At 60.6% G+C, this 57,671-nt stretch carries 42 protein-coding genes and 1 tRNA gene (1 of these 43 only partly in view); 24 read left to right on the top strand and 19 right to left on the bottom strand.

Annotated elements, in window-relative coordinates:
* Nucleotides 1–107: 107 nt before the first annotated feature.
* From IGB42_RS11170 to IGB42_RS11120, 11 genes are all read left to right on the top strand, one after another.
* A complete protein-coding gene (locus IGB42_RS11170) occupies nt 108–4,835 on the top strand; it encodes an NAD-glutamate dehydrogenase (protein ID WP_159671514.1) in 4,728 nt (1,575 codons plus the stop codon).
* Complete coding sequence (locus tag IGB42_RS11165) at nt 4,832–7,972, top strand: ATP-binding protein (protein ID WP_159671511.1); 3,141 nt, start codon at nt 4,832–4,834, stop codon at nt 7,970–7,972. Before IGB42_RS11170 ends, IGB42_RS11165 begins: the two co-directional genes overlap by 4 nt.
* 4 nt (nt 7,973–7,976) lie before the next feature.
* Nucleotides 7,977–9,080 carry a two-component system response regulator gene (locus IGB42_RS11160; RefSeq protein ID WP_159671508.1) on the top strand — a complete coding sequence of 368 codons (1,104 nt, stop codon included), beginning with the start codon at nt 7,977–7,979 and terminating at the stop codon, nt 9,078–9,080.
* 244 nt (nt 9,081–9,324) lie between these two features.
* Nucleotides 9,325–10,428 (top strand): peptide chain release factor 2, encoded by a 1,104-nt coding sequence (prfB, locus tag IGB42_RS11155; protein ID WP_159671506.1) that lies wholly within the window; start codon nt 9,325–9,327, stop codon nt 10,426–10,428.
* A 59-nt stretch (nt 10,429–10,487) separates the two neighbouring features.
* The gene (lysS, locus tag IGB42_RS11150; RefSeq protein ID WP_159671504.1) at nt 10,488–11,996 is read left to right on the top strand and encodes a lysine--tRNA ligase; all 1,509 of its coding nucleotides are present in this window, start codon (nt 10,488–10,490) and stop codon (nt 11,994–11,996) included.
* Between the two features lie 356 nt (nt 11,997–12,352).
* Complete coding sequence (gene gndA / locus IGB42_RS11145) at nt 12,353–13,762, top strand: NADP-dependent phosphogluconate dehydrogenase (RefSeq protein WP_159671502.1); 1,410 nt, start codon at nt 12,353–12,355, stop codon at nt 13,760–13,762.
* Between the two features lie 176 nt (nt 13,763–13,938).
* Complete coding sequence (locus IGB42_RS11140) at nt 13,939–14,616, top strand: ceramidase domain-containing protein (RefSeq protein WP_159671500.1); 678 nt, start codon at nt 13,939–13,941, stop codon at nt 14,614–14,616.
* A 61-nt stretch (nt 14,617–14,677) separates the two neighbouring features.
* Entirely contained in the window at nt 14,678–15,901 is a 1,224-nt protein-coding gene (locus IGB42_RS11135) for an MFS transporter (protein WP_159671498.1), read from the top strand.
* A 33-nt stretch (nt 15,902–15,934) separates the two neighbouring features.
* Nucleotides 15,935–17,866, top strand: a complete 1,932-nt coding sequence (gene mnmC / locus IGB42_RS11130) for a bifunctional tRNA (5-methylaminomethyl-2-thiouridine)(34)-methyltransferase MnmD/FAD-dependent 5-carboxymethylaminomethyl-2-thiouridine(34) oxidoreductase MnmC (protein WP_159671496.1) — start codon at nt 15,935–15,937, stop codon at nt 17,864–17,866.
* Nucleotides 17,867–18,027: 161 nt separating this feature from the next.
* A complete protein-coding gene (locus IGB42_RS11125; RefSeq protein WP_159671494.1) occupies nt 18,028–18,324 on the top strand; it encodes a DUF2917 domain-containing protein in 297 nt (98 codons plus the stop codon).
* A 148-nt stretch (nt 18,325–18,472) separates the two neighbouring features.
* Nucleotides 18,473–18,763, top strand: a complete 291-nt coding sequence (locus IGB42_RS11120; RefSeq protein WP_159671492.1) for a hypothetical protein — start codon at nt 18,473–18,475, stop codon at nt 18,761–18,763.
* 4 nt (nt 18,764–18,767) lie between these two features.
* Here the strand turns inward: IGB42_RS11120 and IGB42_RS11115 are convergent, their stop codons facing one another.
* The 6 genes from IGB42_RS11115 to IGB42_RS11090 form a co-directional block, all read right to left on the bottom strand.
* Nucleotides 18,768–20,273 (bottom strand): PLP-dependent aminotransferase family protein, encoded by a 1,506-nt coding sequence (locus IGB42_RS11115; RefSeq protein WP_159671490.1) that lies wholly within the window; start codon nt 20,271–20,273, stop codon nt 18,768–18,770.
* Between the two features lie 117 nt (nt 20,274–20,390).
* On the bottom strand, nt 20,391–20,732 hold the full coding sequence (gene ftsB, locus IGB42_RS11110) for a cell division protein FtsB (protein WP_159671488.1): 342 nt from the start codon (nt 20,730–20,732) through the stop codon (nt 20,391–20,393).
* A 78-nt stretch (nt 20,733–20,810) separates the two neighbouring features.
* Entirely contained in the window at nt 20,811–22,106 is a 1,296-nt protein-coding gene (gene eno / locus IGB42_RS11105) for a phosphopyruvate hydratase (RefSeq protein ID WP_159671486.1), read from the bottom strand.
* 69 nt (nt 22,107–22,175) lie between these two features.
* The gene (kdsA, locus tag IGB42_RS11100) at nt 22,176–23,027 is read right to left on the bottom strand and encodes a 3-deoxy-8-phosphooctulonate synthase (RefSeq protein WP_159671484.1); all 852 of its coding nucleotides are present in this window, start codon (nt 23,025–23,027) and stop codon (nt 22,176–22,178) included.
* 64 nt (nt 23,028–23,091) lie between these two features.
* Nucleotides 23,092–24,744 (bottom strand): CTP synthase, encoded by a 1,653-nt coding sequence (locus IGB42_RS11095; protein WP_159671482.1) that lies wholly within the window; start codon nt 24,742–24,744, stop codon nt 23,092–23,094.
* 92 nt (nt 24,745–24,836) lie between these two features.
* The gene (locus IGB42_RS11090; RefSeq protein WP_159671480.1) at nt 24,837–25,724 is read right to left on the bottom strand and encodes an SDR family NAD(P)-dependent oxidoreductase; all 888 of its coding nucleotides are present in this window, start codon (nt 25,722–25,724) and stop codon (nt 24,837–24,839) included.
* A 139-nt stretch (nt 25,725–25,863) separates the two neighbouring features.
* On the opposite strand from IGB42_RS11090, the gene phbB reads away from it, so the two are divergent.
* The 4 genes from phbB to IGB42_RS11070 all read left to right on the top strand — a co-directional run bounded on the left by phbB (nt 25,864) and on the right by IGB42_RS11070 (nt 32,510).
* Nucleotides 25,864–26,598, top strand: a complete 735-nt coding sequence (gene phbB, locus IGB42_RS11085) for an acetoacetyl-CoA reductase (protein WP_159671478.1) — start codon at nt 25,864–25,866, stop codon at nt 26,596–26,598.
* Between the two features lie 148 nt (nt 26,599–26,746).
* Nucleotides 26,747–27,895: an efflux RND transporter periplasmic adaptor subunit gene (locus IGB42_RS11080; protein ID WP_159671476.1), complete on the top strand. Its 1,149-nt coding sequence runs from the start codon at nt 26,747–26,749 to the stop codon at nt 27,893–27,895.
* A gap of 9 nt (nt 27,896–27,904) precedes the next feature.
* The gene (locus IGB42_RS11075) at nt 27,905–31,081 is read left to right on the top strand and encodes an efflux RND transporter permease subunit (protein WP_159671474.1); all 3,177 of its coding nucleotides are present in this window, start codon (nt 27,905–27,907) and stop codon (nt 31,079–31,081) included.
* Nucleotides 31,074–32,510 carry an efflux transporter outer membrane subunit gene (locus tag IGB42_RS11070; RefSeq protein WP_159671472.1) on the top strand — a complete coding sequence of 479 codons (1,437 nt, stop codon included), beginning with the start codon at nt 31,074–31,076 and terminating at the stop codon, nt 32,508–32,510. Before IGB42_RS11075 ends, IGB42_RS11070 begins: the two co-directional genes overlap by 8 nt.
* Nucleotides 32,511–32,649: 139 nt before the next feature.
* Here the strand turns inward: IGB42_RS11070 and IGB42_RS11065 are convergent, their stop codons facing one another.
* The 4 genes from IGB42_RS11065 to IGB42_RS11050 form a co-directional block, all read right to left on the bottom strand.
* A complete protein-coding gene (locus IGB42_RS11065; RefSeq protein WP_236822550.1) occupies nt 32,650–34,068 on the bottom strand; it encodes an efflux transporter outer membrane subunit in 1,419 nt (472 codons plus the stop codon).
* Nucleotides 34,068–37,217, bottom strand: a complete 3,150-nt coding sequence (locus IGB42_RS11060) for an efflux RND transporter permease subunit (protein ID WP_159671470.1) — start codon at nt 37,215–37,217, stop codon at nt 34,068–34,070. Before IGB42_RS11060 ends, IGB42_RS11065 begins: the two co-directional genes overlap by 1 nt.
* Nucleotides 37,218–37,229: 12 nt before the next feature.
* The gene (locus IGB42_RS11055) at nt 37,230–38,420 is read right to left on the bottom strand and encodes an efflux RND transporter periplasmic adaptor subunit (RefSeq protein ID WP_159671468.1); all 1,191 of its coding nucleotides are present in this window, start codon (nt 38,418–38,420) and stop codon (nt 37,230–37,232) included.
* A gap of 66 nt (nt 38,421–38,486) precedes the next feature.
* Nucleotides 38,487–39,095 (bottom strand): TetR/AcrR family transcriptional regulator, encoded by a 609-nt coding sequence (locus IGB42_RS11050; RefSeq protein WP_159671466.1) that lies wholly within the window; start codon nt 39,093–39,095, stop codon nt 38,487–38,489.
* Nucleotides 39,096–39,281: 186 nt separating this feature from the next.
* Here IGB42_RS11050 and IGB42_RS11045 point away from each other — a divergent pair.
* Nucleotides 39,282–39,355 (top strand) — tRNA-Gly (locus IGB42_RS11045).
* A gap of 310 nt (nt 39,356–39,665) precedes the next feature.
* Here IGB42_RS11045 and IGB42_RS11040 read toward each other — a convergent pair.
* Nucleotides 39,666–40,163 carry a hypothetical protein gene (locus IGB42_RS11040; protein ID WP_159671464.1) on the bottom strand — a complete coding sequence of 166 codons (498 nt, stop codon included), beginning with the start codon at nt 40,161–40,163 and terminating at the stop codon, nt 39,666–39,668.
* Nucleotides 40,164–40,417: 254 nt separating this feature from the next.
* On the opposite strand from IGB42_RS11040, the gene IGB42_RS11035 reads away from it, so the two are divergent.
* Complete coding sequence (locus IGB42_RS11035; protein ID WP_159671462.1) at nt 40,418–41,629, top strand: GAF domain-containing sensor histidine kinase; 1,212 nt, start codon at nt 40,418–40,420, stop codon at nt 41,627–41,629.
* Between the two features lie 95 nt (nt 41,630–41,724).
* Here IGB42_RS11035 and IGB42_RS11030 read toward each other — a convergent pair whose 3' ends face one another.
* Both IGB42_RS11030 and apaG read right to left on the bottom strand, forming a co-directional pair.
* Nucleotides 41,725–43,518 (bottom strand): ABC transporter ATP-binding protein/permease, encoded by a 1,794-nt coding sequence (locus IGB42_RS11030; protein WP_159671460.1) that lies wholly within the window; start codon nt 43,516–43,518, stop codon nt 41,725–41,727.
* A 76-nt stretch (nt 43,519–43,594) separates the two neighbouring features.
* Nucleotides 43,595–43,978, bottom strand: coding sequence for a Co2+/Mg2+ efflux protein ApaG (gene apaG, locus IGB42_RS11025; RefSeq protein ID WP_159671458.1), 384 nt, complete (start codon nt 43,976–43,978; stop codon nt 43,595–43,597).
* A gap of 94 nt (nt 43,979–44,072) precedes the next feature.
* On the opposite strand from apaG, the gene flgA reads away from it, so the two are divergent.
* From flgA to IGB42_RS11010, 3 genes are all read left to right on the top strand, one after another.
* Nucleotides 44,073–44,774 carry a flagellar basal body P-ring formation chaperone FlgA gene (gene flgA / locus IGB42_RS11020; RefSeq protein ID WP_159671456.1) on the top strand — a complete coding sequence of 234 codons (702 nt, stop codon included), beginning with the start codon at nt 44,073–44,075 and terminating at the stop codon, nt 44,772–44,774.
* Nucleotides 44,775–44,828: 54 nt separating this feature from the next.
* On the top strand, nt 44,829–46,022 hold the full coding sequence (locus IGB42_RS11015) for an AGE family epimerase/isomerase (RefSeq protein ID WP_159671454.1): 1,194 nt from the start codon (nt 44,829–44,831) through the stop codon (nt 46,020–46,022).
* 187 nt (nt 46,023–46,209) lie between these two features.
* Nucleotides 46,210–46,494, top strand: a complete 285-nt coding sequence (locus IGB42_RS11010) for a hypothetical protein (protein WP_159671452.1) — start codon at nt 46,210–46,212, stop codon at nt 46,492–46,494.
* A 160-nt stretch (nt 46,495–46,654) separates the two neighbouring features.
* Here the strand turns inward: IGB42_RS11010 and IGB42_RS11005 are convergent, their stop codons facing one another.
* The 3 genes from IGB42_RS11005 to mgrA form a co-directional block, all read right to left on the bottom strand.
* A complete protein-coding gene (locus tag IGB42_RS11005; protein WP_159671450.1) occupies nt 46,655–48,982 on the bottom strand; it encodes a serine/threonine protein kinase in 2,328 nt (775 codons plus the stop codon).
* Nucleotides 48,983–49,172: 190 nt separating this feature from the next.
* Entirely contained in the window at nt 49,173–50,546 is a 1,374-nt protein-coding gene (gene cysS, locus IGB42_RS11000; RefSeq protein WP_159671448.1) for a cysteine--tRNA ligase, read from the bottom strand.
* A 132-nt stretch (nt 50,547–50,678) separates the two neighbouring features.
* Entirely contained in the window at nt 50,679–51,722 is a 1,044-nt protein-coding gene (gene mgrA, locus IGB42_RS10995) for an L-glyceraldehyde 3-phosphate reductase (protein WP_159671446.1), read from the bottom strand.
* A gap of 140 nt (nt 51,723–51,862) precedes the next feature.
* Between mgrA and IGB42_RS10990 the strand changes: the two genes are divergently transcribed.
* Nucleotides 51,863–52,390 (top strand): RDD family protein, encoded by a 528-nt coding sequence (locus tag IGB42_RS10990; RefSeq protein WP_159671444.1) that lies wholly within the window; start codon nt 51,863–51,865, stop codon nt 52,388–52,390.
* A 71-nt stretch (nt 52,391–52,461) separates the two neighbouring features.
* On the opposite strand, the gene dcd is transcribed toward IGB42_RS10990, so the two are convergent.
* On the bottom strand, nt 52,462–53,037 hold the full coding sequence (gene dcd / locus IGB42_RS10985; RefSeq protein ID WP_159671442.1) for a dCTP deaminase: 576 nt from the start codon (nt 53,035–53,037) through the stop codon (nt 52,462–52,464).
* Between the two features lie 111 nt (nt 53,038–53,148).
* Between dcd and IGB42_RS10980 the strand changes: the two genes are divergently transcribed.
* The 3 genes from IGB42_RS10980 (at nt 53,149) to IGB42_RS10970 (ending at nt 56,157) form a co-directional block, all read left to right on the top strand.
* On the top strand, nt 53,149–53,607 hold the full coding sequence (locus IGB42_RS10980) for a peroxiredoxin (protein WP_159671440.1): 459 nt from the start codon (nt 53,149–53,151) through the stop codon (nt 53,605–53,607).
* An 82-nt stretch (nt 53,608–53,689) separates the two neighbouring features.
* Complete coding sequence (locus IGB42_RS10975; RefSeq protein WP_159671438.1) at nt 53,690–55,093, top strand: PhoH family protein; 1,404 nt, start codon at nt 53,690–53,692, stop codon at nt 55,091–55,093.
* A gap of 290 nt (nt 55,094–55,383) precedes the next feature.
* Nucleotides 55,384–56,157 carry a ParA family protein gene (locus tag IGB42_RS10970; protein ID WP_159671436.1) on the top strand — a complete coding sequence of 258 codons (774 nt, stop codon included), beginning with the start codon at nt 55,384–55,386 and terminating at the stop codon, nt 56,155–56,157.
* Nucleotides 56,158–56,226: 69 nt separating this feature from the next.
* Here IGB42_RS10970 and IGB42_RS10965 read toward each other — a convergent pair whose 3' ends face one another.
* Together IGB42_RS10965 and dnaB are read right to left on the bottom strand one after the other, a co-directional pair.
* Nucleotides 56,227–56,598 (bottom strand): cupin domain-containing protein, encoded by a 372-nt coding sequence (locus IGB42_RS10965; protein WP_159671434.1) that lies wholly within the window; start codon nt 56,596–56,598, stop codon nt 56,227–56,229.
* Nucleotide 56,599: 1 nt separating this feature from the next.
* Nucleotides 56,600–57,671, bottom strand: the 3' portion of a protein-coding gene (gene dnaB / locus IGB42_RS10960; protein WP_159671432.1) for a replicative DNA helicase. It continues 347 nt past the right edge of the window; 1,072 of the gene's 1,419 nt are visible here — the last part of the coding sequence; its start codon lies beyond the right edge, outside the window; the stop codon is at nt 56,600–56,602.

Genomic DNA, 57,671 nt, shown 5'->3' with positions numbered 1-57,671 from the left:
CCGGCCTCACACCACACTGCCGGGGCTGATGCAGGTTTACAGCAAGTGGCGGGCTGTGCCTGCCGAGTATAGATTCAATGCAACGCATTGTCGTAAGGACGCTGTGCATGACCCCGAACAGTACTGTGCTTGCCGCGCTTCAGGCCTTTGAAGCCACGTTGCCCGACAATGCCCGCCAGCTCTATCTTCAATACTACGCCAACTTGCCCGCAGAAGATTATGCCGAGCGGGAAGCGCAGGACTGGGCAGGTGCCGCACTGGCACATTGGCGCTACGCGGCGCTGCGCCAGACGGATGCGTACCTGTTGCGTGTGTACAACCCCACGCTACCGGAGCATGGCTGGCAGACCGGGCACACCGTGGTCGAGCTGGTTCTCGCCGACATGCCCTTCCTGGTAGATACCGTGGCCATGGTGCTGGCGCGACTGGGCTACAACGTGCACCTCGTCGTGCACCCGGTGTTGCAAGTGCTGCGCGATACCGGCGGCCAGCTGGAGGCGCTGGACGGTCATGGCGTGGCCGAATCGTGGATGCATTTCGAAATCGACCGCGCCACAAGCCCGGCAGCGCTGCGGGCAATCCACGAGGAAATCGCCCAGGCGCTGGATGCACTGCATTGCGTGGTGGCCGACTGGCCGGCGATGACCGAGCGCATCCGGCAGGCATTGCTGGGCCTGCGCACTTCGTTGCCGCCACTGGATGCGGATGAAATCGACGAATCGGTGGCCTTTCTGGAATGGCTGCAGACCGGGCACTTCGTTTTCATGGGTTGCCGCGATTACCGTTTCAGTGACGACCACAGCACGCTTGATCTGCAATCCGGCTCGGGCTTGGGGCTGCTGCGCGACCGGGGCGAAGGCGGCCCTTCCCGGCTGTATGCCAATCTGCCGGCAGACTTGCGTGCACTGGCGTATTCGCCCGATCACCTGCTGGTGCTGACCAAGGCCGATACCCGTTCCATCATCCACCGGCCGGTCTACCTGGACATGATCAGCCTCAAGGATATTGATGCCGGCGGCCGGGTATGCGGCGAGCTGCGTATCCTGGGCCTGTATACCGCCAGCGCCTATACCACGCCACCAAGGCAGGTGCCGGTGTTGCGGCGCAAGATCGAACACGTGCTGCAGATCGCAGGTGCCAACCTGGGCGGGCACCGTGGCAAGGCATTGGCCCATGTACTCGATACCTATCCGCGGGAAGAGCTGATCGAAATCGACGTGGCAGAGCTGTCGCGCATTGCCAGCGCCATCGTCGGCCTGCACGAGCGCGGCAGGGTACGGGTCTTCTTCCGCGAGGACCTGTACCGGCGCTATGTATCGGTGATGCTGTTCGTACCGCGCGACAACTACAGCACCGAGGTCCGCGTACGCGTGCAAAGCCTGCTGATCGAGACACTGGGTGGCGATGGCGCGGAATTCAATGTGCTGCTTTCCGATACGCCGCTGGCCCGTATCCATTTCATCGTGCGCATTCCGCACGGTCATCGTCCGGTCTATGACGCGCAGCAGATCGAACGGCAGATCGCCGAGATCGCGCAGCGCTGGCAGGATGAACTCAAGCGGCAATTGCTGCAGCACAACGGTGAAGAGCGTGGTGCAGACCGCTACCAGTTGTACCAGCGCGCCTTTCCACCCGCCTATAGCGCCGACTTCCCAGCCCGTGTGGCCGTGCACGATATCGATGCACTGGAAATCGCACTGGCGCGCGATGAACTGACTGCCAGCCTTACCCCCGGCAGTACCATCGATACCCAACGCTGGCGGCTCAAGCTGTACCGCGGCAGCGAAATCGCCTTATCCGACTGCCTGCCTCAGCTGGAGAACCTGGGCGTGCGCGTGCTGGACGAGCGCCCGTACGCATTGCGCTTCGATAGTGGCAAGCAGGCGTGGATCATCGACATCGGCCTGCAATTGCCCGCAGGCACCCAGCTGGAAGACCCGGCCGCGCGGACACGGCTGGTGGATGCATTCAGCGCCGTCTTTGCCGGCCGCGCGGATAACGATGCGTTCAACCGGCTGGTACTGAGCGCGCAGCTGGCATGGCGCGATGTACTGCTGTTGCGCGCCTATGCGCGCTTCCTCAAACAGATCGGCCTGAAGTATGCAACGGAGACGCTGGCCGATACCTTGCTGCGTTTTCCCGGGTTTGCCAGCGATCTTGCCGCGCTGTTCCACCTGCGCCACCACCCGGCCGGTACCGACGACGCAGCGGCCGCTACGCTGGATGCCAGGCTGGCGGCACTTGCTGCCGACCAGCCCAGCGTGGACGATGAAAAAATACTGAATGGCTTCCGTGCTGCCGTGATGGCCACGGTGCGGACCAACCATTACCAGACCGATGCGTCAGGTAAGCCCAAGCCGTATCTGTCGTTCAAGCTGGCGTCGGGCCAGATCCCCGGCATGCCGCAGCCGGTGCCGCTGTTCGAAATTTTTGTCTACAGCACCGAGATGGAAGGCACGCATCTGCGTGGTGGCAAGGTGGCACGCGGGGGGCTGCGCTGGTCCGATCGGCGCGAGGATTTCCGCACGGAAGTGCTGGGCCTCGTCAAGGCACAGATGGTGAAGAACAGCGTGATCGTGCCGGTGGGTTCCAAAGGGGGCTTCATCGTGAAGAATGCCCCTGCTGAACGCGATGCCTTCATGGCCAAGGGCGTGGAATGCTACAAGACGCTGATCCGCGGCATGCTGGATATCACCGATAACCTGGTCGAAGGCAAAGTGGTGCCACCCGCCGATGTGCGGCGGCTGGATGAAGACGACCCTTATCTGGTGGTGGCTGCCGACAAGGGCACGGCCACGTTTTCCGATATCGCCAACGGCATTGCGCATGACTATGGCTTCTGGCTGGACGATGCGTTTGCCTCCGGCGGATCGGTTGGCTATGACCACAAGAAAATGGGCATCACTGCGCGCGGCGCGTGGGTTTCGGTCGAACGCCACTTCAGCGAGCTGGGTATCGATGTGGCTACCGATCCGGTCACCATTGCCGGTATCGGCGATATGTCGGGTGACGTGTTCGGCAATGGCTTGCTGCGCTCTGCTGCGGTGAAGCTGGTGGCAGCGTTCGATCACCGGCATATTTTCATCGACCCGACGCCTGATGCAGCGCTCAGCTTCAAGGAACGGGAACGGTTGTTTGCGTTGCCCCGCTCCTCCTGGGCCGACTACGAAGCCGGGCTGATTTCGGAAGGCGGCGGTATCTGGCCGCGTACCGCCAAAATCATCCCGTTATCACCACAGGTAAAGGCGCTGCTGGACGTGGCGGACGACAGCCTGGAACCCGTCGCGTTGATCCAGGCCATCCTGAAAGCACCGGTGGACCTGCTCTACAACGGCGGCATCGGCACCTACGTGAAAGCCAGTACGCAAAGCCATGCGGAGGCCAATGACCGGGGCAATGACAGCCTGCGCGTGGACGGCCGCGAGTTGCGCTGCAAGGTGATCGCCGAAGGCGGCAACCTGGGCTTCACGCAACCGGGGCGGATCGAATACGCACTGGCGGGCGGGCGCATCCTGACCGATGCCATCGACAACTCGGCCGGGGTGGATTGCTCCGACCATGAAGTGAACATCAAGATCCTGCTCGGGCGCATCGTGGCGGGTGGCGATCTCACGCTCAAGCAGCGCAACCAGGTGCTGGCGGAAATGACCGATGATGTCGGGCACATGGTGCTGCGCGACAATGAACTGCAGACGCTCGCGCTGGCGCTGGAATCATCGCAAGCGTTGTCCCTGCTGCCGGTGCACCAGCGCTTCATGCAAAGGCTGGAGGGCGAAGGCAAGCTGTCGCGCCGGCTGGAATACCTGCCCAATGACAGCCAGTTGCTCGAGCGCATGCAGAACCGGCAGGGGCTTACCCGCCCGGAGCTCGCTGTCTTGCTGGCCTATGCCAAGATCGTGCTGTACCAGGATTTGCTGGCATCGCCCCTGCCGGACGACGCAGTGTGGGACAAGCTGCTGGCCGATTACTTCCCGCCGCTACTGGGCGAGCGCTTTGGCGCCCGTCTGGCCGAGCATCCGCTGCGCCGCGAAATCATCGCCACCGTGCTGACCAACCACGTGGTGAATCGCCAGGGCGTGAGCTTCGTGTTCCGGCTGGCCGAGGAAACCGAGCATGGCCCGTCTGCAGTGGTACAGGCATGGATGGCTGCCGCCGATCTGCTCGATAGCGAGCGGATTGCAAGTGATATCGAGGTGCTGCAGGTCCCTGCGGACACCCGCTACGCATTGCTGCTGGCACTGCGCCGCCATACCGAGCGCGCTACCCGCTGGGTGTTGCGCCAGCCGGCCATCCTCAACGATGCCCCTTTTGCCGGTGTGGTCAGTGCGGAATTTGCTGCGCTGGGTGGGCGCATGCTGTGCGTGCAGACGGCAGACACCCCGCTGGCACAATGGCTGGCCGCCGGGGTACCGGAAGCGCTGGCCAGTGCCGTAGCAGCACGCGAGCAAACCGGTGCGCTGTTCGATCTGGCGCGCGATCCGGGCAACCGCCCGACCGTGGGCGAGCGGATGGCACTCTACCTGGGGCTGGGCGAGACCATCGGCTTCGATTGGCTGATGGGCGCGGTGGAAAGGCTGCCGCGCGACAACCGCTGGCAATCGCTGGCCAGGCTGGCTGCGCGTGATGATCTGCTCACCATGCAGGCCACGCTGACCGAACAGGTATGGCGCATCACCAGGGGGGATACCACGGCGCGGCTGGATGACTGGCGCACCACGGTCAGCGCGTCACTGGTGCAATGGCTGACCATGCTGGGCGAACTGAAGGAGGCCGCACCGGACCTTGCGATGATTTCGGCCGCATTGCGGGAGCTCAAAGCCAGGCTGCTGGCATGAGGCTATTGCAGGCGGCATGGCGCTGTTGCCTGCTCCTGCTGGCGTGCTGCCTGTGGCCGGCATGGACACAGGCGGCTGCGGCTTCCTGGCAACTTTCTGCCGAGGAAACCGCGTGGCTGAAACAGCACCCGGTGGTGCGCGTAGGCGTCTATCACCCGGGCTGGCCACCATTCGATGTGATCGGTGAACAGGGCGAATACCGCGGGCTGAGCGCGGATTATCTCAAGCTCATCAACAGCCGGCTGGGGCTGCAGATCACGCCGGTGGTGTTCAATAGCTGGCAGGAAGCGCTGGCAGCCGCACGGGCGCATCAGGTGGACCTGCTGACCTCGATGGCATCGACACCGGAACGCGCCGGTTACCTGCATTTCACCGCACCCTACATCCGCAGCAGCAGCCTGATCTTCACCCTCAACAGCAATGAGGCGATACAGCGCCCCGATGATCTTGCCAACAAGCGCGTTGCCATCGAGCAGGGCTATGCGCTGCAGGAATTGCTGGCAGAGCGCGTGCAGCATGTGCATTTCCAGCACTACCCGGATGCCGAATCGGCGTTGCGCGCGGTGTCCTCCGGCGAAGCGGATGCCTATGTGGGCGACATGATCGTTGCCAGCTACCTGGCCCGGCAACACAACCTGACCAATCTGGAGCTGCGTGGAGAAACCGGCCTTGCCGCCAGCGAGCTGCGTTTTGCGGTTCGCGGCGATTGGCCGGAGCTGGCCATGATGATGAGCCGCGCCATCGAAAACATCGGCGACGAACAGCGCCAGAGCATCCAGTCGCAATGGCTGCCACCGCTGACCGAATTCAACTGGCGCAAAGCTGCGCAGGTGGCGTGGCCGTTCGTGCTGGGGCTGCTGACGCTGATCGTGGTGATCGTGACCTGGAACCGGCGCCTGTCGTTCGAGATTGCACACCGCCGCCGCGCGCAGGCTGCGCTGCTGGAAGCCAGGGATGCGGCAGAAACAGCGCGCCAGCAGCTGGAAAACCTCACCAACCGGCTGCCACTGGCGGTATTCCAGTACCGGATTCATGACGATGGCCGTGAGGGGTTCAGCTTCATCGGCGAAAACGTCGCCGAGGTACTGGGACACTCGCGCAGTGCGCTGCTGGCCGATCCGGCACAACGCTGGCTTGGTGTTGTAGATGATGGGCCGGTAACGATACGCGATCAGGTGCTGGCCGCCATAGGCGAGCGGCGCGACCTGCAGCTGGAATACAGAATGGTGCAGGATGAAGGAACGCGCTGGATTGCCAGTCATGCACGTTGTCAACAGGTCAGCGACGGCTGGATGTGGAACGGCTACTGGATGGATATCAGCGCGCAGCATGCACAATCGGATGCGCTGGCTGTGGCCAAGATCAAGGCAGAGGAAGCCACCGCGGCCAAATCGATGTTCCTTGCCAACATGAGTCACGAAATCCGCACACCGATGAATGCAGTGATCGGCATGGCATACCTGGCGCTGCAAACGGCGCTCACGCCCAGGCAACATGATTACGTGAGCAAGATCCACAACGCCGGCACCGCGCTGCTGAGCCTGATCAACGACATCCTGGATTTTTCCAAGATCGAGGCGGGCAAGCTGGATATCGAAAGCGTGGATTTCTCGCTGGATGCGGTGATGGGCAATGTGCAGACCGTCGCCGCACACAAGGCCGGCGAAAAAGCGTTGCAGCTGCGTATGCAGCTGGACGACGCGGTACCGCGCCTGCTGCGTGGCGACCCGCTGCGGCTGGGGCAAGTGCTGATCAACCTCATCAACAACGCCATCAAGTTCACCGAGCATGGTTCGGTTACGGTGTCCGTGCAGTTGCTGCAGGCGGATGCCGGCAGCGTGGCGCTGCGGTTCGAGATCAGCGATACCGGCATCGGCATGACGCAGGAACAGACAGCCAGGCTGTTCGGCGCGTTTACCCAGGCAGATGGCTCCACCACGCGCAAATATGGCGGTACCGGGCTGGGCTTGTCGATCAGCAAGCGGCTGGTCGAGCTGATGCACGGCGAGATCGGTGTACGCAGCGTGCCGGGTGCGGGCTCGACCTTCTGGTTCACTACAGTACTGCAACCTGCAAGCGGTCCGATCGAGACCGACAACAACGCTGCGCCGCTGCCCGATCTGCAGGACTTGCGCGTGCTGCTGGCCGAAGACAACCCCATCAACCAGCAAATCGCCCGCGAGCTGCTCGAAAGCATGGGGGTGAGAGTGAGCATTGCTCAACATGGCCAGCAGGCAGTGGACCTGCTGCTGGCGGAACCGGGCCGCGCCGATGCGGTATTGATGGACATGCAGATGCCGGTGCTCGATGGTCTGGCCGCCACACGGCTGCTGCGCGCTGATCCGCGGTTTGCCAGCCTGCCCATCATCGCCATGACCGCGCACGCCATGGTGGAGGAACGTGAGCGCTGCCTGGCTGCGGGCATGCAGGACCACATCGCCAAACCCATTGCACCGGACGTCTTGTTCCGCACGCTGGCCCGCTGGACTGGCCGGGAGCATTCGCAGACCCGTTTGCCTGCTGCCGCAACGGCCACGATGGCGTTGCCGCAGATCGAAGGGATCGATACGGCTGCCGGACTGCAACGGGTTGCCGGCAACATTGAGCTATACAGAAAGCTGCTGGGTGATTTCGTTGCCGGCCAGGCCGATGCAGCCGCACGGATTGCGGGCAGTCTGGCCGCTGGTGATCACGCTACGGCGGAGCGCGCTGCGCATAGCCTGAAAGGCGTGGCCGGTAATATCGGTGCTGGCCACATACAGGATACCGCCGCGGCACTGGAGCGCGCGATCAGGACAAATACGCTGGAGCAAGCCATGCTGGATGCAATGGCGGACGAACTGCATGCAGGCACGCAAGCCATACTGGCAGCGTTGGGGCCAGAGCAGGAAGCGCCAATCACTGCCATCTTGCCAGCGTTTGATCCGGCCCGCTTTGCACTGGCGGTGTCCGAACTGGCCCCGCTGCTGGACGGATTCGATGCTGCAGCCGCAGACAGTTTTGAGCGCTGGGCCAGCGTACTGCAGGGCGGCATGACGCAGGCAGACCATGCCGCGCTCAAACGCGCGATTGCACAATTTGATTACGAAGCCGCATCAAGGCTGCTGCACGATGCCAGCCACCCGGAACAAGGATGAAACAATGAGCAATCCACTGGATTTTACGCAGAAGCGCACCGTACTGGTTGTGGACGACACGCCTGACAACCTGGTGCTGCTCAACGGACTGCTCAAAGATGAATACCGGGTGAAAGTTGCCACCAACGGCGTCAAGGCATTGCAGGCCGCGCGCATGGCGGCGGATGAAATCGACCTGATCCTGCTCGATATCATGATGCCGGAAATGGATGGCTATGAATGCTGCCGCCAGCTCAAGATCGACGAATCCACGCGTAATATCCCGGTGATCTTCCTGACCGCCAAGGCCGAGACGGAAGACGAGGAAAAAGGCTTCAAACTGGGGGCGGTCGACTACATCACCAAACCCATCAACCCTGCCATCCTGCTGGCCCGCGTGGATACCCACATCCAGCTGCACAATGCCCGCGCTTTTTTGCTGGACCAGAACAGCTATCTGGATCACCTGGTGAAAGAGCGCACCCGCCAGCTGGAATCCATGCAGGATGCCACCTTGCTGGCCATGGCCTCGCTGGCGCAGATCGGCATGGGCAAGCGCAATGCGCCTATCCAGCGCCGCCAGCATTATCTGTCTGCGCTGGCCTGGCAGTTGCAAGATCACCCCCGCTTTGCCGATGAGCTGACCGAGGAATATATCGAGCTGCTGTTCAAGTCTGCCGCGCTGTACGACATCGGCATGGTGGCCGTACCCACGCATGTACTGAAGAAAGAAGACGCGCTCAACGCGGCAGAGCGCGAACTGGTGCAACGGCACCCGCATGACGGACGTGAAGTCATCCTCACCGTGGAGCGCCAGATCGGCACGCGTACCGGCTTCTTGCGCTGTGCCGAGGAAATGGCCTACCACCATCACGAACGCTGGGATGGCAGCGGTTATCCGGATGGATTGGCAGGCACCGATATCCCGCTGCCGGCCCGCATGGTCAGCGTGATCGACGTCTACGATGCGCTGACCTCCGAGCGACCGTGGCGCCCTGCCCATCCGCATGATGCCGCCAAGGGTATCATCGCCAGCATGAGCGGCACCGGGTTCGAGGCTGACATTGTCGATGCGTTGTTGGCGGTGGCGGACAAGCTGGAGCAGATTGCCCATCATTACCCGGACTAACGCGCCTGGATCGGCTTGTTGCCGAGCGCTGCGGATCAATCAGGCCGCTACACGCTGATTTTCATGACCGCAGCTTGGCCGTTACCTGATGAGTGGAAACAGCGATTCCGGCCAGTGCATGCGCTCATCCGGGCTGCGCCAGCTGCAGCACTTTGCCATGCCTGTAGTGCGGCAACGCGGGTTACAGGCCCGAATGGGCGCCGATCCGGTATAATGCCCGGTTTTCCAATCGATGCAGACCGTGATGGAAGCCGAACAGCTCAACCAGATCGACAATCACCTGTCCGACCTCGCCAGCCGCGCGGACGAGCTCAAACGCTACCTGGATTATCCGGGCAAATGCGATCGGCTCGAGGAAGTGGTTCGTCTCTCCGAAGATCCGGACATCTGGAACGACCAGAAAAAAGCGCAGGAAATCGGCCGCGAGCGCAAGGCGCTCGAAGATGTCGTGCTGGTGCTGGACGAAGTTGCCAATGGCGCAGCCGATGCCAAGGAACTGTTCGACATGGCCAAGTCGGAAGAGGATTTCGATACGCTCGCCGCCATCGCCGAAGACGCGCAGGTGCTGGAAGAGAAAATCGCCAGGCTTGAATTCCGCCGCATGTTCAACAACCCGATGGACCCGAGCCCCTGCTTCATCGACATCCAGTCGGGCGCCGGCGGCACCGAGGCACAGGACTGGGCCGGCATGCTGCTGCGCATGTATATCCGCTACGGCGAGCGCAAGGGCTTCAATGTCGAGGTGATGGAAGAGTCGGAAGGCGAAGTGGCCGGCATCACCAGCGCCACCATCAAGCTGACCGGTGAATACGCGTTCGGCTTCTTGCGCACCGAGACTGGCGTGCACCGCTTGGTGCGCGTGTCGCCATTCGACTCGAATGCGCGCCGCCATACTTCGTTCTGCTCGGTATTCGTTTATCCGGAAGTCGATGACAGCATCGAAATCGAAATCAATCCGGCCGACGTGCGTACCGACACCTTCCGTGCTTCGGGCGCCGGTGGCCAGCACATCAACAAGACCGATTCGGCCGTGCGCCTGACGCACATCCCGACCAATATCGTCGTGCAGTGCCAGAACGACCGCTCCCAGCACAAGAACCGCGACGAAGCCTGGAAGATGCTGCGCGCCAAGCTGTACGAACTGGAATTGCGCAAACGCATGGAAGCCCAGCAATCGCTGGAAGCCGGCAAATCGGATATCGGCTGGGGGCACCAGATCCGCTCCTACGTATTCGACCAGAGCCGCATCAAGGATTTGCGCACCAACTATGAAGTGGGCAACCTCAAGGGCGTGATGGACGGCGATCTGGATGGCTTTATCGAAGCCAGCCTGAAACAGGGCGTTTGAGCAATACAGCCAGCCGGATTAATTGGCGCCATGCGCCGCAGCGATGAATGGAATTGAAGATGAGCGACCAACCAGAACAGATCGTCCAGCAGGATGAAAACCAGATCATGGCCGAGCGCCGTGCCAAGCTGAAGGCCATCCGCGAAGCCGGTATCGCCTTCCCCAACGATTTCAAGCGCGAGCATCTGGCTGGCGACCTGCACGCCAAATACGGCGAAACAGAGAAAGAAGCACTGGAAGCACAAGCGGTGACGGTGAGCGTGGCCGGCCGCATGATGCTCAAGCGCGTGATGGGCAAGGCCAGCTTTGCCAGCGTGCAGGATAGCTCCGGGCGCATCCAGTTTTACGTCAGCCGCGATAGCGTGGGCGAAGACGTTTACGCGGCATTCAAGAAATGGGACTTGGGCGACATCATTGCCGCGCGCGGCACGCTGATGAAAACCAAGACCGGCGAGCTGTCGGTACAGGTCACCGAGCTGCGCCTGCTGACCAAGAGCTTGCGCCCGCTGCCCAGCGATTACTACGGCCTGGCCGACCAGGAACAGAAGTACCGCCAGCGCTATGTGGACCTGATCATCAACGAGCAGAGCCGCGAAACCTTCATCAAGCGCAGCAAGATCGTGCAGAAGATCCGCGAATACATGGTGAACGAGCGCTATCTGGAGGTGGAAACACCGATGATGCACCCGATCCCGGGTGGCGCGACCGCCAAGCCGTTCGTGACGCACCACAATGCACTCGACATGCCACTGTTCCTGCGCGTGGCGCCGGAGCTGTACCTGAAACGGCTGGTGGTGGGTGGCATGGAGCGCGTGTTCGAGATCAACCGCAACTTCCGCAACGAGGGGATGAGTACCCGCCACAACCCCGAGTTCACCATGATGGAGTTCTACGAGGCGTACGCGGATTACCAGCGCATGATGGACATGACCGAAGGCGTCATCCGCTATGCCGCGCGCGAAGTGATCGGTCATACCGTCATCGAATACCAGGGCAAGCAGGTTGATCTGTCCAAGCCGTTCGCACGCTTCACCATTGCCGGCGCCATTGCGCACTACAACCCGCAATACACCAGCGAGCAATTGCACGACCGCGCATGGCTGAAGGCCGAGCTGGCCCGCTTGGGCGCCAAGCCGGTGCTGACCGATGGCGTGGGTGGCCTGCAACTGAGCCTGTTCGATGAAACCACCGAGGAAAAGCTCTGGGAGCCGACCTTCATCATCGATTACCCGGCCGAGGTATCGCCGCTGGCGCGCGCCAACGATAACGACGCGGGCATTACCGAGCGTTTCGAGCTGTTCATGGTGGGCCGCGAGCATGCAAACGGCTATTCGGAGCTGAACGATGCCGAAGACCAGGCCGCACGCTTCCAGGCGCAAGTTGCGCTGAAGGACAAGGGCGATGACGAAGCCATGCATTTCGATGCGGATTTCATCCGCGCGCTGGAATACGGCCTGCCGCCGACAGGGGGCTGCGGTATCGGTATCGACCGCCTGGTGATGCTGCTGACCGATGCGCCGAGCATCCGCGACGTGATCCTGTTCCCGCAAATGCGCCGCGAAGATTGAGCATGACAAGAGGCTGGCGCCGCGCGCCGGCCTTTTTGCCGATCATGGCCGATGGCGGGAAATTTGCGTGGAAATAGGTCCAAAACGCATATGAACAGGGCTTTAATGATAGGATTTGACGATAATCCGGCGCCGTTTGAAACGGAGTGGGATTGCAATCAATACCGTCCATTGCCCACAACGGGCACAGGCAAGCATACGAACAGGCAGGCAATGTCCTGTAATTGACAACCTTTTTGGCTTCCACCCCGTTATCGGGTGTGCAGAAGCTGCATATCAAGTTCAGCCCATCAGGCTGAGTCATCTTGGGAACCGGCGCGGCTCTACGAATTCGCGCAACGACAGGAGCAGAAGAAATGTCCAAGCAACAAATCGGCGTTATCGGTATGGCGGTCATGGGCCGCAACCTGGCGCTGAATATTGAAAGCCGTGGTCACTCGGTATCGATCTACAATCGTTCGCCGGATAAAACCGACGAAGTCATTGCCGAGAACCCTGGCAAAAAGCTGGTGCCATTTCATACGCTGGAATCGTTCGTTGAATCGCTCGAAACACCGCGTCGCATCTTGCTGATGGTGAAGGCCGGCGTGCCGACCGATTCCACCATCGACCAGCTCAAGCCTTTGCTCGCCAAGGGCGACATCATCATCGACGGCGGCAATACGCTGTACACCGATACCCTGCGTCGCAACAAGGAATTGTCCGACCTGGGTTTCAACTTCATCGGCACCGGCGTATCCGGTGGCGAAGAAGGCGCACTGAAGGGCCCGTCCATCATGCCGGGCGGCCAGCGCGAAGCGTATGAGCTGGTGGCACCGATCCTGCGTGAAATCGCTGCCAAGGCACCGGATGGCGAACCTTGCGTCACCTACATCGGCGCAGATGGTGCCGGTCACTACGTGAAGATGGTGCACAACGGCATCGAATACGGCGACATGCAGCTGATCGCCGAAGCGTACGACATCCTGAAGAACGTGCTGGGCCTGTCCAACGCCGAGCTGGCTGACGTGTTCGCCGACTGGAACAAAGGCGAACTCGACAGCTTCCTGATCGAAATCACCGCCAACATCTTCAAGAAGAAAGACGAAGATACCGGCGGCGAGCTGGTTGACGTGATCCTGGATCAGGCCGGCCAGAAGGGTACCGGCAAGTGGACCAGCAAGAGCGCGCTCGACCTGGGCGTGCCGCTGCCGCTGATCACCGAATCGGTGTTCGCACGTTTCATCTCCGCTCTGAAGACCGAACGCGTTGCCGCCAGCAAGGTCCTGAACGGCCCGGCCAGCAAGCCTGCCGTTGCCGACAAGGCCGCATTCGTGGAAAGCGTGCGCCGCGCGCTGTACCTGTCCAAAATCACTTCGTACGCGCAGGGCTTTGCCCAGATGCGCGCGCAGTCGGACGAAAGCAACTGGGATCTGCAATACGGCGAAATCGCCAAGATCTTCCGCGCCGGTTGCATCATCCGTTCGGGCTTCCTGCAGAACATCACCGATGCCTATGCCAAGGATCCGAAGCTGACCAACCTGCTGCTGGACCCGTACTTCGCCGGCATCGCCAACGAATACCAGGCTGCGCTGCGTGAAGTGGTTGCCGTTGCCGTGCAGTCGGGCATCCCGTTGCCGACATTCGGCTCGGCCATCGCCTACTTCGACAGCTACCGTGCAGCCCGCCTGCCTGCCAACCTGATCCAGGCACAGCGCGATTACTTCGGTGCTCACACCTTCGAGCGCACCGACAAGCCGGGTGTTTACCACGCCCAGTGGTTCTGATACCGCCGGCTACCCTGCCTGCTGTGGATGAATGAAAAATCCGGCCCATGTGGCCGGATTTTTCATGGCTGTCGCCTATGGTATGGCCGACGCGCGGCCACAACGCAGGCCAGCTCCGGGCGCTGCATGCATACGTTGTCATAAAGATGTTGCCGCTGCGAACTACACTGCAGCGCATGAGCACTTACCTTGATCACTATTGCGAGCGCGTTGCCGCTGGCGCGTGGGGCGAGCCAGTCAACACGCTGAGCAATCTGGCTTTCATCGTGGCTGCATGCTGGGCGCTAGGCGCCTGGCAGCGATCCGAACTGGGCTTGCGGCGTGGTGCAGTGATCCTGCTGCTGATCGCGCTCATTTTCAGCATCGGCATCGGCAGTGGCGTGTGGCACCTGCAGGCCACGCCGTGGGCCATCTGGCTCGATGTCATTCCCATCCTGCTGTTCATCAATGTATACCTGCTCGCTACCCTAGCCTATGGGCTGCACTGGCGCTGGTTCGAAGTACTGGCAGGCTGGCTGGCCTACCAGTTATGCAACCAGTGTCTGGCCAGCAGCATGCCGGCCGATACGCTCAATGGCTCGGTGTTCTATCTGCCCACTTGGCTGGCACTGGCCCTGCTGGCATTGGCACACCGCCGCATCGCGCCCGCGATGGCGCGCGCGTTCTGGCGTGGCTGGCTGCTGTTCAGCGTATCGCTGCTGTTCCGTACCTTCGATGCGCGCTGGTGCGGCACATTCCCGCTCGGCACGCATTTCCTGTGGCACCTGCTCAATGCGCTGCTGCTGGGCAGCCTGACCCTGGCATTGCTCAAGCTGCGTACCGCGGCAATACGACCGTGGCGCTCGCCCGCGTAAACGCGGAAACTGGCGGTTTACTGTGTACGGCTGGCCGCATGGTCAGCCGTTTGTGCCTGGCATGCCCTTTTCCAATGCTGTTTTCCGCCCCATCGAGCGACTGAGCCGGGCCACATTGCTGTTCCCGCTGGCGTTGGTGCTGTTCGAGTTTGCCACCTATATCGCCAACGACATGATCCTGCCCGCCATGCCCGGCGTGGTGCATGAATTCGGCGTGGGTGACGTCTGGGTGCCCACCGGCATGTCTACCTACCTGGCTGGTGGCGCGGCGCTGCAATGGCTGCTGGGCCCACTGTCTGACCGCATCGGCCGCAGGCCGGTGATGCTGGCCGGCATCGTGCTGTTCATCATCAGTTGCCTGGCCACGCTGCTGGTTACGCAGATCGGCCCCTTCCTGGTGCTGCGCTTCGTGCAGGGCTTTGGCCTGTGCTTCGTGGTGGCCGTTGCCTATGCGGCGGTACAGGAGGCATTCGCGGAAAGCGCAGCGATCCGCGTTACCGCACTGATGGCTAATGTGGCGCTGATTGCACCACTGATCGGCCCGCTGTTGGGCGCTGCCATCATCACCATCCTGCCGTGGCGCAGCATGTTCGTGATGATCGCCATCGTTGCGGCCATTGCACTGGGGGGTATCGTGCGCCATATGCCTGAAACCGCGCCACGTAATGGTGGCCCGCTCAGCATCAAGGGCATGTGGCGCGATTACAGCACGGTATTCGGCAACCGCCGCTTCCTGCTCGGCGTGCTGGCGGTGGCTTTGTCCGGCCTGCCGCTACTGGCGTGGATAGGCCAGTCGCCAGTCATCCTGATGACGCGCGCAGGCCTGGATTCACTGGATTTCGGCGTATGGCAAATCCCCATTTTCATTGCGCTGATCGCCGGCAACCTCACACTGGCCCGTTTTGCCATGCGCGTGCCGGTGCGCCGGCTGGTGGGCCTGGGCAGCATACCGTTGCTGGCCGGGCTGGCGCTCAATTTGCTGGTGCTCTGGCAACCGCATGCCTGGGGCTGGCTGATACTGGGGCTGAGCGTGTATGCGTACGGGCTGGGGCTGATCGGCGCCGGGTTATACCGGCTGGCGCTGTTTTCCAGCAGCATGAGCAAGGGCACGGTATCCGCCGCGCTGGGCATGTCCACATTGCTGATTTACTCGCTGGGCATAGAACTGGTTAAATTCGGCTATCTGGGCTTTGGCAACGCATGGTTTGCGGTGTTCTGCCTGCTGGCCGGTCTGGGCTTCGTGTGGGTCAAGAGCGCGTTCCTGCAAAGCGATGCCGGCCTGTGATCATCTCTTTCCTGAATACGGCCTGAACCTGCATTGAACCCGATCCATCCCGCCATCCTGCAGCACAACGAAGCAGGCATCCCCTACTCGGCCAGTTTCGACGACATCTATCACTCGCCCGATGGCGGCCTGGGGCAGGCTGAATCGGTCTTCATGGCCGGCAACGGCCTGCCGCAGCGCTGGCAACAGTGCAATAGCTTCACCATCGTGGAAACCGGGTTTGGCCAGGGCCTCAACTTTCTGGCCACCTGGCAGGCATGGCGCGACGATCCGGCCCGCTGCGGCAAGCTGCATTTCGTATCGGTCGAGCAGTTTCCGTTCACGCTGGCCGACCTGCAGCTGATGCACGCGCGCTACCCGCAACTGGCTGCGCTGACCGTACAACTGCACGCCGCATGGCCGCTGCTCACTGCCGGCTTCCACCGGCTGGTATTCGAAGCGGGCAATGTGGTGCTTACGCTGATGCTCGGCAGCGCAGACCAGATGCTGCCCGAGCTGGATGCGCGTGCAGATGCCATCTACCTGGATGGCTTTTCCCCGGCCAAAAACCCCGGGCTGTGGTCGCCGCTGGTATTCCGGCAACTCTGGCGGCTAAGCCATGCCGATACCACTCTGGCCACCTACAGCGTGGCCGGCAGCGTGCGCCGCGGGCTGACCGAGGCCGGGTTCGCGGTTGAGAAGGCCAAGGGTTTTGCCAGCAAGTGGGCGATGCTGCGTGGCCGCATCGCCAGGGTGCCGCGGCAGCAGCCGGGCTATTCCGGCGCGCGGCAGGCCATCGTCATCGGTGCCGGCATTGCCGGCTGCGCAGCGGCAGAGCGCCTGGCAGCGCGTGGCTGGCAGATCACCGTGCTGGAAGCGGCGGCTGCCCCGGCCACAGGAGCCTCGGGCAACCATGTCGGCCTGATGCATGCGTATTGCTCGCTGGACGACAACCAGCTGGCGCGGCTTTCCCGCGCTGGCAGCGCAGCCACGCTGCAGAGCCTGGCTGCGCTGCGCGCCAGCGGCCGCGACGTGGGCTACGCGGTGGACGGTATCCTGCAAGTGGCAAAAAACGCCGAACAGGCCAGCCTGATGGCCAGGCTGGTCCATGATGGCAACTGGCCGGCAGCGTTGGTGCGCTACCTGGATAGCGCTGCGACAAGTACGCTACTCGGGCAAACCCCGGCGCATGGTGGCTGGTGGTTCGAACAAGGTGCGTGGATCAACCCGGCCAGTGCCTGCAACGCATGGTTGCAGGCAGGTGGCCCTCGCATCCGGGTGCACTATGGCGCGGCGGTGCAGCAACTGGCACGCGATGCCAGCGGCGCGTGGCAAGCGCTGGATGCACAGGGCCACATCCTGGCTACTGCGCCGGTGGTGATTCTTGCCAACGCCACTGCGGCGCGGCAGATTGCGCAGGCCACGGAGCTGCCGGTGTGGGACAGCTTGCGCGTGGCCAGCAAGGTTGCCGATACCGCTGCGCTGCCGCGGCAAAGCCTGGCCGGGCTGGGCTACCTGACTGCGGCATACAAGGGCGAGCGCATCATCGGTGCCAGCCCATATGATGATGACCTGGACAAAGCCACTGCGCACAATCTGGCGGCGTTGCAAAAGGTGCTGCCGGCAGCAGCACAGATCCCGCAACCGGTCAGCCGCGTGTGCAAGCGCCCGAGCACGCCGGACCGCCTGCCCTTGGTCGGTGCCATTCCGGAGCATTGGCATGTCGACCTGCCAGCCTGCCATCAGCCATGGCAATTGCCGCGCCAGGCCGGGTTGTATGCAGCATTGGGCTATGGTGCGCGCGGGCTCACCTGGGCGGTGCTGGCAGGGGAACTGCTGGCGTGCGAGCTCAATGGCGAACCGCTGCCCGTCGAGCGCAAGCTGGCTAACGCGCTCGACCCCGGCCGTTTCCTGCTGCGCGCGCTCCGCCGGGGGCAGCGTTACTCGCCCGATGACGATAGGCGTGCCGAAGATGACGGTGATTGAAACAGCTGCTTACCGTTTCAAACAGTTAGGCCGGGCAACGACCATAACAGTGTACTGAAACTGTTCTGTGTTGCTCTGTTTGCCAGCACAGTTTGCCTCTGCCGCAGGGATGCCCGGCCGTCATATCCTGAATGCGTTGTTTACCCATTCAGGAGAATCCCATGCCGCTACTTGCCCCCGATGAATTGCTCAGCCTGGACAAAATTCGCGGCCGCTGGATTCACTGCGAGCGCGGCCTGTTGTGGCTGACCGTGGATGGGAACGACATCATCCTGAAAAGCGGCATGTCCTGTCGCGTCAACACACAGCAGCGCGTGGTCATCCAGGCGCTCAGCATTGCGCGCTTTGCCATTCTGGAAAATCCGGTACAGCAGCCCGGCGCGCGCAGCGTGCGCCGGCCACGGCTGGGGCGCCGTTTATTGGGTTTTTCCGTCCGTCTGGGCGCTTCGCCCGGTTGAGCTGCGGAACGGGTGAAACCGGATGGCGAGGCTATAGTCAGAAAAGGACAACGTCCGGGTTCCGGTTGGCAGCTGATCGCGGCATGCGCCCGGACGGGGTCCGATAAAAACTGGCCAATCCTGGCCGCCTCTTGAAAGGAGGTGCACCATGTTACGTCCTTTCTGTACCAAGCTTGCGCTTGCCGCCTGTCTGGCCTCTCCGCTCACGCATGCCGCGCTGATTGACGAGCTCGCCGCCCTGAAAGGGGCGTTGGACTCGCTGTGTGGCAAGCGTTTCGACGTCATCATGATGGATGAAACCGAGCAGCTTCCCCCTTGCATGATGTCGTACTCACCCCGCTGCCAGGAAATGCAATACCCGGGGCCTGCAAGCTGTGAAGTCGTGATGCGCTTTGCACCGGATGACGATGATGCAATGGTAAGCGTGTCCACGCATTAGCCGATCAATGCGTGGTTGTCGTACCCAGCTGTTGTACCGCCGGGCCCGCATTGCCAGCAGCTGCCTGTTCCAGCAGTTGCTGGCAAAGCTCACCCAGCCGCTGTATCGCACGCTCGTGGCGGGTGGTCCATGTCTCCACCGCACAGATACGCAGGCAGTTCCGGTAACTGTGGCTGGGCGAGAACAGCTCGCCATACGCAAAACTGATCCCCTCCGGCATCGCCAGGTTCAACAGCTCGCGGGTATTGATCGCCTCAGGCAATTCAATCCACAGCGCAAAGCCACCCTGCGGCACATTCAGGCGCGTATCGGCCGGGAAATAGCGGCGGATGGCCGCCACCGCACCGTCCACCTGCTCTGCCACCGTGCGCCGCAACTTGCGCAGGTGATGATCGTAGCCCCCGTTCTCCAGGAAGCGCGTGATCGTCTGCTGCAGCGCAAGCGGGGTGGAAAAGGTATTGATGAACTTGAGCTTCTCGATATCGCGCCGCCACTTGCCGCCCACCACCCAGCCGATGCGCATGCCCGGTGCCAGTACCTTGGTAAACGACGAGCACAGCATCACGTTGCCTGTAGTGTCGAAAGCTTTGGCCGGGCGCGGGCGATTGCCGCTGCGGTAGAACTCGCCGTAGATATCATCCTCGATCAACGGAATATTGCGGCTGGCCAGCAACTCGACCAAGCGTTTCTTGTTCTCCTCCGGCATCAGGCTGCCCAGCGGATTGGAAAAATTGGGAATCAGCAAACAGGCCTTGACGCCGCCATTGCGGGTAGCCAGTTCCAGTGCTTCGATGGAAATGCCTGTCTGCGGGTGCGTGGGAATCTCCAGCGCCTTGAGCTGGAAGCTCTCGAGGATCTGCAGCAGGCCGAAATAGGTGGGAGATTCGATGGCCACCACATCACCGGGCTGCGTGACCGCGCGCAGGCACAAATTGAGCGCTTCGATACAGCCGTGGGTGATCAGCACGTCTTCCGATTCGAAATGGCCGCCCCAGGCCAGTGCGCGCCGCGCGATATGCCGGCGCAACTCCAGATCACCGGCCGGTTTTCCGTAGTCGGCCAGCATTTTCGGCTGGTAGCGGGTAGTCTGCGCCAGCAGCCGCTGCAACTGCTGGGTGGGAAACAGCTCCGGCGACAGCACCGCAAAACCGAAGTCCACCTTGATCTTGTGCAGCTCGTGCGCGTGGTACGGCCACAGCTCCGCGGGTGTGACCACATTGCGCGGCACCGATGGCGGCTGCGTGAGCGCCGGGCAGACAAAGGCACTGGCCACTTCACACACATAAAAGCCGCTTTGTGGCCGCGCTTCGATCAGGCCGCGATCTTCCAGCTCACGATAGGCCTCCATCACCGTGGACAAGCTCACTTGCCGTTGCGTGGAGAGCTTGCGGATGGAGGGCAGCTTCTCGCCCCGCTTGAGCAGACCGCTGGCAATGGCCTGCGCCAACTCTTCGGCCAACTGGAAATACAGCGTATCGGCCTTGCGGCGGGGATGGGAGAAATCGGTCATTGCGCGCGCTCGCTGACGGGGATGTTCAAACTATAACGCGCAGCGCAAAGGGTAACAGCTAGGGATAACAGCAGGTATTTTCGAACCAAACGACAAATCGTCCAGTACAGTTTCCGATCAGCGGGGTGCAGATGCCTGCTGCGGTGCCGATGCCAGTGCCACGCTGCTGGCGGCAGACGCCTGGCGGCGTGCATCAAGCACCTGGAAGAACACTTCATCCGGACGAATCATGCCCAGTTCGTTGCGCGCGCGCTCTTCGATCGCATCGGTGCCGGTTTTCAGATCCAGCACTTCAGCCTCGAGCGCAGCGTTGCGCTCCTTGAGCCTGTCATTCTGGGCGTGACGATCCGATAGCTCCTGATCGAGCTGCCAGACACGCAACCAGCTACCCTTGCCTATCCAGAGCGGCCATTGCAGCAAAGCAATCATCAAAGCGAGAACGATGGCGAGAATGCGCATGAAATGAACGGTAATGAAAAAAGCCGGAACCCTTGCGGCTCCGGCTCTGGATGTTACTACAGCTTTTGCTTCTACCGCTTATTTCTTGATCTGGTAGAAAGCCTCGATGCCCGGGTAATATGCAGCATCACCCAGTTCTTCTTCGATACGCAGAATCTGGTTGTACTTGGCAATACGGTCCGAACGGCTCAGCGAACCGGTCTTGATCTGCATGCAGTTGGTGGCAACGGCGAGGTCGGCAATGGTGCTGTCCTCGGTTTCGCCCGAGCGGTGGCTCATCACCGAGGTGTAGCCATGGCGCTTGGCCAGATCGACCGCAGCCAGGGTTTCGGTCAGCGAACCGATCTGGTTGACCTTGATCAGGATGGAGTTGCAGATGCCACGCTTGATGCCTTCTGCCAAGATCTTGGTGTTGGTCACGAACAGATCGTCGCCCACCAGTTGCACGCGCTCGCCCAGGCGCTCGGTCAGCAGCTTCCAGCCGTCCCAGTCGCGCTCGCCCATGCCGTCCTCGATCGAGATGATCGGGTACTTGTTGGCCAGGCTTTCCAGGTAATCCACCTGCTGTGCACTGGTCAGCTCGCGCTTGTCGCTCTTCTTGTACACGTACTTGCCGGTTTCCTTGTCGAAGAACTCGGAAGCCGCGCAGTCGAGCGCAATCAGGATTTGCTCGCCAGCCTTGTAGCCGGCCTTTTCCACCGCTTGCAACAGCAGGTCCAGCGCCTCTTCAGCATTGGCGACGTCCGGTGCAAAACCGCCTTCATCACCCACCTGTGTCGGGAGATGCTTGTCGTGCAGGATTTTCTTCAGCGCGTGGAAGATTTCCGCGCCATAGCGCAGTGCTTCACGGAAAGTCGGTGCGCCAACCGGAACGATCATCAGTTCCTGGAAATCCAGGCTGTTGGAAGCATGTTCGCCACCGTTGATCACGTTCATCATCGGTACCGGCAGCGCCATCGGGCCGGAACCGCCCACATAGCGATACAGCGGCAGACCAGCTTCTTCTGCAGCGGCCTTGGCAACGGCCAGCGACACGGCGAGGATGGCGTTGGCGCCCAGCTTGCTCTTGTCTTCGGTGCCGTCCAGGTCCAGCATGGTCTTGTCGATGAACGCCTGTTCGGCAGCATCAAGGCCGATGATGGCTTCAACGATTTCGGTATTGATGTTTTCAACAGCCTTGAGCACGCCCTTGCCCAGGTAACGGCTCTTGTCGCCGTCACGCAGTTCCAGCGCTTCGCGCTCGCCGGTGGATGCGCCGGACGGCACAGCCGCACGGCCCATTACGCCGGATTCCAGCAATACATCGGCTTCGACGGTCGGGTTGCCGCGCGAATCCAGGATTTCACGGGCGATCACATCAACAATTGCGCTCATTGGTCTTTCCTCTGTGGGGATAGTGAAACGTGAACGGACAAACCGGCTACTTAGCGTAGCCGGTCCGGATTACAGTGTTTGTTCTATGAAGCTGCTGGATTTGGCTGCCTGATCCAGCGCCTTGAGCGTGATCAGCAATTCCTTCATGCGGCCCAGCGGCCATGCATTGGGGCCGTCCGACTTGGCACAGGCCGGGTCCGGGTGGGTTTCGGCAAACACGCCGGCCACGCCAACCGCCACTGCGGCACGCGCCAACACCGGCACGAACTCGCGCTGGCCACCCGATTTGTCGCCCTGCCCGCCCGGCAACTGCACCGAATGCGTGGCATCGAACACCACCGGGCAACCGGTTTCGCGCATGATCGCCAACGAGCGCATGTCGGAAACCAGGTTGTTGTAGCCAAAGCTGGCACCGCGCTCGCAGGCCATGAACACATCTTCGGGCAAGCCCGCATCACGTGCGGCTTCGCGCGCCTTGTCGATGACGTTCTTCATGTCGCCCGGCGCCAGGAACTGGCCTTTCTTGATGTTCACCGGCCGGCCCGATTGGGCGCAGGCACGGATGAAATCGGTCTGGCGGCACAGGAAGGCCGGCGTCTGCAGCACATCCACCACTTCGGAAACCGGCTTGATCTGGTCGATTTCATGAATATCGGTCAGCACCGGTACGCCGATCTGTTCTTTCACTTTAGCAAGGATGCGCAGGCCTTCATCCATGCCGAAGCCACGGAACGATTTGCCCGAAGAACGGTTGGCCTTGTCGAAGCTCGACTTGAAAATGAAATTGATGCCCAGCTCGCTGGTGATTTCCTTCAACTGGCCGGCCACGTCGATGGAAAACTGCTCGCCTTCGATGATGCATGGGCCGGCAATCAGGAAGAACGGCTGGTCGAGGCCAGCATCGAATCCGCAAAGTTTCATGGTGTAACTCCGATGTATCGGGCAGGCTTGCGCATCAGCGCATGCCCCGCCCGTCACTGCCGTATCAGCAGCTCAGGCCTTCGCGTCCGTGTTCCTTCGCGTAGGCAATGGCGGCCTCGATATAGGACTTGAACAATGGGTGGCCGTCACGCGGGGTGGAGGTGAACTCCGGGTGGAACTGGCAAGCAAAGAACCAGCGGTGTTCCGGCAGCTCCACGGTTTCTACCAGTTGCTCGGCACCTGCCGATTTGCCGCTGATTTTCAGCCCGGCTTCCTGCAGGCGCGGCAGATAGTAGTTGTTCACTTCATAACGGTGACGGTGGCGCTCGGTGATGGCCGGTGCACCGTAGATCCGTGCTGCCAGGCTGCCGGCTTCCAGGTTGCACTGCTGTGCACCCAGGCGCATGGTGCCACCCATATTGGAATTGGCATCGCGCTTTTCGATCTTGCCGTCGTGGTTGACCCATTCATCGATCAGCGCCACGACCGGGTATTCGGTATCCAGGTCGAACTCGGTGGAGTTCGCGCCCTTCAGGCCGGCCACATCGCGTGCGTATTCGATCAGCGCAATCTGCATGCCCAGGCAGATGCCCAGGTAAGGGATGTTGTTTTCGCGCGCAAACTTCACCGCGCGGATCTTGCCTTCCACACCACGCTTGCCGAAGCCGCCCGGCACCAGGATGGCATCCATGCCTTCGATGCTGGTGGTGCCTTCGGTTTCCAGCGCTTCCGAATCCACGTAATGGATTTTCACTTCGCTGCCGGTATGGATGCCGGCGTGCTTGAGCGATTCGATCAGCGATTTGTACGATTCGGTCAGGTCGACATACTTGCCGACCATGGCCACGTTGACGGTCTGGCCCGGGTTGTCGATCGCGTCGACGATCTTGTCCCACACGGCCAGGTCTGCCGGCGGCAGGTTCAGCTGCAGCTGCTTGGCGATGATCTCGTCGATGCCCTGCTCGCACAGCACGCGCGGTATCTTGTAGATGCTGTCCATATCCGGGCAGGATACGACGGCTTTTTCGCTCACATTGGTGAACAGCGCGATCTTGCGGCGCTCTTCATCCGGCACCATGCGGTCGGCACGGCAGATCAGCACGTCTGGCTGGATGCCGATTTCGCGCAGTTCCTTCACGCTGTGCTGGGTGGGCTTGGTCTTGATCTCGCCAGCGGCTGCGATATACGGCACATAGGAGAGATGCACGAAACAGGTGTTGTCACGGCCCAGCGTGACGCCCATCTGGCGGATCGCCTCCAGGAACGGCAGCGACTCGATATCGCCGACGGTGCCACCGATCTCGATCACCGCCAGATCCGCATCACACGAGCCCAGGCCGATGAAATGGCGGATTTCGTCGGTGATATGCGGGATCACCTGCACGGTTTTGCCAAGATAGTCGCCGCGGCGCTCTTTCTTGATCACCGATTCGTAGATCTGGCCGGTGGTGAAGTTGTTGCTCTTCTTCATCTTGGATTTGATGAAGCGCTCGTAATGGCCGAGGTCGAGGTCGGTTTCTGCGCCGTCTTCGGTCACGAAGACCTCACCATGCTGCATCGGGCTCATGGTGCCCGGGTCCACATTGATGTACGGGTCCAGCTTCATCATGGTGACCTTGAGGCCACGTGATTCGAGGATGGCCGCAAGCGACGCGGCGGCGATGCCTTTCCCCAGAGAGGAGACAACGCCGCCGGTAACGAAGATGTACTTGGTCATGGCAATTTGGAGCAATTTGAATCCCGCATTCTACCCGACCCCCGCTCTGGCCTCAATTCTGGACAAGCATTCGTGAATATGCCTGAGCCGCATCAACCCTGTTTGCGGCCATAGGAAATACCGGGCTCATCACCACTGGCAGCGAGCAATATCCTGTCCAGCAAGGCGGTAGGAAGCCACCGTTTGAGATACCAGAATGCGCGAGTCGGCACCGTCACGCGATAACGCGCCGCCGGACGGCGGGCTGCAAGTGCGCGTTCCACCGCCGCCAGTACCGCTTCCGGCGGTAAGGTAAACGGTGCAGCCGGGCCAACCTTCGCCAGCCGGGCCCGCATTGCCGCATACGACGGCTGGTGAAAACTGGCAGCATCGCCCACCCATTGTTCGAACTGCGCCTGCGCATTGACGCGGAATCGGCTGGTGATCGGGCCGGGCTCTATCAAAATGGCATGCAGACCGCTGCCGATCAGTTCCTGACGCAACGTGTCCACCAGCCCTTCCAGTGCATATTTGCTGGCATTGTATGCACCGCGATACGGCATGGCGGCAAAGCCGAGCACGGAGCTGTTGAACAGGATGCGGCCATGCCCTTGTGCGCGCATCAGCGGCAGCACCGCATTGGTGAGCGCCAGGGTGCCGAATACATTGGTTTCGAACTGGTGGCGCATGGCATCCATGCTCAGGTCTTCCACTGCGCCTGGCACGCCAAAACCCGCGTTGTTGAACAATGCGTCCAGCTTGCCATTGCTGCGGGCCAGCACCTCGGCCATGCAGCGCTTGATGCTGGCCGGATCGGCCACATCCAGCTGCAACGCCTCCAGCCCTTCCCCGGCCAGCATGGTTACATCGCCGGCATTTCTGGCAGTGGCAAAAACCCGCCAGCCGCTGGCCTGCAAGCCGAGCGCGGTGCGGTAGCCAATGCCGGAGGAGCAACCGCTGATCAGGATTTTTCTTTGCAATACGTCAACTGCTTGTGACATTCGTCCTACCTTTTCTCTTTTTTATTGACTAAAACATTTCATCGACGCAAAGTTTAAGAAAACGATCACAAACTAATGTGACCACACATCGGGTCTTTCCCGTATATCCGCATTACGAACCAAAAAGGATGTAACAAGCATGGCAAAAGTGGCGCTGATTACTGGCGGCATGGGCGGCATTGGCACACAAATCTGCAAGGCTCTGGCAGATGCGGGTTTCACCGTCGTCACAACGTATTCCAAACCCGGCAAGGAAATTGAATGGCTGGCCAGCGCGAAAGAAACTGGCTACACCTTTCATGCCTATCAATGCGATGTGGCTGATTATGATGCCTGCGTTGCGCTGGCAGCCAGCATCACGGCAGAGATCGGCCCGGTAGATGTGCTGGTGAACAATGCCGGCATTACCCGTGATGCCACCTTCCGCAAGCTGGACAAGGTGAACTGGGATGCGGTGATCAAGACCAATCTGGATTCCATCTTCAATGTCACCAAGCAATTCGTCGATGGCATGAGCGAGCGCGGCTGGGGCCGTGTAATCAATATTTCGTCGATCAATGGCCAGAAGGGCCAGATCGGCCAGACCAACTACTCGGCAGCCAAGGCCGGCATGCATGGCTTCACCATGGCACTGGCCCAGGAAGTGGCGCGCAAGGGTGTTACGGTCAACACCATCAGCCCTGGCTATATTGCCACCGAGATGGTGATGGCGGTACCGGAAGACATCCGCAACAAGATCATTGCCGGCATTCCGGTCAGCCGTCTGGGCAAGCCGGAAGAAATCGCCGCACTGGTTGCCTATCTGTCGTCCGACCTCGCAGGCTTCATGACCGGCGCCAACCTCGCCATCAACGGCGGCCAACACATGTGTTAAGCCCCGGCAAAGGTCCATAAGTGAAAACGGCATGCTTCGTCATGCCGTTTTTTATGCCAAACTTAATTGACGACATAAACCGGCGGTAAATTAGCTGTTTCGCCGCTCGCGACGATCAATTTTTCAGACTACCTACAAGGCTCGCGCCATGCCGAATGCCCGCTTTGCTTTTGCCCTTCCGTTTCTGGCCCTGCTTGCTGCATGCGGGCAAAAGGAGGAGGCCAGGCAGGCACCGCCCGCAGCCGTGGCAGTGATCGAAGCGCGTAAAGCCGATGTCCCCACCGTGTTCGAGGCGGTGGGCCAAACAGCGGGCTACCGCGAGATCGATGTACGCGCACGCGTCGAGGGTATTTTGTTGCGTCGTACATACACCGAAGGCCAGCCGGTGAAGGAAGGCCAGCTCCTGTTCCAGATCGACCCGGCGCCGTACAAGGCTGCGCTCGACCAGGCGCGCGGCGTGCAGGCGCAGGCCAAGTCGGCGATGGACAAAAGCCGGCTCGACAAGGAACGCGTGATCCCGCTTTACAAGGAAAACGCGGTTTCCAGAAAAGATTACGATGACGCACTGGCCGCCTACGATTCGGCCGTTGCCAATCTGGACGCCGCTACGGCCAAAACACAGGAAGCGCAGATCAACCTGGGCTACACCGAGGTAGTGGCACCGATCGGCGGCATGGCCAGCAAGCTGAATGTGTCTGAAGGCAGCCTGGTCAGCCAGACAGCCAGCGGCGGCCTGCTGACCACCATTGCGCAGCTCGACCCGCTCTACGCCAATTTCTCGTTCTCCGAGGCTGACCAGCTGGCGCTGCAGGCGGCAGCCAAAGCCGGCCGCATGGTGTTGCCCAAAAACAACCGTTTCGAAATCGAACTCAAGCTGGCAGACGGTTCGATTTACGAGCGCCGCGGCATGCTCGACTTTGCCGACAGCAAGGTGGACCCCAGCACCGGCACCATCAAGGCCCGCGCAGTCATCCCCAACCCGGACAGCAGATTGTTGCCCGGCCAGTTCGTGCGTGTGCTGATTCACGGCGCCACACTCAAGAATGCCATCCTGGTGCCGCAGCGCGCCGTGGTGCAACAGCAGGCCAGCAAGGTAGTGCTGGTAGTAAACGACAAGAATGTGGTCGAGCCCCACCCGGTGGAACTGGGCGCCACGCATGGCAATGACTACGTGATCGACAAAGGCCTGAAAGGTGGCGAGCGCGTGATCGTGGAGGGCATCCTGAAAGCACGGCCGGGCAGCACGGTAACGGTAACCGTTGCCAGCGCACCAGCCAGCGCCGACGCTGCGAAGTAAGGGGCCGTCATGATTTCCAAGGTCTTCATCGAGCGGCCGATCCTGGCCAGTGTCGTTTCCATCATCATCACGCTGGCTGGCCTGGTTTCCATCAAGGCGCTGTCCATCGAGCAATATCCACAAATCGTGCCCGCAGTGGTGTCCGTTGCCGCCAACTACCCCGGCGCCTCACCACAGGTGATCGCCGAAACCGTTGCCGCGCCGATCGAGCAGCAGGTGAACGGTGTCGAGGACATGCTGTACATGCAGTCGTCGGCCGCATCCAACGGCTCGATGAACCTGAACGTGTATTTCGAGATCGGCACTGATCCCGACCAGGCCACCATCAACGTCAACAACCGCGTACAGGCGGCGATGGCGCAATTGCCCGAGGAAGTGAAGCGCCAGGGCGTGACGGTGAAGAAAAAATCCACCGCCATTCTGGCCTTCGTGACGCTCGACGCTGCCGATGGCCGCTATGACGGCCTGTATCTGGCCAACTACGCCACGCTCAACGTGGTGGATGAGCTCAAGCGCATCAAGGGCGTGGGCGATATCTCGGTAATTGGTGCCGGCGACTACGCGATGCGCGTATGGCTGCGCCCGGACAAGCTGGCGCAACTGGGCATGACGCCGTCGGACGTGCAAAGCGCCATCCAGGAACAGAACAAGCAATTCGCTACCGGCAAGGTGGGTGCGGAACCGAATAGCCATACGCTGGAATTTACCTATACCGCCACCGCCAAGGGCCGACTGGAAGACCCGAAGGAATTCGAGAACATCATCCTGCGCAACAACCCGGATGGCTCGCAAACCAAGATCAAGGATGTGGCACGGGTAGAACTGGGTTCATCCGCGTATGACGTGGTCTCCAAGCGCAATGGCAAGCCCACTGTCGGCATCGGTGTGTATCTGCAGCCGGGCGCCAATGCATTGGGCGTGATCAATGCCGTGCGTGCCAAGATGGATGAAATCAAGCCGCGTTTTCCGCCGGGCATGATTTACTCGATCCCCTACGACACCACCAAGTTCGTGAAGATTTCGGTCGAGGAAGTGGTCCATACGCTGTTCGAGGCCATCATTCTGGTGTTCATCGTGGTGTTCCTGTTCCTGCAGAATTGGCGCGCCACGCTGATCCCTTGCCTGGCGGTGCCGGTATCGCTGATCGGCACCTTTGCCGGCATGTACCTGCTGGGTTTCTCGATCAACCTGCTGACGCTGTTCGGCTTGGTGCTGGCGATCGGTATCGTGGTTGACGATGCCATCGTGGTGCTGGAGAACGTCGAGCGCATCATGCGCACCGACCGCTGCTCGGCCAAGGTGGCTGCCATCAAGGCCATGGAAGAAGTATCGGGTCCCGTCATCGCCATCGTGCTGGTGCTGTGCTCGGTGTTCCTGCCCGTCGCCTTCATGGGTGGCATGACCGGCGTGATGTACAAGCAGTTTGCGGTGACCATTGCGGTATCGGTGGTGATTTCCGGCATCGTGGCGCTGACGCTGACGCCTGCACTGTGCGCGATCATGCTCAAGGAGCATCACGGCGAACCCAACCGTTTCTTCCGCGCGTTCAACCGCGGTTTCGACAAGCTGACCGGTGGTTATGTCAGCGGGGTAACCTTCCTCAACCGCCGTGTGTTTGCCGCTTTCGCGGTGTTTGGCGTGCTGATCGTGTTGCTGGCGCTGCTGTTCAAGACCATCCCCGGCGGCTTGGTACCTGACGAAGACCAAGGCTATCTGATGATCGTGCCGGTGATGCCGGACGCTGCATCGCTCAAGCGCACGCAGGCGGTCACCGCGCAGATCGATGATTTCCTGCTGAAGAACGAAAACGTCGACCAGGTGCTGAACATGACCGGGTTCGACCTGCTGTCGAGCACCTACCGTTCCAACGCCGCCGCGATGTTCGTCACGCTCAAGGATTGGGACGAACGCAAGGGCAAAGGGCAGGATTCGTTTTCGCTGGTCAAGCAGATGATGGCGCAGGGCTCGCAGATCAAGGAATCGGTGGTGCTGGCGTTCAACCCGCCTGCAATCACCGGCATGTCCACCACTGGCGGGCTGGAAGCGTATATCCAGAGCCGCGCCAGTACCGATCCGCGGCAGATACAGGAAGCGATGCAGACGTACATCGCTGCAGCGCAGAAGCGCCCGGAATTTTCCAGCGTGACCACCACCTACCGCGCTACCGTGCCGCAGATGTTTTTCGACCTGGACCGCGACAAGGCCAAGACGCTGGGTGTGCCGGTTGACCAGGTGTTCAATGCGCTGTCCGCCACGTTTGGCTCGCTGTATGTGAACGATTTCAACATGTTTGGCCGCACCTACAAGGTGCAGCTGCAATCGGAAGCCGATTTCCGCTCGCGCCCGGAAGACATCCGCAACGTGTTCGTGCGCTCGACCAATGGCAGCATGATTCCGCTCGATTCGCTGGTACGCGTCGAGCGCATCACCGGCCCGGAACTGGTGGAACGCTTCAACGTGTTCTCTGCCGCCAAGGTAATGCTGCAACCGTCGCCGGAGTACTCCACCGGCCAGGCAATCAAGGCCGCGGAAGAAGTGGCTGCCGAAGCACTCAGTGGCGATTATTCGCTGGCCTGGATGGGCAGCGCGTATCAGGAAAAACTGGCTGGCAGTACCTCTACACAGGCGTTCATCTTCGGCATCATCATGGTGTTCCTGATCCTGGCCGGGCAGTACGAGCGCTGGACCTTGCCGCTTGCGGTGATCACCGCGGTGCCGTTTGCACTGTTCGGTGCGCTGCTGTCCATCTGGATCGTGGGCCTGAACAACGACGTGTACTTCCAGATTGGCCTGGTTACGCTGATCGGGCTGGCGGCGAAGAACGCCATCCTGATTGTCGAATTCGCCGTGGAGCAATACCACGGCGGCATGACACTGATGGAAGCAGCTCTGGAATCAGCCCGCTTGCGCTTCAGGCCCATCGTGATGACCTCGCTGGCGTTCATCCTGGGTTGCGTACCGCTGGTCACCTCCAGCGGCGCCGGGGCGGCTAGCCGTCACTCCATCGGGACCGGTGTGATCGGCGGCATGCTGGCAGCCACCCTGGTGGCCACCTTCTTCGTGCCGCTATTTTTCCGCCTGATCATGCAGGTTTCGGAAAAGAAGAAACCTGAAACCGCAGCACCGGTAACGGGAGATGCTGCCGCCATCCCTGCAGAAAAAACCGGAGGGGCCGATCATGAGTAAACGTCTGCTCCCCCGCCGCATGACACCCCGCATCATTGCATTGGCGCTGGCCGCGGCGCTGAGCGCGTGTGCGTTCAACCCCGACCGTAGCCCCGTGGTACTCGAGCTGCCGGCAGGCAGCGAAGTGGCCCAGGTGGATCCGCAATGGTGGCTGCTGTTTGGCGATCCGGCGCTGACCCGGCTGGTAGCGCTGGCGCGCGCCCGCAACGCGGATGTACAACTGGCCTTGTCACGTATCGAGGAAGCACGCGCTGCGCTGGGCATTGCATCGGCAGAGCAACTGCCGCGGCTGGACTTGGGCGCCAGCGGTGCCCGTCAGCGCGTATCGCAAAATGGCACGCAACGTGGCTTGTCGCCCAACCCGTACGACAGCTACGAATTCGCTGCCAATGCCAGCTGGGAAATCGATTTGTGGGGACGGGTACGCAACCAGCGTGAAGCCGCGGTAGAACAATTGCGTGCTACCGAGCTGGGCAGCGCCACCACCTTGCTGTCGGTCAGCGCCGCCACTGCGGAGGCCTATTTCAACCTGCGTGCGCTGGATGACCAGGTCGAAATCGCCAGACAAACCCTGGCTTCGCGTGAAGATTCGTACCAGTTGCGCCAGAAGCGCTTCAAGGGCGGCATGACTTCCGAACTGGACGTGCGCCAGGCGGAAGCGGAATTGATGGATGCACGTGCCGCGCTACCACAGTTGCAGTCATCGCAAGCCCAGGCAGAAACCGCACTGATCATCCTGACCGGCGCCAGCCCCAAGGAAGTGTACGGCAGCGCCGCCGAGCGTGGCCCGCGTATTTCGGCCACCCTGCCCGGTGCCACCGGGCTGCCCGCCAGTTTGCCATCCGATCTGCTGCTGCGCAGGCCGGATATCCAGTCCGCCGAAGCGATACTGCAAGCGCGGCGTGCCAATGTACAGGTGGCGCGCGCCGGCTACTTCCCGCGCATTACGCTGACCGGTTTGTTCGGCGTGCAGAGCGTGGAGTTCGGTGATCTGTTCAAGGGGCCATCCAGGGTATGGTCTTACGCCGGCAACCTGGCCATGCCCTTGTTCGACAACGGCTTGACCGCATCACAGGTCGATCAGGCCCGCGCGCAAGAGAAACAGGCGCTGATCAGCTATGAGCAGGCGGTGCGGCAATCATTCGGCGACGTGCGCATTGCCTTCTCCGAGATCGCACACAGCCGGGAACGTGCAGATGCGCTGGCACAGCAAACCGTTGCGCTCACCCGCCAGGTTACGCTGTCCCAGCTGCGTTACGACAACGGCTATTCCAGCTACCTGGAAGTGCTGGACGCCGAGCGTTCACAATTCTCGGCACAGCTCCAGCTGGTGAGTGCACAGCGGGACCAGCTGATTTCCCAACTGACGCTGATCAAGGCGCTGGGTGGTGGCTGGCGAGTTGATTTGGCCAATACTGCAGCGAAGTAAGCACTGCCCCGCTCGCTGCGGCCGCTCAATCGTGTGCTGATGCCCGGTCGTAGCGAACCATCCGGCTCAACATAAGCAGTATCCAAACAAAAACCCGGCCTGAGCCGGGTTTTTGTTTGTTGCGTTTTGCTGCATCAACTCACGATGCATCCAGCGCTTTCTGCTCGTCGCCACCCAATGCCTTGAAGGCATCCGCAGTAACGGCAAGGCGTGCGCGTGATGCTTCGATCAGTGCTTGCTGGGCCAGATACAGCGCGCGTTGCGCATCGAGTACCTGCAGGTAGTTGTCCACCCCCGCCTCGTAACGCGCCATGGCGATCTTCAACCGGCCGCTCTGGCGCTCCACCACACGGCGATTGGCCACCAGGAAGTCTTCCAGGCCCTGCTGGTCCGACAACACGTTGGCCACTTCACTGAACGCGGTCTGCACGGTTTTCTCGTACTGTGCGACCGCAATCACCTTGCGCGCCTCAGCCAGATCCAGGTTGGATTTGTTGCGGCCACCATCGAAGATCGGCAGCGTGATCTGCGGCATGAACGACCAGGCACCGCTGCCACTGCTGAACAGATCGCCCAGCTGCGCACTGGCGGTACCCGCACTGGCAGTCAGCGTGATCTGTGGGAAGAACGCCGCGCGGGCCGCACCGATATTGGCATTGGCGGCCTTCAGCGTCAGCTCCGCCTGGCGTACATCCGGGCGCAGCAGCAGCGTGGTCGACGAAATGCCTTCCGGCACCGTGCTCGATGGCACGGTATCGACCAGCTTGGCCGACGGTGGCGGCAATGCCACCGGCGCACCCACCAGCAACTGCAATGCATTCAATGCATTGCGCGCCTGACGCAGCAGGTTGGCCTGCTCAGCCAGCGCGGTGTCGACTGACGCTTCTGCCTGCAACGCTTCCAGCCGGTTGGATGTGCCCACCTCATACTGGCGGTTCACCACCTTCAGGCTCTGGCGATACGCATCCGCTGCCTTGCCGGCAAAGTCTGCCCGCTCCGCAAAACCACGGGCATTCCAGTAGGCATTGGCCACATCGCCGATCAGCGCAATGCGCGCCGAACGCTGCGCTTCTTCAGTAGCCAGATAGCTGTTGCGTGCGGCTTCGGACAGACTGGCAACGCGGCCCCAGAAATCCAGCTCGTACGCGGTCACACCCAGATTGACGTTGTACTGGCGGGAAATCGCACCATCGGTACCGCCAGTCACCGTCTTGGGCACACGCGCCACCGATTCGTTGCCATTGGCACCGAGTGTGGGGAAGCGCTCGGCATTGGTGATGCCGTACAGCGCCCTCGCCTCCTGGATACGCGCGGTGGCAACACGCAGATCGCGGTTGTTGGCCAGCGCGGTTTCAATCAGCGGCTTGAGCACCGGATCGGTGAAGTAGGCCTGCCACTGCGGCAAAGTGACATCCGCTGCAGCAGCCTGCCCTTGCGATGCAGGTACCGGCAGCGCCGGCCGCTCGTAGGTCGGCGCCATCGAGCATGCAGCCAGCAATGCCACCAGCGGGCTCAGGATAAATACATTGCGCATGGTGTAATCCTCAACTTTTTTCATCAGCGATGATCATCCACGGTTTGTTGTGGCTCATCGGCGCGAACCTTGGTCTTCTCCGGGAAGAGCTTGCGCACCACCACGAAGAACACCGGCACCAGGAACACGGCCAGCAGGGTGGCAGCAACCATCCCGCCCACCACGCCAGTACCCAGCGCATGGCGGCTTTGCGCACCGGCACCCGAACTGATGGCCAGCGGCATCACGCCGGCGATGAAGGCAATCGACGTCATCAGGATGGGGCGGAAGCGCAGACGGCAGGCTTCCAGTGTGGCATCCATCACGCTCAGGCCCTGGCGCTGCAGGTCACGGGCAAACTCGATGATCAGGATCGCGTTCTTCGACGACAAACCGATAATCGCAATCAGACCCACCTTGAAATACACATCATTGGGCAAACCACGCAGGCTCATCGCCACCACAGCACCGAAGATACCCAGCGGTACCACCCACAGAACGGCAAACGGGATGGACCAGCTTTCGTACAGCGCGGCAAGGCACAGGAACACCACAAGGATGGACAGCGCGAACAGGAACGGCGCCTGATCCCCTGACAACCTTTCTTCGTACGAGGTTCCCGACCACTCGAAACCCACACCGGATGGCAACTTGGCTGCCATGTCTTCCATGGCATTCATTGCGTCACCCGAGCTCTTGCCCGGCGCGGGGCCACCGGCCAGCTTGTACGAAGGCAAACCGTTGTAGCGGTCCAGCTTGGCCTCACCGACCACCCAGGTCGAGGTGGCGATTTCGGACAGCGGCACCAGCCCGCCATTGCGGGTTTTCAGCTGCAGGCGCATCAGGTCTTCCGGCTTGGTGCGCGTATCCGGATTGGCCTGCATCAGCACGCGCAGGATACGGCCTTCGCGGACAAAGTCGTTGGCATACGCAGAACCGAGCGCGACCGACAGCGTGCTGTTGAGCTCGTTCATGTCGATGCCCAGCTGACTGGCCTTGACCTTGTTCACTTCCAGATACACCTGCGGACCAGGCTCTTGCCCTTCCGGACGTACGCCGGCCAGATTCGGGTTCTGGCTGGCCATGCCCAGCAACATGTTGCGCGCTTCCAGCAGCTTTTCACGGCCCAGGCCGGCACGGTCCTGCAGACGGAAGTCGAAGCCACCTACCGACGCCAATTCCGGAATCGGCGGCACGTTGGTCGAGAAGATGAACGCTTCCTTGATGCGGAACAGCATCATGTTGGCGGCACCGACCAGCGAATCCACCTGCGTTTCCGGCGTGGTACGCTGCTTCCAGTCTTTCAGCGTGACGAACGCCAGCGCGGCGTTCTGGCCACGGCCGAAGAAGCTGAAACCCACCACAGACACCACGCGCTCCACCGCAGGCTGCGCCATGAAGTGTTTTTCAACCTGCTGTACCACATCCACCGTACGCTCGCGCGTGGCACCGGCAGGCAACTGCACGATGTTGATGAAGTAGCCCTGGTCTTCTTCCGGCAGGAAGGACGACGGCAGGCGGGTAAACATCCAGCCGGTTGCCACCAGCAGCAAGGCGAAGAACACCAGTGCCAAGCCGCTCTTGCGCAGGATCTTGCCTACCCAGCCCTGATAACCATCGGTCATCGCGCCAAACTTGCGGTTGAACCAGCCAAAGAAGCCCTTGGAACCATGGCCCTCTTCGCCCTTCTTGATCGGTTTGAGCAAGGTTGCGCACAGAGCCGGCGTCAGGGTCAGCGCCATCAGCGCAGAGAAGAACATGGTCAGCACCAGCGTGACCGAGAACTGGCGATAGATCGCACCCACCGAGCCGCTGAAGAACGCCATCGGGATGAACACCGCGGTCAACACCAGCGTGATCGCAATGATCGCCCCGATGATCTGGCCCATGGCTTTTTGTGTGGCCTCTCGCGGCGCCAGCCCTTCCTCGCTCATGATCCGTTCGACGTTTTCGATCACCACGATGGCATCGTCAACCAGGATACCGATCGCCAGCACCATGGCGAACATGGTCAGCACATTGATCGAGTAACCGAACAGGTAGAGGCCCAGCAAGGCGCCGGTCAACGCAATCGGCACCACGATGGTGGGGATCAGCGTAGCCCGCAGGTTACCCAGGAACAGGTACATCACCACGAACACCAGCGCGATGGCTTCAGCCAACGTCTTGATCACTTCCTCGATGGAGATGTCGATGAACTTGGAGGTATCGTACGGAATCTCCCAGCTTACCCCCTTGGGGAAGTACTGCGACAGGCTGGTCATGCGCTCGCGGATTGCCGCTGCTGCCTGCACTGCATTGCCATCCGGCGACAGCTTCACGCCGATGGCAGCAATCGGCTTGCCGTTCAGGCGCGCCTGCACGTCATAGCTGGCAGCACCCAGCTCGACCTTGGCCACATCCTTGAGGTGAACCAGCGCACCGTTCGCGCCTTCGCGCAGCACGATGTTGCCGAATTCCTCAGGCGTGACGAAACGGCCCTGCGTGACCACGGTAGCGGTAAACTGCTGGCCCTTCGGCGACGGCAATGCACCGATTTCACCCGTTGCCAGCTGTACGTTCTGTGCACGTACCGCAGCCAGTGCTTCGGCCGGGCTCATCTTGAAACCGGCGAGCTTGGCCGGATCCAGCCAGATGCGCATTGCGTACTCGGAACCGAACAGCTGCGCTTCGCCCACGCCCGGCACGCGGCGCAATACGTCGATCACGTTGGCATTGACGTAACTGCCCAGCGCGACTTCGTCGTACGAATCATCCGGCGAGAACATGGTGATGAACAGCAGGTAGTTGTCACGCGACTTCAGGACCTGCACACCCTGCTGGCGTACTTCATCCGGCAAGCGCGCTTCGACCCGCTTCACGCGGTTCTGCGCATCCACCGATGCAATATCCAGATTGGTGCCGGTCTTGAAGGTGAGCGAGATGCTGACGTTGCCGCTGCTGTCACTTTCGGACGACATGTACAGCAGGTTCTCGATCCCGTTCATTTCCTGCTCGATCAGCGAGGTAACGGTCTCTTCAACCACCTTGGCGCTGGCGCCAGGGTAACTGGTCGTGATGCTCAAACCTGGCGGGGCAACTTCCGGGTACTGCGCAATCGGCAGTGCCCGCATCGCCAGCAACCCTGCCAGAACGATGATGATGGCGATCACCCACGCGAAAATCGGGCGATCGATAAAAAAGCGAGCAAACATGCGTGCTCTCCCTTATTGAGCTTTGGCGGCCGGAGCCGAGGCACCTGCAGCTGATGGTGCCGACGCATTCGCGGCAACCGGATTGACGACCGCACCCGGGCCAACCTTCTGCAGGCCGCCCACGATGACTTGTTCGCCGCCCTTCAGACCGCTGGTGATGATCCAGTCAGTACCCGAGAACCCGCCGGTCTTGACCGGGGCTGCAGCCACTTTCTTGTCGGCACCCACGATGAATACGAACTGACCTTGCGGGCTGGCCATCACGGCGCGTTGCGGTACGCGGATGGAACCACCCAGCTCACCCAGCGACAGGCGGACGGTGCCGAACATGCCCGGCAGCAGTAAACGATCCGGGTTGGCAAACTCGGCGCGCAAGGTAGCGGTACCGGTAGCCGGGTCGACCGTCTGCTCGGCAAACAGCAGCTTGCCCTTGGTGGCGTAAACGGTGCCATCTTCCAGAATCAGGTCGACCGGCACGGCGGAACCGGCCTTGAGCTTGCCTTCCTTCATCATCTGCTTGAACTTGAAGACTTCCGAACCCGATTGTGTGAAGTTCACGTAGATGGGATCGATCTGCTCGACTGTGGTCAGCTGTGTGGCTTCGCCACGGCCCACCAGCGAGCCTTCGGAGACCAGCGCACGGCTGGTACGGCCGGAGATCGGCGCAGTCACGCTGGCATGGCCCAGATCGATGCGGGCCTTTTTCAGCGCGGCATCGGCAGACAGCACATCGGCCAAGGCCTGCTTGCTTTGCGAATTGGCCTGATCCAGTTCCTGCTTGGAAACGCCCTCCACATCCACCAGCTTCTGGTAGCGGGCAAGGGTTTGCTTGGCGATATCGGCATTGGCCTGTGCACGCGCCAGCGCAGCTTCTGCGGCAGCCACGTTCGCAGCCAGCGTGCTCGGGTCGATCTGGAACAGCGGCTGGCCGGCCTTGACCTCGCTGCCTTCTTCGTAAAGGCGCTTTTGCAAGATGCCTTCCACCTGAGCACGCACTTCCGCAGAGCGGTACGCGGCAATACGGCCTGGCAGATCACGCGTCAGCGACGAGTCGCCGGCGGATGCGGTAATGACGGCGACTTCCTGGGGCGGCATTTGGCCACCCGCGCCGCCCTGGGCGGCATCGTCCTTCTTGCCACATGCGGCAAGCGCCAGCGCAATGCTGGCGATCAGGACGGAATTGCGCAGATGAGACTGAGGCATCGTGAACTCCTGACTAGATGATTTGTGGTTTTCTGACTTTGGTAAACGGTATGGCAACTGCCGGCATCAGCCGGCAGCCTGCGGTGCATAGGCACGCAAAAACGTATCGACAATGCGCTCGACCTTGCCCTGCTCCTGTGCAGGTAAAGGCGGCTCACCGCCGAACAGCAAGCGGGTGTGATCAAAACCGACCACGACTTCGATCAGGAACTCTGCAGCCTCGGAAGCATCTGCCTTGAGCAGGCGGCCAGCGTCCATTTCATGCGATAGCAAAGAAGCCAGCTGATCGCGGGTACGACAGGGGCCGTTTTCGAGCAACGCATTGGCCAGCTCCGGAAAACGTGGCACCTCGGCAATCAGCGCGCGGTGCGCGCTGATGTTTTCGGCACTCATCACATGCGCGCGAAAACGCAGCGCAAAATCGACCAGCTGTTCACGCAAGGCGCCATCGCGCGCTTCGAGCGTTTCATGCAGATCGGTACACACACGCTGCATCACCGCGCGGAACAGCTCCGTTTTGCTGCCAAAACGGTTGTAAACGGTCTGGCGCGCCACACCCGCACGCTCGGCAACCTTATCGATGCTGGCGCGGAAGCCTTCTTCGCAAAACAGCTGGCTGGCAGCCTCAAGCACGCGATCAACGCTATCGCTGCCTGGTGTTGAACTGGCATTCATACGGATCATCGCCATTTAGACTAGTGCGTCCAGTCTAATTTAGACTGGTCAGTCCAGTCAATCGACATACATTCAACGATGTCTGAGTGATGATACATTCCATGTAATCATAAAGTCAGCATCAAGACCGCATTTGGTGCCCGAAGTTGCTTTACCCCCGGCAAAGCGCATAGAATGCGAGCCTCTGCGGGCGTCGTCTAATGGTAAGACACTAGCTTCCCAAGCTCGGAACACGGGTTCGATTCCCGTCGCCCGCTCCAGATTTGTACACAGCGCCCGATGCCCAGACAGGTTCCGGGCGTTTTGCTTTACATGCAGGCTCTTGATGGATGCCGGGTTGAAGCGCGTTACAGCCCGCTGTAGCCGGTGCAAACGTTGCACTGGCCACCGCCGCATTTTTCCATCACCGCCACAACTTCGGTGACTATATAGAACGATCGTTCTTGATGTCAACGCCATAATGCTGCCGAAATTTAGAGCCCTTCCAAGATGCTACGTGGCGCACATTGCAGCATCCTGTTCTCCACCGATGCGGCCAACACAGCCGATGGCGTGCGCATTCACCTGGCTTTACCTGCTGCGCCTGCGTGTGGCCATGACAATGCCTGCGGTGAACAATGCATATAACATCGTGAATAAACCAAGCAGCTGGGTAAACGTGCCAATCAGATGGTAAGCGTTTGCATGTGCGCACTGCATCGCATTGAAATTCACGCCGCAATACCGGACTGCAGGCGATAACAACACCGCGGCGGCAAGCAACAAGGCAACGCCAAGCGTTTTATGATTTCTGTACCGATATGCAAGGCTGCCGATCAGATAGATAGACGGCATGATGAAAACTGCAGCCAGAAGCAGATAGAGCGGTAATAGCGATATCGCCCACACACACCCTTCGCTATTGCTGCGCTCCGGACATTGCAACATGGCTGGCAACCGCGTGGCCAGACAGGTCGCCGCCATGGCGGGACCGAGCATCCGGAAGTTTCTGAACCGGTACAGCCAATATGCTGCACAAACCGGTGGCATGGCGGCCAGGTAATAAAAGATAACGTCATCGGTTCGCATCAGTTTTGACCTGCCATCTGGTATTGGCGAGAGATATCGCCAACACCGCCAATGATTATCACGAGACCGCCACGCAGACCTGCGCAAATGATACGGAGGTAAATATTGGTAGATACCCGGCAAAACAATGGCCATCCCTATGCCCGTGCAATTTGCCGCGCGACGCATACTGCGCCAGCAGCAAGAATGTTAAGGTCGCTTCTTGCCAGCAGCACCGACTGCTTGCCCAACCATTGATCAAGGCGAAGCAGTGTATGGAACAGTCGCTGGCGGCAGATGTTGCCGCGGTACAGGCGATCGAGGCGGTACCGAAAATCCTGCAGGTGGTCACGCAGAGTACCGGCCTGCGCTTTGCCTGCGTGGCGCGGGTTACCGCGGAATCGTGGACGGCGTGCGCGGTGCTCGATGGCATCGGCCTGGGCCTGCAGGCAGGGGATGGGCTGGAACTCAGCACCACGCTGTGCGACAAGGTGCGCAATACCAATACTGCGGTCATCATCGACAAAGCCAGTGAAGATCCGCTGTACCACAATCACGTCACCCCGAAGATGTACGGCTTCGAGAGCTATATCTCCGTGCCGATCTATCGCAGCGGTGGTGGCTATTTCGGTTCGTTGTGCGCGCTGGATCCGCTACCCGCGCAACTGAACAATGCCAGGACGCTCAGTACCCTGACCCTGTTTGCCGAGCTGATTTCGCTGCAGCTGGAAAGCGAGCAACGGCTGGGCGAAAGCCGCGATGCCTTGCTGAGCGCCCAGGAAAGCGCCGAACTGCGCGAACAGTTCATTGCCGTATTGGGCCATGATCTGCGCACGCCATTGGCGTCCATTCTGGCTGGCGCTGCCGTGTTGCAGAAGAAGGGGCTGGATGAAAAAGCTGCGGCCATTGTCGGCAGCATCCGGCAGAGCGGCCAACGCATTTCCATGCTGATCGATGATGTACTGGATTTTGCCCGCGGCCGGCTGGGCGGCGGCATTGCGCTGCGCACTCGGCAAACAGACACGCTGCGCGATGACCTTGCGCAAGTGGTTTCGGAGCTGCAAAGTGCGTTTCCCGACACCCGCATCGAATGCGAGATGGACATCGCCAGCGGTATCGAATGCGATCCGGTGCGGCTTGCGCAGCTGCTGGCCAATCTGCTGACCAACGCGCTGACACACGGCACACCGGGGCAAACGGTGCAGGTACACGCGATGACGACCGAGGGGGCGTTCGTGCTGGCCGTACGCAACCATGGGCCGACCATCGCGCCAGAGGTACAGCCCCACCTGTTCAAGCCATACCGGCGCGGCGCCAACAAGAACCCGGCTACCGGTTTAGGGCTAGAGTTGTATATCGCCCATGAAATTGCCCGCTCGCACGGTGGCACGCTCGGCGTGCAATCGGCAAATGGCGCAACATCGTTCACCTTCACCCTGCCCACCGGCTGCACGGCTGGCAGTTGTGGCACTGCGCCGGCAGCTTAGCCGCGCAGTATCAGGCCAGCACCGGCACAACGGCATCCCGCGCCACCTGGCGGGGTAGCCGACGCCCCTTCAGCTTCAGCAACAGGTGCGCCCTCTCAGACCGCCAGCCCTTCTGCCTCATCATGCTGCTGCAACGCCCAGAGGCGTGCATACGCGCCATTGGCTTCCAGCAACGCCCGGTGTTCGCCGCGCTCCACCACCTTGCCACCATCGAGCACGATGATTTCATCGGCATCGGCAATGGTCGATAGCCGGTGGGCGATGACCAGCGTGGTGCGGTTGGCGGAAATGGCTTTCAGCTCGGCCTGGATGGCTTTTTCCGTTTTCGAATCCAGCGCGGAGGTCGCCTCATCGAAAATCAGGATGGGCGGGTTCTTCAGCACCGTGCGGGCGATGGCGACGCGTTGTTTTTCACCACCGGAGAGCTTGAGGCCACGCTCGCCCACCATGGTGTCGAAACCCTCCGGCAATTTCTGGATGAACTCATAAATATGCGCGGCCTTGGCGGCCTCGATCACTTCCTCGCGGCTGGAACCCGGTTTGCCGTAGGCGATGTTGTAGTAGATGGTGTCGTTGAACAACACGGTATCCTGCGGCACGATGCCGATATGGCCACGCAGGCTGGTTTGCGTCAGTTCGCGCAGATCGGTGCCATTGATCGTGACATGCCCATCCCACACATCGTAAAAACGATACAGCAGACGCGACAGCGTTGATTTGCCGGCACCGCTCGCACCGACCACGGCGACAGTATGGCCGGCAGGGATGCTCAGGCTGACGCCATCCAGGATCTGCCGGTTGCGGTCATAACCGAAATCGACGTTCTCGAAGCGGATGGCCGCATGTTCGGTCTTCAGTTCCCTGGCGTCGGGCGAATCCTTGACTTCGGTATTCTGGTTGAGCAGCGTGAACATCTTTTCCATGTCCGCCAGCGAATGCTTGATTTCGCGGTACACGAAGCCCAGGAAGTTGAGCGGCGCGTAAAGCTGCAGCAGGAAGGCGTTCACCAGCACCAGATCGCCCAGCGTCATGCGGCCATGCACCACTTCGTTGGCAGCCAGCCACACCAGCGCGGTCACACCCAGCGCGATGATGCCGGCCTGGCCAGCGTTCAGGAACGATAGCGATACCTGGTTCTTGACCGAAGCATCCTCCCAGCTGCGCAGGCTTTTTTCGTAACGTGCCGCTTCCCAGCGTTCGTTGTTGAAGTACTTCACCGTTTCGTAATTGAGCAATGCATCCACGGCTTTGGTATTGGCCTTGGAATCGAGCTCGTTCATTTCACGGCGAAAGCGCATGCGCCATTCGGTAATGCCCAGCGTGAAAGCGATGTAGATGACGATGGTGAAAAAGGTGATCGCAGCAAAATACCAGTCGTACTTTTTCAGCAGGATGGCTGCCACCAGCACGATTTCCACCAACGTGGGCAGGATATTGAACAGCGTGAAATTGAGCAGGAAGGCAATACCCTTGGTACCGCGATCGATATCGCGGCTCATGCCGCCGGTCTGGCGCTCCAGATGGAAGCGCAGGCTGAGCGCATTCAGGTGATCGAACACCTGCAAGGCAATGCGCGTGATGGCGCCCTGCGTGACCTTGGCGAATACCGCATCGCGCAATTCACCGAATACCGATGAGCACAGGCGCAATGCGCCATAGGCCAGCACCAGCGACAGGGGCAGGATCAGCGCAGCCTTGCTGCCATCAAGCGCATCGACGATACCCTTGAGTACCAGCGGCACCGCCACATTGGCAAACTTGGCAAACACCAGCAGGCTGAGTGCCACCACCACCCGCGTCTTGTATTGCCACAGGTAGGGAAGCAGCGAACGGATGGTTTGCCAGTCGTTGCGCGATGCCGGCTTGGCGGGCGTAGGTGTGGTAGCCATGGATCTGCTTGTAGTCAGTGCACAATAGACCGCATATGGGGGCTATCGCCGGTAAAACCAGTGCCTGTGATGCAACTCAATGCAGGATGCGCGGGATGGACAGCACAAACTCGGGAATGTCCGCATCGAACTCGTACCCTTCGGCAGTGCGCATGCGGTAACTGCCACGCATGGTGCCCACCGGCGTTTCCAGCGTGGCACCACTCATGTATTCGAACGACTGGCCAGGTTCCAGTACCGGTTGCTCGCCGATTACGCCCTTGCCGCGCACCTCTTCCACCTTGTTGTCCATGTCGGTGATGATCCAGTGGCGTGAAATCAGCTGCGCCGCCACCTCGCCCTGGTTGATGATGGTGATCTGGTAGGCAAACACGTAACGGTCTTCGTCTTCGTCCGATTGCTCGGGCAGGAAGAAAGACTCGGCAACAACCTTGATGACATAGCGGTCTGGATTGGACATTGCGGGCTTCTGTGGCATGCGGTTGGTGAATTTTAGCTGATTGCCGCCGCATGCCGTGCTGCAATTCCGCTGCCGCACGGTTTATCATCAACGCATGCGCCCAATTTCCCAGCTGTTTGTCATTGCCACGGCCTGCATGGCTGCCTTTTCCGCCGCCACGGCGGCACCTGCCGGCCAGGAACTCAAGGGCATCCAGCGTGCAGTGGGTGACTGGCTTGATGCGCAGCTGGCCAACAGTCAGGGGCTGTCGAGCTACCAGATCGGCCAGATCGATACGCGCCTCAAGCTCGATGCCTGCAATGCGTTCGATATCCAGTTGCCCAATGGCTACCGGCTGGTTGGCAACACCATGGTGCGGGTGCGCTGCGTGGATGGCGCTGCCTGGGGTGTGAACGTGCCGGTCAAGGTATCGATCCAGTCCACTTACTATGTCGCATCGCGGCCGTTGCAGGCCGGCAAGGAAATCGGCCCGGGCGATCTGGTGGCACAACAGGGTGATCTGGCGCTGTTGCCGGGCAGTGTCATCCTCGATCCGACGCAGGCAATGGGGCGCACGCTCAATTCAGCGGTAGCCTCGGGCGGCGTGGTCAGGGCCGAGATGCTGCGTGCCGCCATGGTCATCCAGCAGAACCAGCGGGTAAAAGTGCTGTACCGCGACGGGGGCCTTGAAGTCAGCAACGACGGCACCGCGCTGCAGGCCGCCGCTGAAGGCCAGGTGGTGCGCGTGCGCGTGGGCACCAGCCAGATCGTGCAAGGCATTGCCCGCAGCAATGGCGTGGTAGAGATTACCCCTTAGTTTCAGCGCCGCGCCGCGGCGTTATGCTGGGTACCTGTCGAACCGGAGCCCGCCATGCCCGCGAACCCCGCCCACCCCGTATTCCAGAGCCGCGCCTTCCTGCTCGATCATATCCGCCACACCATGTCGTTTTACGATCCGCGCGTGGTAGACCCGGCCGGCGGCTTTTACCATTTCTTCAAGGACGACGGCACCGTCTACGACGTGCATACCCGTCACTTGGTCTCGAGCACGCGCTTCGTTTTCAACCATGCCATGGCTTATCGCCAGTTTGGCAAGCCACAGTATCTGGATCGCGTGGTGCATGGGCTGAAATACATCCGGGATGTACACCGCAATCCGGTAACTGGCGGCTACGCCTGGCTGCTGCGCGATGGCGCAGTCATCGACGCCACCAATCACTGCTATGGCCTTGCCTTCGTGATGCTGGCATATGCGTGCGGCGTGAAAGCCGGTATCGAAGAAGCGCGTGGCTGGCTAGCCGAAACCTATGACTTGATGGAGCAGCATTTCTGGCTGCCCGAACATGGCGTATACGCCAGCGAAGCCAGCGCCGACTGGGTGCTGACCGATTACCGCGGCCAGAATGACAATATGCACGGCTGCGAAGCGATGCTGGCCGCGTATGAAGCCACTGGCGAGCAGCGCTACCTGGCCCGCGCGCAACTGTTGGCAGCGCACTTTACCCGCCGCCAGGCCGGCTTGACGGGTGGGCAGGTGTGGGAGCATTTCAAGCCGGATTGGCAGCCAGATCTGGCGTACAACAAGGGCGACAAGACCAACATCTTCCGCCCGTGGGGCTTCCAGACCGGCCATCAGACCGAATGGGCAAAGCTGCTGCTGATCCTGCATCGCCATGCGCCGGCAGATTGGCACGTGCAGCGTGCACGGGAATTGTTCGATGCGGCAGTCGGTGCAGGATGGGATCACCAGCACGGCGGGCTGATTTACGGCTACGACCTGGCCGGCCAGCCATATGACAAAGACAAGTATTTCTGGGTACAGGCCGAATCATTCGCCGCCGCCGCCTTGCTGGCCGACGCCACTGGCGACGCCAGCTATTGGATTTGGTACGACCGGATCTGGGCATACAGCTGGCAGCATTTCGTCGATCATCAGCATGGCGCGTGGTTCCGCATTCTCACCCCTGATAACCGCAAGGTGGATGACGAGAAATCCCCGGCCGGCAAGACCGATTACCACACCATGGGTGCCTGCTATGAAGTGCTGAACGTCATCCGCGAATGACCCCGCCGTCTCCCTGCAGAGCCCAGCCAGCACGAACTACGGCCGTTGAAGCGTGTCAAAAAGAGACAGGAGCAAACCCAAACCGCGCCTTCAGCACCTTGCGGAAGCTTGAGTTTCCGCTGCCGGCAAAGCTGCTGGCATACTGGAGGCGTTGCCCACTGATGGCATGGGGATACGCCGCGCGTTCATGGACCAGCTTATTCAAGTGATTACCGTCATCAGCATCCTGTTGCTGGTTTTCCTGTTGTTCTTCCGTGGCAGGCAATCGCCGTTACGCGGCAAGTACACACTGGAGGCCAGGCGAAAATACGGTTTGCTGCTCGACGCATGCGGCGGAGATCGCGCCAAGGTAAAACGCCTGGTTGATCTGGAAATCCAGAATGGCGCAGCGGGATTCGAGGCTGGCGTTTCTGCCGCATTGGCTCACTTCCTGTCGGAAGGTTCGGACTGGCTGGACGCGAACAACGGCTGAGAGTCGCCAACAAAGTCAGCAGGAACGCCGCTGGCCAAGTGTTGTTGGCAGGTGATGGCCGGTGAAGCGTGGCCAATGATGTCTCCCCGTGCAACGCCGCCAGCAGGGTTTTGTAGCAGCCTCAAAGCTGGCTTCGCACTGACAAACCGGCACCCTGCCCTTAGCCGCCCGCCTGTTTTTGCCTGATGGCCAGCAAACCCTGGTTACGCAGCGTTTTGAGCAGGTTCAATTCATCATTGCCGATCTTCAGCGTGCCGGCACGCGGACGGTCTGCGTAGAACATGCCGATCACGCGCTTGTCCAGCACCAGCGGCAATACGATGAAGGTCTGCGCGGGTACCAGCTTGCGGTACCACACCGGCACGCGCTCCTTGATGCTGGCAGCATCGATATCCTCGATCAGGATGTCCGCATTGCGCTGCAGCGCCACCTGGAAAACATCGTTCACCTTGCCGGTTTCCACCACGAAGCCCGGAATGATGTCGTTGATGTCGGTACCGAAACCGAATCGCGCCAGCAGCACGTTCTGCTTGGGGTCGCGCGTGCACAGCAGCACGCGTTCGAAACCGATGCCGCGATACATGGTTTCCAGGATCATGCGCAGCAGGTCGTTCAGCTTGAAAGCGCCTACCAGCGTGTTGGTGATGTCCTGCACGCCAGCGGCCAGCACTGCGGTGGCGGCCGGATTGGTGCCGATTTCCGTTTCCAGCCGCGCACCGTCCAGCGTATCAGGCTCGGTGCCCTCGTCCCCGTTGCTGGCGGCCTTGCCCAGTTTGCGCAGGTTACGGATAAAGCTGCTGCCCTGGTGATCGATGCCCAACGTGGTGAGGTGGGACAGAAACAGGTCGCGGCTGCTTTCCAGCATGCTCACGAACTCCCGTTCGGACATACCGCTGGCACCGCCGTAACGCCTTTCCAGCGCGACCGCGCTCTTGTGCATGATCTTGGGTGTCTGTTCCAGCAGCGGCAGCATTTCCGTGCTCAGGTTAGCGTAGAGACGCAGCCTGTCGTTCTGGTTTTGCGGTGATTTGACCACGCCTTCAGGCAAGGCCTGCATGCTGTTGACGATGCGGTCCGGAAAACCCCAATGGCGGGTGACGCCGATGGCCAGCTCGCCATAATCGAGACCCAGCACGGCAATGGCTGCCTGTTGCTCGGTTGCACCGGCCTGCACGCGCTTGTCGATCTGTACGCTTTCTTCGTGGAAGTAATAAATGGTCAGCAGCTTGCCCAGGTGGCTGAACATGCCGCAGATCAGCGTTTCCTCGATATCTCGCCCGCCCCCCTTGCGACCCAGCTCGCGCGCCAGCAAGCCACCAAAAAAGGCCTTGAGCGTGGCATCACGTAGTGTTTCAGCCTGGCCCTTATTGTGCATGTGCTCGAACAGCAGCAGGGTGATCGCCAGGTTGCGGATGGCATCAAAGCCCAGGATGACGATGGCGCGGGAAATGGTGCTGATGGTGCCGCCAAACTGGCTATAGGTGGCGGAATTGACGATGCGCAGCAGCTTGTTGGTCAGCGAGAAATCGTTCAGCACCACATCGGACAGCACCTGCAGGCGCTCCGCATCGCTCTCGTTGATGCGGTTGATGGCGGTGATGGCCTGCGAAAGCGCGGGGAAGTCCTCTGTGTGCCGCATGCGGCGCAACAGGAAATCGATGGTGCTGTTGCCCGCTCCCGCGGCTTCTTCCACCTTGCCGGCTTGCGTACCCAGCCATTCGCGCAGCGCATCAGCCATGGCGGCAGCATCCGAATAGCGCTCTTTCGGGTCTTTGAACAAGGCCACCATCACCAGGTGATCCAGTTTTTCGTCGATGCCGCTTTTGACCTGTGATGGCGGCACGAAAGGTTCATTGGCCACCCGGTGCAGGATGGCGAACGCCGATTCCCCCTGCGCGGCATTCTGGCCGGTCAATGCAAGATACAGCGTCATGCCGGCGGCAAAAATGTCGGCCTGCCTGTCTACCGGCATGCTGCGCAGCATCTCCGGCGCCATATAGCCTGCCGTACCGGCCATCTTGCTGGCCTCGGCACTGCCACGTACAGCAGCAATGCCGAAATCGGCGATGCGAGGCCGGTCCTGGGCATCAATCATGATGTTCTGCGGCTTGATATCGCGGTGCAGCACGCCCTGCGCATGCGCGTAGGCAAGGCCGTCGAGCACGCCAAGAATCAGCGTGACCGCCTTGACCGGCAGCATTGCGCCATCACGCTTGATACGCTGCGCCAGTGTCTCGCCTTCTACAAACTCGAACACCAGCCAAGGCTGGCTGTCCCCCTGAAATGCGTCATACAAGGTAATGATATTCGGGTGTTGCAGGCGGCTGGAAAGGCGGATTTCATCGCTGTCGAGCGCAGCGGTACCCGGTTTGAGCGCCTTCAGCGCCACCGGCCGATCCAGCTGCAGGTCGTGCCCCAGATAAACCGTTCCTTGTGCGCCCTGGCCCAGCGTTTTCCTGACTTCGAATCGGTTGTTCAGCGTGGTCAATTAAGGGCCTCCATCGACACACTATAGTCGCCTGCATGGCCCGAAGTCAGCAGAAACCTTACTGTATTTTCGCCGGCAGCCCATGCGTGAAAGCCGCCCATAAACAAACAAAATTGCTGGTTGGCAATCATGAAAAAACGGCCACGCAAGCAATGCCTGCAGTGGCCGTCATGGGGCAGGGAGAGAAAACTCAGCCGCGGCGCCAGCTAGTGCCTGCCGCACTGTCTTCCAGCACGATGCCGGCAGCGGTCAGTTCATCGCGGATGCGGTCCGATTCGGCAAAATTTTTGGCCGCACGTGCGGCCTTGCGGCCGGCAATGGCTGCTTCGATACGTTCTGCCGTCCATACACTGTCGCTGACGCCGCCTTGCAGGAACACTTCAGGGTCTTTTTCCAGCAGGCCCAATACGCCGGCCAGTTGCTTGAGGGTGCGGCCCAGTACCGGATCACGGCTCTTGTTCACTTCACCAGCCAGCTCGAACAGGATGGCGACCGCTTCCGACGTGCCGAAATCATCATCCATCGCCGCCTTGAAACGCGCCGCATGGGCACCGTTCCAGTCGATGCCATCGTCCACGGCCAGTTCAAGACCACGTAGCGCGGTGTACAGGCGCGTCAGGCCCTGACGGGCGTCCGCCAGCAGGCTGTCGGCAAAGTTGACCGGGCTGCGGTAGTGGCTGCGCAGGATGAAAAAGCGGATCACTTCGCCTTCGAAATGCTGCAACACATCGCGGATGGTGAAGAAGTTGCCGAGCGACTTGCTCATCTTCTCGCCATCCACCTGGATGAAGCCGTTGTGCATCCAGTAATTCACATACGCATGGTCGTGTGCGCCTTCGGATTGGGCAATCTCATTTTCATGGTGCGGAAACTGCAGGTCTTCACCGCCACCATGGATATCGAAATGGCTGCCCAGATGATGCTCGCTCATCACCGAGCATTCGATATGCCAGCCCGGGCGCCCGGCGCCCCAAGGCGACGGCCACGATGGCTCGCCCGGCTTGGCGGATTTCCACAACACGAAGTCAAGTGGATCAAGCTTGTGCTGATCAATGCCCACGCGCTCGCCTGCGCGCAGGTCATCGAGCGATTTGCCCGACAGCTTGCCGTAGCCGGGGAACGCATGCACCGCGTAGTACACGTCGCCATTGTCCGCCGCATAGGCACGATCCTTGGCGATCAGTTGCCCGATCAGGCTGACCATGCCTGCCACATGCGCGGTAGCACGTGGCTCATGCGTGGGCACCAGCAGATTGAGCGCGGCAAAGTCTTCGTTCATCGCGGTGATGAAACGGCCGGTCAGTGCTTCGATGGGCTCGTTGTTCTCGGCGGCGCGCTTGATGATCTTGTCGTCGATATCGGTGATGTTGCGCACGAAATTCACATCGAACCCGGAAATCTTCAACCAGCGGTAAACCATGTCGAACGCAGTGACCATGCGCGCATGGCCGATGTGACAGTAGTCGTACACGGTGATGCCGCACACATACAGGCGGACTTTGCCGGCGTCGATGGGTTGAAAGACTTCTTTCTTGCGGGAGAGCGTGTTGTGCAGCGTCAGCATCGGGGGCGGTATCTCGATCAATCAAAGGGCGGCCAAAACGCCATTCTAACAGAGCACCCCGCCCTGTTTGTGGCGAGAAAGCAGCAAAACGGGCAGCACCGGCTGCCCGCTCGTCATTGCTACCGACATCAATCAGACGTGCTGATCCGTGGATGGTTTTTCCCACAGATTGATGCCTGCCTCGACCGCGTACTGGTCGATTTCACGCAGCTCGTCCGCGCTGAAGCTGAGGTTCTGCAGTGCTGCCACGTTCTCGCGGATCTGCCCGGCGCTGCTGGCGCCGATCAGTGTGGTGGTGACCGCCGGGTTGCGCAGCACCCAGGCCAGCGCCATCTGCGCCAGGCTCTGGCCACGCCGCTGGGCAATCGCATTCAGCGCGCGTACGCGTGCGATGTTGTCGTCATTCAGATGCGCCTTCTGCAACGATCCGCCACCCGGCTGGTTGATGCGTGCGCTTTCCGGAATGCCGTTCAGGTATTTGTCGGACAGCAGGCCCTGCGCCAGCGCGGTAAAGGTGATGCAGCCTATGCCTTGCTGTTCCAGCGTGCCCAGCAGTTCGCCCTCGATCCAGCGGTTCAGCATGTTGTACGACGGCTGGTGGATCAGCAGCGGCACTTTCCATTCGCGCAGCAACGCGGTCATTTCCAGCGTCTTGCCGGGCGAGTACGACGAAATCCCCACATACAGCGCCTTGCCCTGCTGCACCGCAGTGGCCAGCGCGATGGCGGTTTCTTCCAGCGGGGTATCCGGATCAAAACGGTGCGAATAGAAGATATCGACATAATCGAGCCCCAGCCGCTGCAGGCTCTGATCGAGGCTGGCCAGCACGTATTTGCGCGAGCCACCGCCTTGCCCATACGGGCCCGGCCACATGTCCCAGCCGGCCTTGGTGGAGATGATCAGTTCATCGCGGTACGGTTTGAAGTCTTCCGCCAGGATGCGGCCAAAGTTGCGCTCGGCGCTGCCGAACGGCACGCCATAGTTGTTCGCTAGGTCAAAATGCGTGATGCCCAGATCAAATGCCGTATGCAGCATCTCGCGCTGGCGTGCCAGCGGCACGGTATCGCCGAAGTTGTGCCACAGGCCCAGCGACAGCAGCGGCAACTGCAAACCGCTTTTGCCGCAGAAGCGGTACTGCATGTTTTCGTAACGATCAGGGGCGGCAACGTAGGCCATGGGCGTTCCTCGGGTCGGTTTCGGGCAATGCCGTTACTTTACGCCAGTATGGCCGTGGCGGATTTAAGGTTTAACCAGCATGCCGGTGCAATCTGTGCCGGCGATTTTATCGCAATGAACTTACTTGAAAAAAAACAACCATGAACGAGAGACAGACCACCATGAACGCCCCGCAGAATCCATATTCCCCAACCCGGGTGGACCTGGAAGCCAGCCCACCCGGCGTGCTGCAACTGGCAACACGTGGCACCCGGCTTGGCGCCGCAATCATTGATGGCCTGATCAGCCTGGCATTCGTGTTCCCCTATATGTGGTTCAGCGGCACCTTCGAGGCAGCCATGCGCGGCCAGCAAATGAGCTTTACCAGCGTGCTTGCCATGGGTGGTGCGGGCTTTGCTTTCTTCCTGCTTGTGCACGGTTACCTGCTGTATCGCTCTGGCCAGACCATCGGCAAGAAGCTGCTGAACATCGCCATCGTGACGCTGGAAGGCAACAAGCCCGACTTCCTGCCGCTGGTTGCCAAACGCTACCTGCCCATCCAGCTGGCCAGCATGATTCCTTTCGTCGGCAGCTTCCCGCCGATGATCGACGTGCTGTTCATCTTCCGCGAAGACCGCCGCTGTGTGCACGACCTGATTGCCGGCACCCGCGTCATCAATGCGAGCTGAACAACGCGGAAATCAGCAAAGCAAAAAGGCCGCGTAGCGGCCTTTTTGCTTTGCTTCTTCCTGCTGACAGATCAGGTCTTGGGCAGCGTTACGCCTACCTGGCCCTGGTATTTGCCGCCGCGGTCGCGGTAGCTGGTTTCGCATACATCGTCTTCATCGGCTTCCAGGAACAACACCTGCGCCACACCTTCGTTGGCGTAAATCTTGGCGGGCAATGGCGTGGTGTTGGAAAACTCCAGCGTCACGTAGCCTTCCCATTCCGGTTCGAACGGGGTGACGTTCACGATGATGCCGCAACGCGCATAAGTGGATTTGCCCAGGCAAATGGTCAGCGTGTTGCGCGGGATGCGGAAGTACTCGACGGTGCGGGCCAGTGCGAACGAGTTGGGCGGAATGATGCAGTAGCCCTTGCCGGCAACATCTACAAAGCTGTTCTCATCGAAGTTTTTCGGATCGACGATGGTGGAGTTCAGGTTGGTGAACACCTTGAACTCGTCTGCACAGCGGATATCGTAGCCGTAGCTCGATGTGCCATAAGAGACAATTTTCTGCTCGTTCACGTAACGCACCTGACCGCGCTCGAAGGGCTCGATCATGCCGTGTTCCTGCGCCATGCGGCGAATCCAGCGGTCGCTCTTGATACTCATCGTTGTCACACCAATTTCAAAATTTGCTGCGTATTGTAAAGCACCTTGCCGAGTGGCACACATTTGCCGAGAATCAGGTCAAGGGCACATCTTCTGGAGTTACTCACCGCAATGCTCAACCAACCCTGCCCGGCAATCGTGCTGCCGATGACCAGCGGTCAGACTTTCGATCCACAACAGTTGAAAGGCCAAGCCTTCATCCTGTACTTCTACCCCAAAGACAATACCCCTGGCTGTACCACCGAGGGGAATGATTTCCGCATCAGGCATGCAGATTTCGACGCCGCCGCCGTGCGCATCTTCGGTGTGAGCCGCGATGGCGTGAAATCGCACGAAAACTTCAAGACCAAGCAGTGCTTCCCGTTCGAGCTGATCAGCGATCCGGACGAAACGCTGTGCGAAGCATTCGGCGTGATGAAACTGAAAAACATGTACGGCAAGCAGGTACGCGGTATTGAACGCAGTACTTTCGTCATCGACAAGGAGGGCAAGATCGTCAAGGAGTGGCGCGGCGTGAAGGTGCCGGGTCACGTGGATGAAGTCCTGAGCTTTGTACAGACATTGAAGTGAAAGAAGCGGCTATGGCCGCTTTTTTCACGCCGCGAAGATCAGCTCGCGGCTGGTTATCCCGCCCACAACTAGGAGAACGCTCATGGCCGCCCGCAAATCCTCCCGCAAGGAAAGCAAGCTGTTTGTGCTGGATACCAACGTGCTGATGCACGATCCCACCTCGATTTTCCGTTTCGAGGAACACGATCTCTTCCTGCCGATGATGACGCTGGAGGAGCTCGACAACAACAAGAAAGGCATGACCGAAGTGGCCCGCAATGCACGCCAGACCAGCCGCTTCATCGAAGAGCTGATTGCCGGGCGTGAGCTGGATCTGCACGAAGGCGTATCGCTGGAGCAAGCCAGCAAGGGCCAGGCCATCGGCAGCCTGTTCCTGCAGACCGAAGCCATCACCAGCGTGCTGCCGGCCCAGTTGCCGATGGGCAAGGCGGACAACCAGATCCTTGGCGTGCTGCATCACCTGCAGCAAATGCAGCCCAAGCGCGTAGTGATCCTGGTTTCCAAAGACATCAACATGCGCATCAAGGCGCGCGCGATGGGCCTGGCGGCCGAAGACTACTTCAACGACAAGGTGCTGGAAGATACCGATCTTCTTTATACCGGCATCCGGGAAATCGACCTGCCTTTCTGGGAAAAGAACGGCAAGGACATGCAGAGTTGGCAGGAAGGCGGCAAGAGTTACTGGCGGGTGAAGGGGCCTGACTGCCCGGATCTGTACGTCAACCAGATGCTATACCAGGAAGGCGAACCATTTGCAGCGCGGGTGATTTCGGTCGAAGGCAAAACCGCCACATTCGAGAGCCTGAAGGACTACAGCCATGGCAAGAACGCCATCTGGGGGGTGACGGCGCGCAACCGTGAACAGAACTTTGCGCTCAACTTGCTGATGAACCCGGATGTGGATTTCATTTCACTATTGGGGCAGGCCGGCACGGGTAAAACGTTGCTGACCCTGGCGGCCAGCCTGGCGCAAACGCTGGAATCGAAAATCTATACCGAGATCATCATGACCCGCGTAACGGTGCCGGTGGGCGAAGACATCGGTTTCCTGCCTGGTACCGAAGAAGAAAAAATGGCGCCATGGATGGGCGCGCTGGAGGACAACCTGGACGTACTCAACCAGTCAGACGCGGAAGCGGGTGACTGGGGGCGCGCGGCCACGCGTGACCTGATCCGCTCGCGCATCAAGGTAAAATCGCTCAACTTCATGCGTGGCCGCACTTTCCTCAACAAGTTCCTGATCATCGACGAGGCGCAAAACCTCACGCCCAAGCAGATGAAAACGCTGATCACCCGTGCCGGCCCCGGCACCAAGGTGGTGTGCCTGGGCAATATCAGCCAGATCGATACGCCCTACCTCACCGAAGGATCTTCCGGCCTCACCTTCGTGGTGGACCGTTTCAAGGGCTGGGTGCATGGCGGGCATGTCACGCTGCAGCGTGGCGAGCGCTCCCGCCTCGCCGATCACGCGGCGGAGGTGTTGTAATACGCCGATTCCGGCAATGCCGTACAAGGGGCCGCAAGGCCCCTTTTTCTTGCCTTTTCCACCCACCCATGCAGCCTTTTTAACGTGGATCTATCGGGCTAGCCGTCTATCGGAATGACCGGCATGGGCCGCCGCAAGCCGCAGTGATAAATCTCAAATGTAACGGACGGTTAGCGCATTTTGCTCATGCTGGCCCGCAGCTTGCACCGGCATTGCGCCTGCCTGCGGATACCCGCTGCTGCCGTCCTGCTGTACCATCCGCGCAGGGAGAACAGGATGGAAAAAACAGCATGACGGTCATCGCGGTATTCAACCAGAAAGGCGGTGTCGGCAAGACCACGGTCACCGCGAACCTGGCAGCCGCTATGGCGCAGAACGGACAGACACCTTTTGTCATCGATCTGGATCCGCAAGCGCACCTGTCGCATTACTGGGGCTTCTCGCAGCCGCAAAAACCGCGCTACAGCGTGCACGAGTTCTTTCGCGGCGTGCTGCCGCTATCCGATCTGGCGGTATCGCTGGAAAACGGCATCCATTTCGTGCCATCGCACCTGGAGCTTTCCAAGGTGGATGCACAGATCACCCGCCACCGTGATCATATCTGGCGCCTGAAGCTGGGCCTCACCGCAGAAATGCTGGCCGACTCCACGCCGGTCCTGATCGATTGCGGACCCATGCTGGGCGTGCTGAGCTTTGCCGCGCTCCTGGCAGCTGACCTGATCCTGGTGCCGGTGGCACCGGAAATGCTGGCGCTCAACGGCGCGGCCATGACGGAACGCACGCTGCTGGGGCTGGAAAAGCTCGATAGCCGCAAAACACGCCGCTACCTGCTCAATCGCCACACACCCGGCAGCGTGGCATCGGAAACCGTACTCAAGCAGATGCAGCGCCATTTCTACAACGAAGTACTGAAAACGCGCATCCGCTGCAGCGAATCGTTCGAGGCTGCGGTGATCGGCCAAAGCAATGTATTCGATATCGAACCCGATGGCACGGCAGCGCAGGACTTCGGTTTTTTGCTGGATGAACTGGTGGAAAGCGAGCTGGTGCGGCTGAACGACTAGGCCGCGCACTCCCGGCCCCCAAGAAAAAGCCCGGACCCTGCCGGGCTTTTGCATATGCGACCTGCGTCATCAGGCAGGCGCCGTTTCAACCACCACGAAATACTTTTCCACTGCCTCAAGCACTTCGAACTGGCCGGCAAACCCTGCCGGGATCACCGCAGCTTCGCCCGGGCCAATTTCGGTCACACTGCCCGCCGCATCGTGCAGGCGCACCCGGCCGGAAATCACGCTGAAAAATTCATGCTTGTTGGGCGCAAACCGGATGCGCCAACGGCCGGGCTCGCAATGCCAGATGCCGCTGGAAAGTCCATCCGCCGCATAGTGCTCGAAGGTGGTGCGCAGCGGGTTGCCGGCTTCCAGACGGTCTGCCCTTGGCCGGTCGAACGCGGGTTCGACGGTTTGCCGGCCGAAATGGACAATGGCGGGAGCAACGCCGGCCATGTCAGGACTCCAGGTCCGACGACCAGCCTTCCGGGCGGATCAGCGCGTTGTTGAAGCGCGAATACATGCCCTGGAAGCTGAGCGGCACCTTGCCCACCGGGCCGTTCCGGTGTTTGCCGATGATGCACTCGGCCAGACCCTTCATGTTCGTATCCGGGTTGTAGTACTCATCGCGATACATGAACATGATGATGTCGGCATCCTGCTCGATGGCGCCGGATTCACGCAGGTCGGACATCATCGGGCGCTTGTCGGTACGCTGTTCCACCTGGCGGGACAGCTGCGACAACGCAATGATCGGCACCTGCAGCTCCTTGGCCAGCGCCTTGAGCGAGCGGGAAATCTCGCTCACCTCGGATGCACGGTTCTGGTCCTTGCCACCAGCGCGGCCTGCCATCAACTGGATGTAGTCGATCACGATCAGGCCCAGTTGCCCGCCCACCTGGCGGGCCAGCCGGCGTGCCTTGGTGCGCAGGTCCAGTGCGGTCAGTGCACCGGTTTCCTCGATGAAGATCGGCGCTTCAGACAATTTACCCACGGCATGCGTCAGACGCATCCAGTCTTCGTCTTCAAAGCGGCCGGTTTTCAGCTTGTGCATGTCGATCTTGCCGATCGAACCCACCATCCGCATGCCCAACTGGGCGGCGCCCATTTCCATCGAGAAAATCGCCACCGGCAGGTGCAGCTCGCACCCCACATGCTCGGCAATATTGACCGAAAACGCCGTCTTGCCCATCGATGGGCGGCCAGCCACGATGATCAGGTCACCTTTCTGCAGGCCGGATGTCATCTTGTCCAGATCGATGAAGCCGGTGGCCACGCCGGTCACTTCCGACGGATTGTCCTGCTTGTACAGGTAATCGATGCGCTCGACGATTTCCTTCAGGATCGGGGGCATGGAGATAAAGCCCTGCTTGCCCTTGGCCGATTGCTCGGCAATCTGGAAGACCTTGGATTCGGCTTCGTCGAGCAGCTCTGCCGGTTCGCGCCCGTTCGGGTTGTATGCGGCGTCGGCAATATCGGTGCCGACGCTCGCCAGCTGGCGCATCACCGATTTCTCGCGGACGATTTCC

Origin of the sequence: Andreprevotia sp. IGB-42 (assembly GCF_009848685.1) — a bacterium.
Lineage (GTDB): Bacteria > Pseudomonadota > Gammaproteobacteria > Burkholderiales > Chitinibacteraceae > Andreprevotia.
The sequence above is the reverse complement of the archived record's forward strand: the minus strand, read 5'-3'. Positions and strand labels throughout refer to the sequence as shown.

What these genes read in the sequence shown, in the direction of transcription:
- IGB42_RS11170 (WP_159671514.1), top strand. Translation starts at nt 108, where the DNA reads ATGACCCCGAACAGTACTGTGCTTGCCGCGCTTCAGGCCTTTGAAGCC.
- IGB42_RS11165 (WP_159671511.1), top strand. Translation starts at nt 4,832, where the DNA reads ATGAGGCTATTGCAGGCGGCATGGCGCTGTTGCCTGCTCCTGCTGGCG.
- IGB42_RS11160 (WP_159671508.1), top strand. Translation starts at nt 7,977, where the DNA reads ATGAGCAATCCACTGGATTTTACGCAGAAGCGCACCGTACTGGTTGTG.
- prfB (WP_159671506.1), top strand. Translation starts at nt 9,325, where the DNA reads ATGGAAGCCGAACAGCTCAACCAGATCGACAATCACCTGTCCGACCTC.
- lysS (WP_159671504.1), top strand. Translation starts at nt 10,488, where the DNA reads ATGAGCGACCAACCAGAACAGATCGTCCAGCAGGATGAAAACCAGATC.
- gndA (WP_159671502.1), top strand. Translation starts at nt 12,353, where the DNA reads ATGTCCAAGCAACAAATCGGCGTTATCGGTATGGCGGTCATGGGCCGC.
- IGB42_RS11140 (WP_159671500.1), top strand. Translation starts at nt 13,939, where the DNA reads ATGAGCACTTACCTTGATCACTATTGCGAGCGCGTTGCCGCTGGCGCG.
- IGB42_RS11135 (WP_159671498.1), top strand. Translation starts at nt 14,678, where the DNA reads ATGCCCTTTTCCAATGCTGTTTTCCGCCCCATCGAGCGACTGAGCCGG.
- IGB42_RS11125 (WP_159671494.1), top strand. Translation starts at nt 18,028, where the DNA reads ATGCCGCTACTTGCCCCCGATGAATTGCTCAGCCTGGACAAAATTCGC.
- IGB42_RS11120 (WP_159671492.1), top strand. Translation starts at nt 18,473, where the DNA reads ATGTTACGTCCTTTCTGTACCAAGCTTGCGCTTGCCGCCTGTCTGGCC.
- IGB42_RS11115 (WP_159671490.1), bottom strand. Translation starts at nt 20,273, where the DNA reads ATGACCGATTTCTCCCATCCCCGCCGCAAGGCCGATACGCTGTATTTC.
- ftsB (WP_159671488.1), bottom strand. Translation starts at nt 20,732, where the DNA reads ATGCGCATTCTCGCCATCGTTCTCGCTTTGATGATTGCTTTGCTGCAA.
- eno (WP_159671486.1), bottom strand. Translation starts at nt 22,106, where the DNA reads ATGAGCGCAATTGTTGATGTGATCGCCCGTGAAATCCTGGATTCGCGC.
- kdsA (WP_159671484.1), bottom strand. Translation starts at nt 23,027, where the DNA reads ATGAAACTTTGCGGATTCGATGCTGGCCTCGACCAGCCGTTCTTCCTG.
- IGB42_RS11095 (WP_159671482.1), bottom strand. Translation starts at nt 24,744, where the DNA reads ATGACCAAGTACATCTTCGTTACCGGCGGCGTTGTCTCCTCTCTGGGG.
- IGB42_RS11090 (WP_159671480.1), bottom strand. Translation starts at nt 25,724, where the DNA reads ATGTCACAAGCAGTTGACGTATTGCAAAGAAAAATCCTGATCAGCGGT.
- phbB (WP_159671478.1), top strand. Translation starts at nt 25,864, where the DNA reads ATGGCAAAAGTGGCGCTGATTACTGGCGGCATGGGCGGCATTGGCACA.
- IGB42_RS11080 (WP_159671476.1), top strand. Translation starts at nt 26,747, where the DNA reads ATGCCGAATGCCCGCTTTGCTTTTGCCCTTCCGTTTCTGGCCCTGCTT.
- IGB42_RS11075 (WP_159671474.1), top strand. Translation starts at nt 27,905, where the DNA reads ATGATTTCCAAGGTCTTCATCGAGCGGCCGATCCTGGCCAGTGTCGTT.
- IGB42_RS11070 (WP_159671472.1), top strand. Translation starts at nt 31,074, where the DNA reads ATGAGTAAACGTCTGCTCCCCCGCCGCATGACACCCCGCATCATTGCA.
- IGB42_RS11065 (WP_236822550.1), bottom strand. Translation starts at nt 34,068, where the DNA reads ATGAAAAAAGTTGAGGATTACACCATGCGCAATGTATTTATCCTGAGC.
- IGB42_RS11060 (WP_159671470.1), bottom strand. Translation starts at nt 37,217, where the DNA reads ATGTTTGCTCGCTTTTTTATCGATCGCCCGATTTTCGCGTGGGTGATC.
- IGB42_RS11055 (WP_159671468.1), bottom strand. Translation starts at nt 38,420, where the DNA reads ATGCCTCAGTCTCATCTGCGCAATTCCGTCCTGATCGCCAGCATTGCG.
- IGB42_RS11050 (WP_159671466.1), bottom strand. Translation starts at nt 39,095, where the DNA reads ATGAATGCCAGTTCAACACCAGGCAGCGATAGCGTTGATCGCGTGCTT.
- IGB42_RS11040 (WP_159671464.1), bottom strand. Translation starts at nt 40,163, where the DNA reads ATGCGAACCGATGACGTTATCTTTTATTACCTGGCCGCCATGCCACCG.
- IGB42_RS11035 (WP_159671462.1), top strand. Translation starts at nt 40,418, where the DNA reads ATGGAACAGTCGCTGGCGGCAGATGTTGCCGCGGTACAGGCGATCGAG.
- IGB42_RS11030 (WP_159671460.1), bottom strand. Translation starts at nt 43,518, where the DNA reads ATGGCTACCACACCTACGCCCGCCAAGCCGGCATCGCGCAACGACTGG.
- apaG (WP_159671458.1), bottom strand. Translation starts at nt 43,978, where the DNA reads ATGTCCAATCCAGACCGCTATGTCATCAAGGTTGTTGCCGAGTCTTTC.
- flgA (WP_159671456.1), top strand. Translation starts at nt 44,073, where the DNA reads ATGCGCCCAATTTCCCAGCTGTTTGTCATTGCCACGGCCTGCATGGCT.
- IGB42_RS11015 (WP_159671454.1), top strand. Translation starts at nt 44,829, where the DNA reads ATGCCCGCGAACCCCGCCCACCCCGTATTCCAGAGCCGCGCCTTCCTG.
- IGB42_RS11010 (WP_159671452.1), top strand. Translation starts at nt 46,210, where the DNA reads ATGGACCAGCTTATTCAAGTGATTACCGTCATCAGCATCCTGTTGCTG.
- cysS (WP_159671448.1), bottom strand. Translation starts at nt 50,546, where the DNA reads ATGCTGACGCTGCACAACACGCTCTCCCGCAAGAAAGAAGTCTTTCAA.
- mgrA (WP_159671446.1), bottom strand. Translation starts at nt 51,722, where the DNA reads ATGGCCTACGTTGCCGCCCCTGATCGTTACGAAAACATGCAGTACCGC.
- IGB42_RS10990 (WP_159671444.1), top strand. Translation starts at nt 51,863, where the DNA reads ATGAACGAGAGACAGACCACCATGAACGCCCCGCAGAATCCATATTCC.
- dcd (WP_159671442.1), bottom strand. Translation starts at nt 53,037, where the DNA reads ATGAGTATCAAGAGCGACCGCTGGATTCGCCGCATGGCGCAGGAACAC.
- IGB42_RS10980 (WP_159671440.1), top strand. Translation starts at nt 53,149, where the DNA reads ATGCTCAACCAACCCTGCCCGGCAATCGTGCTGCCGATGACCAGCGGT.
- IGB42_RS10975 (WP_159671438.1), top strand. Translation starts at nt 53,690, where the DNA reads ATGGCCGCCCGCAAATCCTCCCGCAAGGAAAGCAAGCTGTTTGTGCTG.
- IGB42_RS10970 (WP_159671436.1), top strand. Translation starts at nt 55,384, where the DNA reads ATGACGGTCATCGCGGTATTCAACCAGAAAGGCGGTGTCGGCAAGACC.
- IGB42_RS10965 (WP_159671434.1), bottom strand. Translation starts at nt 56,598, where the DNA reads ATGGCCGGCGTTGCTCCCGCCATTGTCCATTTCGGCCGGCAAACCGTC.